The sequence below is a fragment of the Pseudomonas sp. Marseille-Q1929 genome (assembly GCF_017316265.1).
In the GTDB taxonomy this organism is placed as follows: domain Bacteria; phylum Pseudomonadota; class Gammaproteobacteria; order Pseudomonadales; family Pseudomonadaceae; genus Aquipseudomonas.
This window is the reverse complement of the sequence record NZ_JAFLWU010000004.1, coordinates 1-57,671: the sequence shown is the minus strand read 5'-3', so window position 1 is coordinate 57,671 and position 57,671 is coordinate 1. Positions and strand designations below refer to the sequence as shown.

Sequence of the window (57,671 nt, the reverse complement as noted above, 5' to 3'; positions counted from 1 at the left end):
GCATCACCATTCGTGCGCTCATGGGGGCAGGCATCGGCATGCGTTTAACCAGCGCGCCTTGCACTGGAGCGCTTTGCAGCTCGGAGACCGGCGCGGCTTCGTCAGGCTTGGCCACATCGTGGGAAGAGGGCAACCCACAACCGGCCAGCGTGACCAGTAAGGTAACGGCAAAGCCCTGGGCAGCAGGACGCAGGAAGAGCAGAGGACGGGACATGGGCTGAACCTCGTGAATGAATGATCCGTTCACAAGGTCAGACGCAACGCGCTGGCTGTTCGGGTTAAACCGTTCGGCGGGACAGAAACACCTGCCCCGCCGAACCGTTCAATCAGTCAGTACCGTATTTCGGGTTACGCGGACCGTACAGGATCCCCGTGCGTTGCCCCGGCGACAGCAGGCGCGCACTGGTGATACCGGCAATCGGATGCGCCGCGTCAGTGGAGCTGTTGATCACCTGCTTGACCGCCGCCGTGATCAGCATGCCCACCAGGCCGCCGCCGTTGTTGTTGCCTTCCTCGCTGGAGGCCCGCGCCGAGCCGGTCCACAGGGTGGTGCCGGTGCGCAGGTCAACCAGTTTGGCCGAGGCCGTCACCGCTGTGTCGCTGGCGATCAGCATGTACTTGGTACCGTACTCGGTAACGGTGATATACAGCGCCGCGTCCGCACCAAAGATGTCATGCAGCTTGGTTGGCGGCAGCGCCTGGATATCGTTGGCGGTGGTCAGGCCGTTCTGGCGGAAGGTTTCGTCCACCAGGGCAATCGGCAACACGTAGTAGCCGGCTTCGGCCAACGGGTAGGTGACTTGCGACACCAGGCTGTAGGACGCCTGCACTTCCGGCGACTCATTGAGGGGCGGCAGGACCAGGATCGATTTGGGCCGTGCCTGTTTGTACGCCGTGTAATCCACGGTCTTGGGCGCGGCGCAACCGCCGAGCAACGCCAGGGCCAGCAAGGCGCCGGTGAGTTTTAACAGGCTCATTTAGTGGCGACTCCGGTCTTGGCGTTTTTCAGCAGAAAATCCATGTACGAGGCGGACTCGGGGAACAGGGCCTTCTCGGTGCGAAACTCCTGCACCATCTGGTCGTCCTTGCCCATGCTCAGGTACAGCATGCCCAGGTGCGCGTGGTAACCCGGCGGGGCTTTACGGCCACTGGCGTTGATCTTTTGCAGATCCCGTTCCAGCGCCTCGACCTGCGCTTCCTTGGGCTCGCCCTTGAAGTACTCGTAAACCTGCGGCTGGTAGCTTTCCCATTGATACAGGGGCTGGGGCGCCGTGTGGCACCCGGCGACTACTGCGCTTGCTGTCAGCATCAGCGCCAACTTCACTGCCTTGCTCATCCGTGTACTGCTCCTTGAGGTGTTGCTGATCAGTTGCGCGGGTTCCAGGCGCCGGCGTTGATGCCGTCTACCAAGCGGTTGATGGCTTCGCGCATGGCCAGGTCGAGGACCTTGCCATTGAGGGTGGAGTCGTAGCTGGCAGTGCCGCCGAAGCCGACCACTTCACGGTTGGACAGCGCGTATTCACCGGCGCCCTGGGTGGAATACACCACTTCGGAGGTACTGATGTTGACGATGTTCAACGCGACTTTGGCGTAGGCCACCTGGGTCTTGCCGCGGCCGAGGATGCCGAACAGCTGGCGGTCGCCGGTTTCTTTGCGGCCGAACTCGGTGACGTCACCGGTGACCACGTAGTCAGCGCCCTTGAGCTTCTGCACGGTGCCTTTGATCGCGGCTTCCTGGGAGATTTCGCCCATGTTGTCGCGGTCCAGCACGCTGAAGCGGTTGGTCTGCTGCAGGTGGGTGATCAGGATGGTCTTGGCCTGGCCGCCGAGGCGGTCAACGCCGTCGGAGAAGATGCCGCGCATGTAGCTGGAGCGGTTGTCGAACTTGCCCACGGCGATCGGTACACGCACGCCGTTGTAGACCACACCGGCGCTGGCGACTTTTTCCACCGGCAGAGCGCGATTGCTCTCGGTGGCGCAACCGGCCACGCCGAGCAGCGCTGCGGCGGTGAGGCCCGACAGCAGGATTTTGGACAGTGCTTTCACAGAGTGCTCCTAGAGTGAGAAATCAGCAGGTGCAGCAGGTAAAACTAGCGAGTGGGAATGTTGCGGATGTCGTTGACGATGTCGCGGCTATAAACACTGAAGTAGAAGCCTTCGACACTGGCGTTGCTTTTATTGGTCACCAGGGCGCCCATGGTCTTGTACTGCTCGAAGTTGCCGATCACGCCGCCGGGCACCTGGTCATACAGGGCCTTGGAAAAGTGCAGCACCTCGGTGCCGTTCTTCTTGACCGCGACCTTGTAGCTGAAATCGACACTGAGCAGCAGCTTGTTGTCGTCGACGATCAGCGTGGCGAGCCCGCCTTTCGAGTCCTGGATATGGCGCGTGTACACAATGTTCATATCCAGCAGATAGTCGGCCTTGTCCTTGCTGGTGGCGTAGCGACCGGCCTTGAGCAAACGGTTGACCATATCGACACCCAACGCTTGGCGAACCTTGTCGTCGGGCAGGAAGCGCTCGTTTTTACCCACCACCTCAACATCAAACGTGTCGAGCCAGAAGGTTGCAGTCTTGGGAATGGTGACCGGCGCCGGAGAGATGTAGTAATCCGGCTTGGAGGCGCAGCCTGCCATGAGGCAGACGGCGAAAAAGAGGAACAGCGTGCGCATGTATGAATTCATCCCTGAACAGTATCGAGCTTTAAACAATCGCGGCATTTTACGGAGTTAAGAGGGGTTCTCAAGTGTATTTGGTCGGTTGCGTGCGCCGACGCACATTCCTCAAGTTGTGTACCCTGCGGTCGAGACACTGACTTCAGTGTGTTTATTTATAGGGATATTGCGTGTTTAAAGTTCTCTTCCGGGCTACGGCCCTGATCGCGGCGCTGTCGATGACCGGCTGCGTGTCCTACACCGTCACCGGCCCAATCGGCGCCCCGCTCCACCCTGCCGCTGTCAGCAGCCCACGCAGTGCGCAAATCGCCGATGTCGCGGTGACTGCCACCGACGTCAACGATGCCAACAAGACCGCCATCAGCCGCTCCCTGACCGTGCAGCTCAATCAATACGTGCGCACTGCAGGCTACTTCAAGCAAGTCACCGAATACCCCACGCGCCTGGGGGAAAACGATGTGTCGCTGAAATTCAACATGACCTCCCTCAAGGGCCACCGTGGCGTGCATCCGGCCTACGTGCCAGGCGCCTTGCTGACGCTGACCATCTGGATCTGGGTCAACGGGCCGATCTTCGTCGACACCTTCGACGTGGCCGGTGACCTGACCATCGTCGACCGCGAGGGCAAGGAGCTGGCGAGTGCCAAGCAAGAGGTCAAGTTCGAGCGCAACGTGGGCCTGTACGGCCGTGAATACTGGGCACCGACCATGGGTGCCAAACAATTGAATGAACTGGTGTCGCAACTGCTCGACAGCGCCACCGCCAAGCTGCCCAAGGAGTAAGTCATGAAAGGATTGATCAAACACAGCCTGGTACTCGCGGCGGTCTTGTTGACCGGTTGCGTGTCGTACTCGCAACACGAACTGCCGCCCGTGCAGACCTGGCCGCCGACGGCCAACGTGCCGGCGCAGAAGCCTGCGGCCTACGTGCGCACCACCGCGCTGATCCAAGTCAACAACGGCCCGGGCACCGCAGCGGGCGGCGCACCGGCAGTACTGTGGGAAAAGGCCGTGGCGGATGCGTTTCGCCAGTCCAACCGCTTCTCGCGGGTGAGCACCGACAAGGTCGATTCGGATATCTATGCCGATGCCACCCTGTACAACAACGAACAGTTCAGCGTGGCCTCGGCGATCATCACCGGCGTGACGTTCTTCATCATCCCGACCACGTCGAAGAACACCTTCACCCTGGAAACGGTGTTCAAGGACAAAGATGGCAAGGAACTGGGCCGGGTCAAGAAAAGCGAGTCCGTGCGCACCTGGATGCAGCTGGTGCTGATCGTCGGCATTCCGTTCCAGACCGATACGCGGGAAGTCGTGGAAGCGTTGACCCGCAGTACGCTGGATGAGGCGGTGCAGCGCAAGTTGCTCTGACTCGAGATTGTCGTTGGCCGGTCCGCCGCTTTCGCGAGCAAGCCCGCTCCCACATTGGAATGCAGTCAACTGTGGGAGCGGGCTTGCCCGCGATGGCGATAGCCCAGCCAACCCATTTATTGAGGCCGGCACACGTTGTAAGCCTGGTTCTCGGCGACTTCCTCCATGTGATGCCCAATCACCGTATTCAGCACCAACTGCCGCTCCGACTTCCCGGTCGGACGATACGCCGAGCCCTGGGCATCAGTCTGAATCCTGAAACCGCCGCTCGCCAGTTGCTTGACCAGTTGCACCCGCCTGGCCCTATCGCCATTGCCGCGATGATCGCTCGGGGACAGGAACACGTAGCGCTCCTGCTGCAACAGCCACACCGGCCGATTACTGCCCTCGCTGTCAAACACGTAGGCACAATCCACCGCCGCTGCCGGGAAACTTGCCTTGCGCACGTAGTGCCCGCCCTCATACCCCACCAGCGTGATCAATCCGGGTTGCACCACGGCCACCGCGTCCTCGGTCTGCACGCCGTCTTGAACGCCATAGTTCGAATAGGCCCAACGCAACGGGATGAACTGCGCCGGGGTTGCCGCCAGGGCGAGGTCGCTGTTGATCCGCGCCTGGTCTCCGGCACCGCGATAGGGCACGCCCTGGCAGCCGGCAAGCGCGACGAGGCAGAGCAATATCAAGCTTCGGGTGAGCGTCCTGTTCATGGGAACGTCGTCCCGATGCGCGACCGTTCTTCGGAGAACCAGATCCCGGTGATCTTGCCGACCACATCCTCAACGGCAACCTGGCCCATGAAGCGGCTGTCGTTGCTGTTGTTGCGGTTGTCACCGAGCAGGTAGACGTGACCCGGCTCGACTTTAAGCGGCGCGAGTTCCATCGACGCTGCGCCGTTCACCCGGTCAGCCGGTGCGTGGAACAGGCCGAGGTTTTCACCGTTATGGATCAGCTCACCGTTGACGATGGCCAAGGTATCGCCGCCCACGCCGGCCACGCGCTTGACCGCCTCGGTGCCGTTCCAGCGGTACACCACGATGTCGCCGACCTTCGGCGCACCGGCCTGGAGATCGGAAACGATGTAGTCGCCTATCGACAGCGTCGGCGCCATCGAGCCCGACGGAATGTAATAGTTCTTGAAGCCCATCAACGGCCCCCGCAGCACTTCCATCAGCACGAACGTGATCACCATCAACACGCCCACATACAGCGCGTGGAAGCGTTTACGCGGCACGTCCGGCGGACCGTCATAGCGACGCGCCAACACCGCCGACACGATTGCTGAGCTGAGCTTGACCGCGACCACAAAGGCGAAGAAAACGTACAGCCCGATGGGCGACGCGATCAGGCCGCACACGCCGAGCAACACCACGCCGCCGTACATAAACGCGGCGACCCAGATCGCCCATTTGATCCGGCCCACGTACACCAAGCCCCAGCCCGCCACCAGGCAGGACATCAGGAAGGCTTGCAGGGAGAGTTTTGCGGGTTTCATTGAGGGTCCTTAAGGAAAATTGGTGTCCACAAAGTGTTGCGCGAAGTCTTCAGCGTTGATCCCAAAAAACACACCCTGGCCAGCGGTGAGGGAGCACGCTCCCTCACCAACGGTTTAGAACGCGTACCGCGCCTTGAGCATCACGCCATCGGCATCAAACCCGCTGCGCGCCTGGCGTGTGTAGCTGGCGCCGACGGTGAAGTCCGACACCTGGTAATTCACGCCCACGCTGGCTTCATAGCTGTCCCGCGCCACCGACGCACCGGTGACGGTAAACGCCGAACCACCCAGCACATAGTTGGAGGTTTGCGCGACACGATCACCCATCAGGTCGTGATACGCCATCAATGTCGCTTCCGGCTGCAAGCTGCCCGCGCCCATCGGCAGGTTCCCGGCCAGGCGCACACCGGCGCCCAACTCGCCCACTTCATAACGCTGCGAACGGGTGCTCAGCGCGGCCGACGAACCCTTCTCGTCGTAGCCGTCCATGCGCACGTTGGCATAACGCGCGGCAACGCGTGGCTCGATCACTACCGCTTGCGACGGCTTGAAGCTGTAGCCGCCGATCACGCTGGCGGACAACACGTTGCTGTCGTAGCTGCCCTTGGCCGTGGTGCCAGCGATGTGGCGCTTGCTCTGGTTGTCGTTATGGCCGTAGCTGAGGCTGCCATCGACAAACCATTCTTGCAGCGACCAGTTACCGTACAGCGACAGCGCGTGGCCTTCGACGTCGGTCTTGTTGCCCAGGTCCGAATGGATGTTGGAGTTGAGGTAGCTGTAGGCCACGCCCAGGGTGGTGGTGTCGTTGACCCGAGCGTCCACACCCACCGCCATGCCGCTGCTGTTGGCCGAGTAGCCGTTGGCGCCGCCGCGACCGTCCTGATCCATGTTGCTGCTCAGGCCCTGCACCCACACGCCGCCGCGCTGTTGGCTTGCGCGCTGCTCGGTGAGGCGATTGAAGATCGCGCCGTTGACCACGGTTTGTCCGGACAAGGCCACGTCCAGCGCGCCACGGTTGACGTCCGGCTTGAGCTGGTCGCTGATCTGCGCCAGTTGCGCGGCCGTGCCGGCGTTGGCCAGGGCCTGGAAGACCTGGTCGTCGCTGCTGAGGCCGCTGAGCACGCCATTCTTAAAGGTATTGACCGCCGTGGCCGAGGCGGCGCTGGCGCCCACACCGGCGAGCTCTTCCTGGACTTGCGCGTCGGCCTTGACCGCTACCACGGCCTTGACCGTTTGCGCATCGGCCGAATAGCTGAGCACGTCGAGCAACGCCGAAGCACTGTTCACCGACAGGCCGTTGTCTTGCACGCTGGTGGCTTGCAGCAGGGTGTATTGCGTGCCGTCATTGGTGCTGGCGAAGTCGCCGGGGTTGGCGCTCACGGTCAGCTTCGAGGCGTTGGCAAAAGTGGCGCTGCCGTTGACCGTCAGGTATGCCGTGGTCGGCACGACGCTGTCGGACAGGTGCATGTCGATGCCGGCGCCGTTGGCGACGTTGAGGTCGCCGGTGATGGCGGTGCCTTGTGCGGAGAGGTTCAAGGAGCCGGAGTTGACCGAGACCGGGGCAATGATGCGCGAACCGGTGAAGTTCGCCTGGCCTGCGATGTTGACCGCGCTCAGGTTGAGCAGGTCGCCGACGATGGCGCCACCGGTCCAGTTCAGCGTCGCCAGGTTGGCGGCGTCCACGGCAATCCCGGAGTTGCTGCGGATTTCGCCAGCTTGCTGGTTGATTTCAAACGGCGAGGTTTGCTCAGCGGCGTTCACCAGGATCGCGGTGCCGTCGGCGGTGATGGTGCCACGGTTGACGATGCCGCGGGTGCCGCTCGCACTGTTGGTGGCGAACGTGGCGCCCTGGAACTCGAAGGCGCTGGCATCGGTGCTCTTGGCTTCAAGCGTGCCGGTGTTGAGGATGTAATCGATAGTGCCGTTATAAAACAGCACGCCGCGAGCTTCTGTGCCGTCAGCCGATACCAGCCCGCTGTTTTCGATGCGCAGCGCGCTGGTCGCGGTTTCCACTTCAATGCCCAGGGCATACTCACCGGTGGCGATGATCGAGCCGGAGTTGAGGATCTTGCCGCCGATGGTGGTCGGGGTGGCGCCGTCGATATCAAGAATCAGACCTGTGGCGCCACGGCCGTCCATGTTGATCACGCCGGTGTTGGAAACGTCGCCGCCAATGGTGGTGCCGTGCAGGTAAATGCCTTCGCCACCGCCCACGAAACCCAGGGTCGATGCATCCGGCTGCGGCGCCGTCGAGCGGATCGTGCCCGAGTTGATCACACTGCCGCCAATGGTCGCGTCGCCGATCTCCAACCCTTCATAACCGCCGTGGCTCATCAGGATATTGCCGGCCTGAATCACATCCCCCGTGATGGTGCTGGTGGGCAGGTTGTTCGGGCCGGCCCAGTACATTGGGTCGATGGTCATCGCACGGATCGTTTTCCCTTGCGAGTCCAGCGTAATGTCGGCGCGGTTGATCAGCGAACCCTGGATGTGGGTATCGGTAAAGCCCAGGCCCGCTGGCAGGGTGGTGCTGGGGTCGACCACTTGGGACAGCTGCCCAGTGATGGTCACGGGCTCACCGAATGTCTCACTGGCCCAAACATTTTTTCCTTGGCCCAGGTCGAACTCAACGGCCAGCACCTGTGTGCTGATTGCGCCGACCATGATGGCCAACAGGGTTTTCTGGAACGGCTTGCGCTTCATTTCTAACTCCATGAACTACGGCTCACTGCCGCCAAAAGGCCCGGCGGCAGCTGGTGTACCGAGTGAAGGGATCAATTGATCCGAATGCATTCCCCCAGGGCACCCGCATAAAACCCAGGCGCACGAAGGCACACCGCAAGGGGCGGTGGCAGGCAGGGGAATAAGGGGGGAAGGTTCACATCAATCCTTAATGTCATTTGAAAACGCTGCAGTCCATGCAGCCCGACCGGTCGCGGGTGGGCGGGATAAAGACCCCGGGGTAAACGGAATGTTCAAATGATATGAGGGTGGGGCGAGGGTTTGTGAACTGGGTCGCAGTTGAGGCAGTCAGATCCCATTGAGCAGGCACATGAGCCCACGCTCGCCTTGCCAAATACTTTTTCCCCCTGACAAACAGAGCAATGCAATGGAACGCGAGAAAATGGACGCCGCATTAAAGGAACATGTCATCCCGGTGCTGCGCAGTCTGGGGTTCAAGGGATCAGTTCCACACTTTCGCCGCAATACGGGGCAGCAGATTGACCTGCTCACGTTTCAGTTTGACCGGTATGGAGGAGCATTCGTCGTTGAAGTCGCGGTTTGCCCCATTGAGGGAATAACAACGCACTGGGGCAAACAGATCCCCCCGACAAAAGTGGCCGCGGCAAACGTGCACCCTAACAAGCGAGTTCGCTTGGGCGCGCCGAGGGGAGAAGATCACTGGTTCAGGTATGACGATAAAGGCGACAGCGCGACACGGTTCGCCGATACCGCGCGTGAGGTTCTGCCTCACCTGAGCATTCAAGCGCCTGAGCACTGGGCCAGAGGGCTGCTTTGAGGGGCTTTGAGTAAGGCGGCCGTGAGCAACAGGGCGCCTAACGGGTAGGGGTAGCGGTGGAGCCGCAATCGCTCACCCACTAAAAAACTTCCACACGATTGCGAAAGGCAACTCGTCGCTCAGGATTTCAGGCGAGCGAAAATAATAAGAGGCCGACGCGTTTTCCAAGCTCTTGTGGATAAATGCGCCGTCAGTCATCACGCGGTAGGAGGCACATTCCATATACGAGCCCTCAGCTAGCGCGTTTTTTATCTGACCATAGGTCCCACCGGCCCCCACCGGCAGCAATTCGGTCGGTGGCAGGCGTACAGCCAGGTCATCGTTTTCAATGTCCATGGAGTACGCTCTTCGAAAGCCAGGTTCACTGCTGGCCCAGTAGACGGACACCAACCGGTGTTTTTCATTTCCCTCATCGAGAAAAGCATCCGCCAGGATGTATTGATCGGCTGAAACTTTATAAACGCCGTCTTCCAAAGCGAGCACACACGGTTCTCGTACGCTGACGATGTCCCCGGTCCTTGAGTTGTGCAGCGATGACCATTGCGGCATTTTAGATACCTCAAATCCATTGTGGCGTTTTGATTATTTGACCTTCGATCCTAACTCAGAATCTCTTCCAATCCCTTGCTCACCTCCGTTAGCTCATTGGCAGACATTGGGCTATCGGGACATAGATATCTACACAACTACTGGACCTGACAAACCCCGAAGCTCTGGCTTTGGCTTTGGCTTTTGATCTTGATCTTAGGCGCCCCGTTAACCACGCTGGCCGAACGCAGGCTTGAATCCGTGGGTAATCCGGCAGGACGCCGGGTTAGCCGCCCCGCGCCATGGATGGCGCGTGGCGGCGGCCCACGGATTCAAGCCTGTGTTCGGGCACACCGAGCCTAGGCGAGGTGCCGAGTGGTGGGGCGAGGACCTTTTGCTTACTTTTGGCTGGGCCGGCATTCCGGTCCTTCCAAAAGTGAGCCGCTGTAAGAGCGGAACCCTAAGTGGCCGTGACCGCAGCAATGGATATGTACTCCGACCCAAAAGCCCCGGCGCCACATAGATAGTCATCGCAGGCAAGCCAGCTCCCACCTCAGAGCGATGTGCAACCAACACAACTCAACCGCCTAACGGGCCGTCTTCGCGAGCAAGCCCGCTCCCACACTAGAGCCGGTTTACACCCGGTAAAAATCGCCCGACTGCCAGGCCGTCACAGGGGCAAGCCCCCTCCCACATTGCCCGCATTCCAAATGATCTACAGGGCGTAGATCAACTCACACCTTTGTCGCGATCCTGCCCCGGCACCAAGGTCAATGTCGGCTTTTCCACATCACGGGAAACGTGGGATTTTACTTCCTCCACACCGCCCTCTTCGTCGTTGTGGATCACCAGCACACCCGGTTTGCGCAGTTGCTCCAGGTCACCCTCGCCGAGCTTGAAGCTCTCGCTGAGGTTCTTGTCGCTGAGTGCGTTGGCCTCGGCGCGGCGCTGGGCGAATTTGCGGCCTTTGCGTTGCTGGTAGCGCGCCCACGTGACCAGGATCAGCGCGTTGAACAACGCAATCCACAGGTAGATCTGCAGGGTGTTGAGCGCGGCGAAGATCGGCGCCTCGATGCGCGGGCCGCCGTGGGTTTCCAGCATCGCGTTGATCCCGCGCGCCAGCAGCCAGACCAACCCAGCCCAGGCCAACAGGGTCAGCACCACGTCGATGATCCACATCACCGAGTTTTGGCGAGTTCTGATCAGTTTCATGATCACACGTCCTCATTGGCTGGTTTGATCCCGCGGTCCGGGCTGACCCAGCGCGCGCGCTTCTGATGCTGGTTGAACAGCACCTTGGGAAAACTGACCAGGGTGGTGAACAAGCTGACCAGCCAGAACACCATCGGGTACCACACCGTCCAGAACAGGGTTTTCCACAGGTCTTTTTCGTAGCGCCGGTCAATCAGGATGCTCACGGCAAACTGCACCAGGCACACCATCGCCAGCACCAGGCCGGTAAACGCCGGTGGCACCAGGGAATCCACGGCGATGGCTGGCGGCAGCACCATGAACTTGCCCAGGCCCCAGAAGATCACCGAGAGCAGGAAGGTGAAGGCCCAACCGGTGGACAGGCAGTACTCGAACAGCAGCGGCCACAGGTAGCGATGGCGCCATTGCCAGATGCCACGGATATTCTTGAACAACACTTCGGCGCCGCCCTGGGCCCAGCGCAGGCGCTGTTTCCACAGGCCGCCGACGGTTTCCGGCATGAGGATCCAGCACAGCGCACGCGGCTCGTAGAAGATCGCCCAGTGATCGAGTTGCAGCTTCCAGCTGACGTCGATGTCCTCGGTGATCATGTCGGTGCTCCAGTAGTCGATGCGGTCCAGCGCCTTTTTACGGAACGCCACCACCACCCCGGATACCGTGAAAATCCGCCCGAACACCCGCTGCGTACGCTTGATCAAGCCGATGATCGAGGAGAACTCGCCCACTTGCACCCGGCCGATCAAGGTCGACCGCGTGCGGATGCGCGGGTTGCCGGTCACTGCGCCGAGGCGCGGGTTGTCGAGCATCGGCGCGACCATATACGCCGCCGCATTGCGGTCGAGCAGCGCATCGCCGTCGATGCACACCAGGTACTCGCTGCGCGCGGCCACGGCGCCCATGCGCAAGGCCACGGCCTTGCCCTGGTTCTGCGCCAGGTGCAACACGCGCAGGCGCGGGTGTTCCAGGGCGAGGGCATCGAGGACCGCAGCGGTGTTGTCCTTGGAGCCGTCGTTGACCGCGATCACTTCGATGTTCGGGTAGACCTGGTCCAGCGCCGCATGAATGGTCTCGGCCGCGTTATCGCCCTCGTTGTAGCAAGGGATGATGATCGAGATAAGCGGGTTGCCGGCCAGGGTCGGCGCCGGGGTGTCCTCTTCCCACGGCCAGTGGCGTTCCCAGTGCAGCCAGAAGTACAGGCCGCCGGCAATCCACAGCGCCGACATGAACAGCGGGTAGAAAAACACGAAGTCCATCAGGAACTGCCCGGTGACCAGGAAGATCAGGCCAAGAGGCACACCCAACACCAATGCCAGCACGAATAAAGCCAGGATTCTGTCGAACATGGTCAAGGGTTCCATTGGTTGGAAAGGGCCGGACGTATCGTCTTCAGGTCCGGGGAGTTTTCCAGGAAGTTGTCCGGGTAGTAGCCAAAACTCGTGACACCCTGGCGCTTGAGTACGCCCATCCATTCAGCCAACTGCTCGGCGCTGATGTCCGGCGCTTCCTTGGTCCGCCAGTCTTTGGCTTGCAGTTCGAACACGGTGCGGTCGAGCGCACCGGGACGCGCCTTGACGGTTGCCACCAGTTTTTCCAGCCAGGCGTTGGAGTTTTTCAGCGTCTGGCCTTCCATCAGCGGCATGGCCATCGGCGCGGTCCAGTCGTAGGTCTGGAGGAAGTCGTCGAGGTTCTGTGCGAACCAGGTTTCACTCTGCGGGTTAAGCATCGGCTCGGCGAAGATATTGCGCGCGGTCATGATCTGCGGGCCACGGATCGCGCGGACTTTGGCGGTCAGCTCGTTGGTAAAGTCGATCAGGTAACGGCTCTTGAAACGGGTCCAGCGCTGCATCACAGCCGGGTCGGCGCGCAAGGCTTCGATGGTGTTCGGCAGACCGTTGGCGGCATAGGCCTTGAGCGCCGCAGGGCTGGCGTCTTCAAAGTCGTTGAACACCGCATCATCGTGATACAGCACGCCATCGAGACCACTGTTGCTGATTCTCGCCAAGTCTTCGTAAATTTCGCCGATGACCTTGCGCACCTCTGGATCGAACGGCGACAGGCGTTGGTATTGATCGGGGTCGAGGCCGATCTGGCCGGTTTTCGGGTCCCAGCGGGTTACGCGTGGCAGCTTGGGATCCAGGGCAAAACTCAGCACCGGCATCCAGGCATAGACGCTGGCATGGGCACGGGTGTGCAGTTGCCAGGCGACACGGTTGAACAGGTCGGCACGCATCGGCAGGTGACGGTTGGGGAAATACAGCGAATGCACCAGGCCGTCGCCCTTTGGATCGGCATAGGCTTGCAGGAACACCGTCACCGCGCCCATGTCCACCACGCGTTGAATCAATTGGTCGAGGTTGCGCGCCTGCTGGGCCGGGTCCGGGTCGTAGACATGGTCCAGGTCCACATGCACCACCCGCATCGGCGCCTTGGTCTGCACGGCGACGATGCTGTTGGCGTAATGTTCGCCGTCCGGGTCGGAGGCCACCAGGAAACGCGGGCTATTCATCAGCTTGGTGGAGTCGTCGAGACCATCGTCCAGGGTCAGCGCCATCTGGTAGCCCTGTTCACCGACCACTGCGAGCGAAGTGCCGTCGGCCGCACCGTATGGCCATACCCACACCCGTGGGGCCTTGCCGGTCACTGCACGGATCTTGTCGGAAATCGCCTTCACGTCAGCGCGCATGCGCGCCTGGAACTGCGCTTCGGTTTCATAGCGCTTGGTCGCCGGGTCATAACGCCGCGTGGTGGCAGCCGGCTCCAGGTTGCCCTGGGGGTTGCCCAGGATGCCTTTGTGGTTGTTGTCGGTGTGCGCGGCAATTTCCACCAGGCCGGACTGGGATACCTCGCGGATCTGCTGCCAGGTCAGGAACTCGCCGCGTGGCCGTGGTTGGCCGGCGAAGTCCACTGGCTGGTTCATCGGCGTGTCGATCCAGTAACCCACCGGCGCCAGCAGGGCCGGCCAGCGGTAGGCACGCAGGATCGGCATCACCCGCGTGTAGAAGCTGGAATAGCCGTCGTCGAAGCTGAGCATGATGGCTTTGGGCGGCAGCGCCGGCCCACCGTTGCGGGCCGCGAGGATCTGGTCGACGCTGACTGCCTGGTAGCCGTTCTCGCGCAGCCAGGCCAGCTGCTCGATCAAACGTTCGGTGCGCACCGCCACCACCGCCTGATCGGGGTCGCGATCCTCGACGTCATGGTAACCAATGCCCAGGAAATGGTTTTTCGGCCACGGCACTTCGTTGGGCGCAACAGGCCGCTCGGCGGGTGGGGTAAAAGGTGCGGGTTGCTGGGCGCAGGCGCTGGCCAGCATTACACCCAGAATCAACAGGCAACGGCTGAGGACGGTCATGGTCAGGCTCTTCTAGAAACGGTAAGTGAGGTCGACGAGCAGGCGCAGATCGCGTTCGCGATCGCCGTCGTAAGGTCGGCTGATCAGGCTCAGGTTCGCGCCGGCTTCCAGTACGTCATTCCAGCGGTAGCGTTGGCCGTAACCCACCAGACCGATGCCACCGGTGGAATAATCCTGCTGGCTATAGGTACCCGCACCGACCTGGAACTGCTGACTCCACTGAGTCTCGTAGCGGTGATAGAGCACATGGTTGATATTGATGACCGGCAGCACGGTGAAGTCCGACTTCGGGTTGAAGTAGATCGTGTCTTCCTTGCTGTTGCGGCTGGCGCCAACTTCCAGGCCCAGGTCCACTTGCACTTTCGGCGAGCTGTAGAGGCCTTCACGGCCACTGAGCAAGGCTTCGAAGCGGTCGTTGCCGTCACTGAAATGGGACGGGCTGAGGGTCAGTTTCCACTCGCGGCTTTCGTTGGCACGCCAGCGGATAAAACCGCTGCCGCCGTTGGCCGTGATCCCCTCGTTCAACGCCCGCAGGGGTGTGGTGGACAGCAGGTAGCCGAGGCTGCCGCCGTATTGCCAGTTGTCGTTGATGTCACGCGCAATCGACACCGCAGCGCCTTGTTTGGAACCATCGCCGTAGGAGTGGTTGGACACCTCGGCCTCGATGGTCATGTCGCGGGTACGCCGCTCGACGCCGACCACCTGCCAACGGTGGTGGCCGGTGCCTTCTTCAAAGTCGGCGGTGGCATAACCGGCACCCGCGAACAGGCGCCAATCTTCGTCGATGGGCGGCGTGTAGATCCGGCTTTCAATGCCCCAGTCACGGCTGCCCGAGACGGCCCCGGCGTCGCCGTTGTTGCCGCCGCCGAAGCTTTTGCCGGTGTAGGCCTCAACCCGCAGCTCGGCCATGTCATGCACGTCGCGCAGGCGTTGCAGGCGCTGTACCTGGCGGTTATCCGGGTTACGGGCGACCACATCGTCGGTGAGGATGTCGAGTTGCCGCCATTCCTGCAGGTCCAGGGCCGTGAAGCCTTGGGACATCTCCAGGCCGATGTCACGCGGGCTTTGCGCTTCCGTCTCCTTGAGTGAACGCTCGGCGCGCCGTGGCCAATCGCGGGCGCGGTACATTTCCGCTTGCGCCAGGCGCAGCCCGATGCTGCCAGGGGCCTTGCCCACCAGCTCTTCCAGGGATTTCTCGCTGGACGGCAGATCGGCACCATAAGTGCCGGCCTGCGCGGCCAATTGTTGGGCGTCCATCCACTCATCGTTAGGGTTGCCGATCGGCAGGCCCTTGAGTTCCACTCGGGGTTTCTGGCTGTCGGCCAGGTTCTTGGCGACGGTGCGCGCCTCGTCCACCTGGTCGTTTTCGAGCAAGGCGTAGAACAAGGCGGTGCTGTCTTCCACACGGTCGCCGACGTCGGCATCGGGCGCCGTAATCGCCTGACGATACAGCGGCGCGGCCTTTTCCGGGAGGCGCTGGTCGAGGTAGGACGCAGCCACCCAACGCACGGCATAGGTGGGCAACTTCACCCCTTCGGCCTGCAGCGTTTCGTACTCGCGGATCACTTCGGCGGTACGCGCGCGGGCCTTGAGTGCGCCGAGGCGGTCGATGCGCCACACCACCACGTCGTCCTTGGCGGTGGGGTCCGGGGTCCAGCGGGCGAGGAGCTTGTCGTAATCCTGCAGCGCGCGGTCAGCAATGACGTAGCGCTCCTTTTCGCTGCGCGTGGCGAACTCGGCCATGCGCACGCGTTCGGCGGCGAGGTCGCCTTCCAGGCGGCGCTGGGTCACTGGGTCGATAAGGCCCGGGCGCTTGGCTGCCAGGCGCAACGCCGGCTCCGGCAAGCGCGCCTTTTGCAGGGCGACGATGTATTCGCGGGCGACTTCCGGTTTGTCACCGGCGCGGATGAACGCCTGGTCGAATTCAAACAACGCGTCGTAGTTGAAGCCGGCGCGGGTCAGCGCGTAGCCCAGGGCCATGCGCCGGTTGGGGTCATTCGGGTTGGCCGCCACCAGCGCGCGGGCACGTTGCACGGCTTCGGTGGTTTTGCCGCCGTCGGCCTGGGTCAGGGCCAGGCCCAGTTGCAGGTCGACATTGTTCGGCTCACGCAACAGCCCCTGGCGATACACCGCCTCGGCTTGCGCCCACTGCTTCTGGTTGCGATAGGTACGCGCGACGGTGGCGAGCGCTTGGGGCGTCAAGGTGCGATTTTTGCCCTGAGCCTCGTACACCTTGAGCACTTCGGCGTCCTGCCCGGCCCAACCGGCAATCACCAGGTGATCGCTGACCTGGCCCGGCGTCTGGCGCTCGGCAGGGAGTTGGCGCAATTGGGTCAGGGCCGGCGTGAAATTGCCGTTGCGCGCCTGAATGATCAGGGCATCGTAGGCGGGGTCGGCCACCGCGAAAGCGGGCATCAGCAACTGGCTGCACAAGGCTGCCCCGATCAGCAGTCGTAACCGGCCTGATGCACTGAGTGGGAGGTTTCGCAGCATATCGTGAGCTTCCTTACACACGGAAAGCTGTAACGATAGGTGGTCCTGAGCAATTTGCATCAGGGTGTCGGCGTCTCGTGACCCGACCTAGCTTTCCTGTAGGAACTATCCCTTAAGAAAGTAGGGGAAAGCCTAATTCAGAACAATTGTTCAGAATTGGCAGCAAATCTGAAATACGAATGGGGGAGCGGACTTGCCTGTGATAACAGGGCCTCAATCGACCTGAGCGTCGATTGTTTGACCCTGATCACTGGCACGTCCACTCCCCCATTATTTATTTCTGGGTGAAGGCAGAATCTTTACTGCGCGCCGCTCATCGCACCGGCTTTGGCCAGGACGAAGCCAATGAATTGTTCGACGGTCATCTTCTGGCCGTTGAAGGTCACTTCATTGTTGGCGTAGTGCAGCTTGGAAACGACGTCGTTGCCAACCAGGGTCGCCAGCTGGGTGCCGACCGCCATGCCGCTGACCATCTCGGCCGCCATCTGCGATTGCTGCTCGATGGCTTTCGGGTCGGTCACGCCGCCAGCCTGGGCTTGCAGGGCGGCAATGTCGCTGATCATGGGCTTGGACAGGGTCAGGTTGGCATCCAGCAAAGCGATGATCTGCTTACCCAGTTCAACCGGTGGCAGCTCCATGGACGAGGGCTTGGTCAGGTCCAGGATCAGGTTGAACTTGCTTTCGCCGTGGGTGGTTTTCAGCGACAGGTTTTCCAGGGCCACTTGCGGCTTGGCCGCCAGCAACTGGTTGACGTTGGCTTCGGCCAGGGTTTGCTCGGCTTCGGTCAGTTGCAGTTCCGGCACGGGCTGGCCCGCAGCGGCGGCGGCTTGCACCGGCTGCATCTTGTCCTGGTACAGCTTGGTCAGCAGCAGGCCCGACGGCACGTCGATGTTCTTCACGCTCACGGCCATGGCGGCGGAGCCGACCGGTTTGCCCTGGTAGCCGATCTCGTCGATCTTGTAGTCGACGCGGCCGTCCATGGTGTTGTCTTTGACGGCGCTGGTGTCTTTCTGCTCGAAGCCCTTGAGGGTCAGCACGGTTTGTTGCGGGCCGACGGTGAGCTTGGTGTCGGTCAGCTCAACGGTGTTCTGCCCGGTGTAGAAGCCGAAGGTGGATTTTTCCAGGTTGCTGGCCACCGTCAGGCCGGCCAGGTCGGCCGCAAAGGGCGTACCGTCGCCATCGACGGCGGTCAGCTTGAGGCTGTTCATGTAGCCATTGACCTTGACCTTCTTGCCTTCGGCGCTGCTGTCGAAGTCCAGGTTGAGGCCGGAGAAGCTGGCCGAGGACTTGTCGTCCTTGAACTCCAGCGGCAGCAGCTCGAAATTGCCGCTGACCGAACGGTTGTAGCCAATGTTGGCCACGCCTTTGAGCGGCGACACGTCTTTGGCGGCGGCGAACCATTTCTCGGTAGTCGGGTTCTTTTCCAGCGAGTAGTGACTGGTGGCCATGACCGGCAGCCACTTCAGCGACACCAGGCGCGAGAACGGCAGCGGGCCGTGCTCGATATGGTCGACGAAAAGCAGTTCCGGGTTCGGGTTCTGCTCACCGAAGAACGACCCCTGGGCCTTGAGGCGATAGTGCGCGGTGCTGCTGAACAAGCCACGGTCCAGGGACACCAGCTCCAGGTCCAGACGCCCATCGACGCCGGCCATGGAACGTTGCAGTTCCTTGTTGGCGTCCTGCACCGCCGTTTGCAGCACCGGTTCCAGCTGCTTGCCGGTGTACCAGGCGCCGCCTGCACTGACAGCGCCTACAGCGACGACAAAACCCAAAAGAACTACGGCTGGCTTATTCATGAAGTGACCTGATCAAATCCTGTGAGAAGTGGGCTGTCTTCCTTGAACCCCGAAGGGGTTGGCTCAAGCCCGCCAAAAGCGGGGGAAGATTAGCACTGGCGGCCGCGAACGGCCCAGCTTTTCAGAGGGGTCAGGTCAGCAGATGGTTCACGAATATTCCGATTCAATCTCATCGAGTTGGTGATCGAAACTCTTCAACCGCGCCGTCCAGGTGTACACCAGCACCTCAAACTCGCGGTGTATCACGGCGTTGCCCGGGGTGTCGGCCTTGGGATCGCAGAAGTCCAGTTGGTAGCGCTCACGGGCCATTTGCGTGGCGACGTCGGACAATTCCCGCGCGTTATTCAGCCAATGCCTGCCGTCGGCGACTTGCTGATCCAACGCCACGCACTGTTTTTTCAAGGCTTCGAGGCTTTTTTCCAGGGGCGTGCCGGTAAGTTCGCCCATGACTTCCTGGAAGGTGCGCCCCGGCTGCCAGTAGCTACCCCAGAAATAGCGGTCGAACACAGTTTCGACGCGGCGCAGCGCAACCTTGGTGTCCCAGATCGCCACACGGGTCTTGCCCTGTTCGAGCAGCCGGCGTTTGATCCGATGGTTCTGGTAGGACGCCCAGGCCACCACGCCAATGGACAAGGTGCCGATCACCAGGCAGGCGCTGTCGAGAAACACCATGGCCTTGTCGATTTGGTGAGCGAGCATGACCCCGTAGAAGTAGGCAGCCGATAACAACACCAGTGCGAAGAACACGCACCAGAAAGCGGGAGCATAAGGGTTTTTCATTATTGGAATCCCCATGAGCAAACGCGAGCAGTGACCAGCGAGCCATCACGGCGGCCCGCCAGTCAAAGCATAGCTATTCGCTCAGGGTTTGCTGGCCTGCGCAGCTTGCGTTCGTCCGCTTTCCCAACCACCGCCCAAGGCCAGGAACAAGTCGATCTGGCTCATGGCAACCTGGGTGTTCGCCGCCGCCAGCTGCGCCCGCACATCGGTGTAGGTGCGCGTGGCTTGCAGGTCGGCGAGGAACGACGCGCGGCCGGCCTGGAAGAAGCGGTGGGTCTGGTCCGCCGCTTCCTTGGCCGACTCGCCGGCTTCGTTCAGGGCGTCGCGACGCTGCAGTTGCGCGGTGTATTGCGCCAGGCCGGTCTGGGTTTCGCGGATGGCGTTGAGCACCACGCCGTCAAAATGCGCCAGGGCGCCCTGGGTCGCGGCTTCGGCTTCGTGGATGCGCGCGCGTGCGCCGTTGGTCGGCACGGTCCAGCTGATCAGCGGGCCAAAGCCCCAGCGGTTGGTGGGCGCGGTGCCGAGGTTATCGAGAATACCCACGGTGCCCACCGTGGCGCCGATGCTGATGTCCGGGTACAGCGCGCCGGTGGCCACGCCAATGCGCGCGGTGGCGGCGGCCAGTTGGCGCTCGGCCTGACGCACATCGGGACGGCGCTTGAGCAGCGCGGCGCCGTCGCCCACTGGCAGCAACTGGGCGATGTGTGGCAGCTCGGCGCAGGTGCCGGTGCCCGCAGGCAATTGGTCCAGTGGCTTGGCCAGCAACATCGACAGGCGGAACAAACCGGCCTGGCGCGCGGCTTCGTAGCGCGGCATGTCGGCGCGCAAGGATTTGTATTGGGTTTGCGAGCGGGTCACCTGGGTTTCGTCACCACGCCCGGCATCGCGCAGACGTTGGGTCAGGGTGGTGCTCTGGGCCTGCAGTTGCAGGGATTCGTTGGCAATCGCCAATTCTTCGTTGGCCGCGCACACCTGGGTGTAGGAGCGCACCACGTCCGCCACCAGGGTGATGCGCGCAATATCGGCGGCAGCCTGGGCGGCGTCGGCGCTGGCCTGGGCGCTTTCGATGCCGCGTTGCAAGGTGCCCCACAGGTCGAACTGATACGAGGTGCTGAGGCCAACGCTGCCGATGTTCGCCACCGGGACTTTGTCCGCGAGCAAAAACGCCTCGCCGGATTCCTGCAAGCGCTGGGCCTCGGCTTTCACGCCGGCATTCCAACCGCCGGCGGATTCGGCCTGCTGCACCTGATAACGCGAGCGTTGCAGGTTGGCGGCGGCCACGCGCAGATCGGTGTTGGAGGCCATGGCCTGGCGCACCAACTCATCCAGGCGCGGGTCGTTATAGAGCTTCCACCAATCTGCCGGCACGGGCGCCGACACCACGTTGCTGCCCTCGCCCGCGATTTGCCCTTGCAGGTCGCCGCGTTTGACCGCGGCCTCATTCGGCAGCGTGTAGTCCGGGCCCACCGCCTGGCAGGCCGACAGCATCAGCCCCAGCGCGGCAATGGCCAGCCGTTGCTTCATGGCTTGTCTCCAATGATCGACACGGTGGCGGTACGCCCGGCGATCATGCGGAAGTCTGCCGGCACCTCATCAAACGCGATGCGCACGGGAATGCGCTGGGCTAGGCGTACCCAACTGAACGCCGGGTTGACGTTGGGCAACAGGTTGGCGCCACTGCTGCGGTCACGGTCTTCGATCCCGGCGACGATGCTCTGCACATGCCCGCGCAGGCGGGCGTTGTCGCCGACCACGCGGATATCCACCGCCATGCCGACGTGGATGCCGTCGAGCTTGGTTTCTTCGAAGTAGCCGTCGATATGGAAGGAATTGCTGTCCACCACCGACAACACCGGGCGCCCGGCGGTGACGAATTCCTGGCTGCGCGGCGCACGGTCGTTGACGTAGCCGTCCACCGGGCTGCGGATCACCGAGCGGTCGAGGTTGAGCTGGGCCGAATCCACCGTCACCTGGGCTTCGGCCAGGGCCGATTGGGCTCGGGCCACGCGGGACTGGCTTTCTTCCAGTTGCTCGCTCGGCACCAGGTTGCCCAGGCCACGGTTGCGTTTGTATTCGCGGCTGGCCTGGGCCAGGGTTTCCTGGCGGTCGGCCACGGCGGCCTGGGCTTGGCGCAGGGCCAGCTTGAAGCGGTCCTGGTCCACGGCGAAGAGCACCTGGCCTTTGCTCACCAATTGGTTGTCGCGCACGTCGACTTGCTGGATCAGCCCGGACACGTCGGGGGCGATCTGCACGATGTCGGCACGGATGTGCCCGTCGCGGGTCCAGGGCGCAAACATGTAGTACATGACCATGCGCCACACCACAACGACCGCAAAGGTCACGATCAACAACGTGAGGACTACACGGCCGATGGTCAAAAAGGGTTTTTTCATGTCATCAGGTATCGACTGAGTGAGTCCACCGCGCCCAGCAACAGCGCGTAGAGCCCCACGTTGAACAATGCCCGGTGCCAGACCAGGCGGTAGAAGTGGAGCCGGGTCAACAACCCGTGCACCACCAGAAACAACACGTACGTAATGCCCATCAGCACCAGCAGCGTGGGCAGGAACACCCCGCTGATATCCAGATCACCGATCATAAAGGCGCTCCATCGGGTAGCGGCGCTTCCTGCTCGGTGCCGCCAATGAATTCCACGCCAGGCAACAGCGCCAGGCGCAGGCCGGCCAGCGCGTGCAGCAGGTGCACGCGGGTGTCGTCTTCGTCTTGCAGGCCTTGGCCGTTGAGGGCGCGGCGCGTGCGGTCGAGGGTCATCAGCAGACCGCTCGGCGCCGGCAAGCGTTCACCGGCCTTGAGGCAGGCCTTGAAGTAACCGCCGACGCCTTCGACCACCTGGTTGAGCAGCACCCGGGGCACACCGAGGATGCGCGGCGAGTAGGCCAGCAGGTCGAGCAGGTTCAGTGCCACCCGCAGGTCGCGCAGGGCAACGCCGGTGTCTTGGCCGATGATCGCCAGGCGCGGCAGGTGCTGCATCAGGCGGTCGAGCATTTGCGCGGCAAGGTGGCGGTGTTCGTTGAGGGTGGCAGGTTCGGTCATGCCGACGATGTCGTGCCAGCTGAAACGCGTCAGGCGCTTGGCCGCCAGTTCGGCACCGAAGGGCCGCGCGATCAGCGTCCACACAAAGGCAAACAACAGGCCCACGGGGCCGGCCAGGTTGACGTTGGCGAAGTTGAGGAAGTCCGCGTCGTAAGCACCCTGGATGCTGATGAACGACGAGGTGTTCACCAGCGTCAGCAACATGCCCAGGTAAAAGCGCGGCTGCACGGTGAGCGTGCCGATGCAGATAAACGGCACGGCAAACGCCAGCACCAGCATCGGGAAATCGTGCAGGTTGGGCAGGACCAGAAACAGATAGAGGCTGGCGAATAGCACCGACATCGCGGTCCAGAAAAAGAACCGGTAGATCTGCGGCGCGGGGTCGTCCATCGAGGCGAAAAAGCTGCAGGCCACGGCGGCCAGGATCACGGCGCTGCCGCCGTCGGTCCAGCCCAATAGAATCCACAGCACCGAGGCGACGATGATCGCGGTGACGGTGGAAAACGCCGAGTAGAACATCAGGCCACGGTCGAGGAACGGCGTGAGCCGGCCCAGGCGCCAGTGACGGTACACGGCGCGCCAGGTGACCTGGCTTTCGCAGGCAATGGCGGCTTGCAGGCTGCGGCAGTCTTGCCACAGGTCGATCCATTCGCCGAGGCGGTACAGGGCGTTGGAGAACAGCAGCGTGTGGCGTTCGTCCAGCGCTTCGCCTTGGGGTTGCAGGGCTTCGACCCTATCACGCAGGGCGCGCCAACTGTCCATCGAGGGGTTTTCTGCGCTGCTTTGCAGCCACTGGTTGGTGGCTTCCAACAGGGGCGTCAATTGATCGAGATACTGCGGCGCGCGCTGCTCAACGGCATACAGCGCATCGTCGAGTTCCTCCACCACCGGCAACAGGTGGATCATGCGCCCGCGCAGTTCCTTGGTGTTGCGCACCGTCTGCGGCCGCGCGCCTTCGTGGGGCAACTGGCCGATCATCAATTCCAGGGTGTTGAAGGTGGCGACCATACCGCCGCGCAGGCTGCTGACTTCTTCCGGCGTGACGTTGCGGGTCAAAAAGCGCTGGCTGTAGACCTGGGCGTCGGCAAACCACTTGCTCACCGAGCCGTCGAACACCGGCATCAGGCGCCGTGGCCAGAACATCGCGCCGACCACCGCCGCCACGGCGATGCCGAGGAAGATCTCTTCGGTACGTGCTTCGGCCACATCCCACACGGCCAGCGGGTTGTCCACCACCGGCAGGGCGATCAGCGGCAAGGTGTAGCCGGCCAGCATCAGCGCGTAGTTGTTCGCGGTGCGCAGGTGCATGGAGAGGAACAGCAAAATGCCCGTCCACAAGGCAATCACCACCACCAGCACATAGGGCGACTGCACAAACATCGGCACAAAAAACACCGCCGCCGCCGCGCCCATCAAGGTGCCGATGGCGCGGTACAGCGCCTTGGAACTGGTGGGGCCGACAAACGGGCTGGAGACGATATAAACAGTGGCCATCGCCCAATACGGACGCGGCATTTGCATGAGCATGGCGATGTACAACGCGATCATCGAGGCGGCGAAGGTGCGCACGCCGTAGAACCAGTCGCGGGCCGGCGGGAAGCCGCTGAAAAATCCGTTCAAAGGGTCGCCGCCTCGAAGGCGCGCAGCACGCGCAAGGCGGCGGCCATGTCGTCGGGCGCGATGTCGGCGAGGACTTCCTTACGCAGGCGCACCAGTTGCACTTCCACCGCTTGCACCAGCTCACGGCCACGTTCGGTAAGGCTCAAGGCCTTGGCGCGGCGGTCGTGGATATCTTCGGTGCGGCACACATAGCCGCCGTTGCACAGTTGGTCGAGCAGGCGCACCAGCGACGGGCTTTCCATCCCCGACGCCTGGGCTACTTTTACCTGATGCACACCGTCGCCCAGGCGGCCGATCATCAACAACGGCACGGCGCAGGCTTCGGAAATACCGTAACTCACCAGCGTGGTCTGGCAGATTTTGCGCCAGTTACGGGCGCCCACCACCATGCTGCTGCTGAGGTTCATCTGGAGTTGTTCGAGGGATTGAGGCACTGGATAGTTCGCATACAGTTAGTTTGCTAACTATCAATATGGTGGATGAACGGGAGGCCGTCAAGTTTTGAAACAATTTCGCGGATGAGCGGGAGCAGCAACACCTCAGACACTTGTGAATCGATCTGATCATGACCGTCAGTCACCTGAAGCCTTTACCCACTGATGCTTCAGTAATGACGATGTATATACTTTGTACATACAAAATCGGAGGGATTACCTATGTCCAAACTCGCTGTCTTCACCCTGAAACTGGAATCGGAGTTGCGCGACCAATTCATGGCTGAATGCGAGGCCTCCCATCGCCCAGCCTCGCAAATCGTGCGGGAGATGATGCGTAATTTCGTGCAGGCTCAGCAGGAATCCAGGGAATACGACGAGTTTCTGCAACGCAAGGTCGACGCCTCTCGCGCCTCTATTCGAGCGGGCCGTGAGATCTCCAATGAAGATCTTGAAGCTGAATTCGTGGCGAGGCGCGCTCAAGTAGACAACCAGGAATGAGGGTCACGTGGACCCCCGAAGCGGGGCAGGACCGTCGAGACATCTGGGATTTTCTATTCGATAAAAACCCACAAGCCGCAGCCGATATCGACCGGCGTTTCAGCATCGCAGCGCTTGGCCTGGCACAAAACCCTGAAAGCGGCCCACTGGGCCGAATTGCAGGTACGCGAGAGGTCATTCCTCATCCAAGCTACCGTCTGGTTTATCAGCTTGAGCCCAGCGTGGTGAGGATCATGGCGTTGGTGCATACCGCTCGCCAGTGGCCACCGCAAAGCGCTGGTGACTGATACACCGCTATCGGGGCAGTGCGACGATTCGACAATTCCCCTCCTACACTTTGGATCCGTGCAGGCTGTCAGGGATTTGCGAAGTCGTATTTCTCAATCCCGGCACGTGGGATCAGGCGTTTCATACGGTGACCAACGGAAGGAATCGGCGCTGGTTAATAACGGACGCCTCACACTGATCACCATCAGTCCACTTCCCCTTAGCCGATAGGAAATTTCCCAATCTCGCGCAGAGCTCTCAGATTTTTTTACCGCTCACCATTTTTTTTTACATATGAGCATTTTGGGGGATATTTTTTTACACCCCACGCCCCTTACGCAACAACACATCCAACTCATCCACCACCTCAGCCCAATCTGCATCTTCCAGAATGCCCTCACGCAAAAACTGCCGCTGGCTGTCGGTCCAGAAGAACGCGTCCGCCAGCTTCAAATCGGCCTTGAGCGGCGAGTGGACCGCGACAAACTGGTCAATGCTGACCGGGTCATCCGGCAGTCCCAGTTGTTTGAACAATGCAGGCAGGTCGTGCACAGGCGGTTCCATGGTGAGCTCCTGATCAATGAAAGTCAGACCGAGTCTAGCGGCAACCCTCAGGTTGCGCTGACGCGACGTTGCACAACACAAACAAGCGCGCCCGGGCACCGCCGCCGTCCTGGCGACTGAGTTCGCGCCAACCCTCTGGCAAGGGCGCAAAGTCGTCGGGCGCTTCGTTGCTGCTAATCAGCCATACGCGGCGGGTCTCGGCAGGCAATGCCGATAGACGGTCAAGGTAGATGCGCCCACCGTCCTGGTCCACCAGGGTGCCAAAGCCGTAAGCGTTCGGTCGGGTCGGGGTGCCATCGGGCTTGGGCGGGGTGTAGAGCTGCAATTGGGCGTCGGTCTGGTCGTAATACACGTAGCTCAGGTACCACAGCATGTCGCTGAGGACGATGCGGTCGTCTTCCTGGTAATTGCGATTGACGAATTCCACGGGCACGTTGAACTGATCATGTTCATCGACGGTGAAGTTGTTCTTCAGCCCCACCAGTTCCACCCCGACAAACAGCACGAACAACGCCGCCCCCAGCCAGGCCAGGCGCGGCGCCAGGCGGTCGATGGCCAACGCGACGAGGATCGGCAAGCCCAAGGCATACACCGTGAGGTAGCGCTCGATAAACACTGGGGAAACAAACGACACGCCGTACACCAGCAACAGCGGCAGCAGCAAAAACAGCGCCAGCAGACTGGCCGGCCGATAGCGCTCGCGATCGCGCCAGACGGTGACGCCGACGATGCCCGCCAACAGCAACGGGAAGGCCCAGAACAGCGGCGCCCAGAAGCCAATACCCTCATCCTGCAGCACGAACTGCCAGATCATCGACGGCAGGGACAGCAGGCTGACCGGTTCTTCCCAGCCAATGTCGCCGCCCACTTTGAGCGCCTCGACATGCCGCACCAACTCCAGCAGATTCGGCAACCAGGGCAAGTACAGCAGCACAATCGCGACGTTGGCCACCCACCACGCCGGGCGCGCCAGCAGACGCTGTTCGCGCGGTTGAGCGCCCCACAACATGCCCAGGTAGGCCCAATGCACCAGCACACACAGCGCGGTGAAGTAATGGGTATAGAAACCGGCGCTCATCAACACGACGTACACCGCCAGGTAACGCGTGCGCTCGGGCTGTCGCACCCAGTACACCAGCGCCAGCGTCGCGCCCAGCAGCCACACGCCAAGCAGCGAATACATGCGCACTTCCTGGCTGTAGCGCACCGCCGTCGGCAGCAGCGCCAGCAACACCCCCGCCAGCACCGCAGCACGCCGGGTGGACAGTTGCCGCGTCAGCCAGATCCCCAGGCCAACGGCGACCACGCCGGGGATCGCACTCATGCTGCGAATAGACCCGATGCTGTCGCCGAACAGCTCGATCCAGCCGCGCAGGATCAAGAAATACAGGGGCGGATGCACATCGTGGGCCGCGTGAAACCACAGGTCGCCCACCGCGTACTCACTGAGCAGCAGGCTGGAACCTTCGTCGCCCCAGATCGCTGCTGCCGTCAGTTGGTAAAACCGCACAGCCATGGCCAACGCCAGGATCGGCACCCACCACAGGCGGCTGATCCAGCCGGCGCGCTCCCACGTGAGGCGACTATAGGCGGGCAACGCCCCGACCTTTTCGTTTTGCTCTACCACAGACCGACGCACCTCGATTCCCCTGCCACTGCGCAAACACCGCCACTCTAGGACAAAAGCCCGAACCTCGCTGCTGGTATCGGACAAATCGGTGATTTGCGTAGGCCTTCACCGAAGCCTTTGTGAGATCAGGCTATGATTGCCTCCCTCCAAGGACTCAGGATCAAGGACACGTCATGCGCATCGGTTTTCTGTCACCTCTGGCACTGGCTCTGTTGGCCAGCACTTCCCTGCCGGCACTGGCCAGCTCCGACGACTCTTGCTACCCCGACTGGCGGGTCTCGCGTGACAGCCTCGACACGTGCAACAACCTGCCTTTCCTGAGCCCGGGCAACGACAGCCGCGTCAATCTACGCCTGTTGCTGGCCGACAAAAAAACCGTGGCGCTGACGCCCAACGCCTTGAACGAGGATGACCTGGCCCAGGGTTTCGGCCAGGTGCCGTTTGCGGTGTACCGCCTGACCCCAGTCGGCAGCGGCGAGACGCAACCCGACTCCGACGATTCACCCACCGCCGAGCTCGACACACTGCTGGAACCCCTGGGCATCAAGCGCGAGGACTACAAAACCGCCGGCGAAGCCTTCCTCAACGGCGAAGGCAGCCGCTGCCGCAGCAACGACGATGACAGCGCCACCGCGTTTATCCGCCAAGTGGTCAAGGCCGACATGCCGGCAGCCGAACGTACGCTGCTGGCTCAATCACGCCTGCAACTGCTGAGCGCCTGCACCTGGGATGGCCCGGTCATCGCCGATCCGCAGCAGATCCAGTCCAGCGACGGCCAACTGTTTCGCACGTACCTGCAAGCCGCCGCCGACTTCTACAGCGGCCGTTTTGCCGAGGCCGAGCGTGGTTTCTCGGCGCTCGCCAGCGCCAGCTCGCCGTGGCTGAAGGAAACTGCGCTGTACATGACGGCCCGCACCGCGCTGAACCAGGCCCAGGCCAACACCTACGATGAATACGGTGTGCCCAACCTTGAGCGTGTGGATAAGTCTGCGCTGGCCGCTGCCGAGCAGGGTTTCGGCAACTACCTGAAGACTTATCCACAAGGCGCCTACACCGCCTCTGCCCGTGGCCTGCTCCGTCGTGTGTATTGGCTGGCGGACGACAACGTCAAGCTCGCCGACGCCTACGCCTGGGGGCTGACCCAAGCTACAGAGGCGCAGCGCAATGTGTCGGTGGATGAACTGGTGGAAGAAGCCGACGTGAAGCTGCTGTCGGTGACCGGCGGGCCGATCGACACGCCGATGATGCAACTGGTCAGCGACCTGATGCGGATGCGCGCCCACAACCCACCGACATTGACTCGCGACGACCTCGCCCAACGCAAAGCCGTATTTGCCAATGAGCCGGCGCTGTACGACTACCTGCTCGCGGCGTACGCGCTGTACGTCGAGCATCAACCCGACAGCGCCCTGAAGCATTTGCCCCAAGATGTGCCGTCGAGCCTGGATTACTTCGCCTTCAGCCAACAGACCCTGCGCGCACTGGCGCTGGAAGATAAAAAGGACTGGAAAGCCGCCGAGGCCCTCTGGCTGCAACTGCTGCCGCTGGCCAAACAGCCGCTGCAACGCGACCAGTTGGAGCTGGCCCTGGCCCTGCACTACGAGCGCAGCGGCCAGTTGGCCAAGGTGTTTGCCGCCGACTCGCCGATCAGCGCCAAGCAGGTGCGCTACATCTTGCTGCGCAACGTCGCCGGGCCTGACTTGCTGCGTCAGCAACTCGCCCAGGCCAGCGACCCACTGGAGCGCGAGACCGCGCAATTCGTGCTGCTCTACAAAAACCTGCTGCGCGGCCAGTTCGCCAGCTTCGCCGAAGACCTCAAGCAACTGCCGACGCCGGCCCCCGAGGACAAGCTCGGCACCAGCCTGGGCTACGTCTACAGCGCCAGCCAGACCTTGCGCTTGTTCCAGTGGAATGGCGAAAAAGCCGAATCCGACTACGCCTGCCCCACCATCGCGCAAACCGCCGCAACCTTGCAGGTCGACGCCAAGAACCCACAAGGCTTGAACTGCCTCGGTGAGTTCATCCTGCGCAACAACCTCGACGGCATGCCACTGGAACAGGCCCGCGCCGCCGGCAGCCTGGGCAGCAGCGCGTCGGACTTCAAGGGCGAAACCTTCTCGCGCCTGGACGGCTACAAACAGGTGATCGGCGACGCCAAGGCGCCGAAGCACGACAAGGCCTACGCGCTGTTCCGGGCGATCAACTGCTATGCACCGGCCGGCTACAACAGCTGCGGCGGCCAGGACGTGACACCGGCGGTGCGCAAAGCCTGGTTCCGCCAGCTCAAGAGCGGTTTCGCCGACACCCAATGGGGCAAATCGGCGCAGTACTACTGGTGAAGCAGCTGTGGCTCGGCTTGCTGCTCCTGGCAAGCCCGGTGTTCGGCGCGGTGGACGCCCGCGACTACGACGCCTTCTGGCTATGGAGCGGTGTCGCGCCCCAGCCTGTCCTCAAACAGGCCAACACCCTGTACATCCTCCAGGGCCAGATCAACTCCACCCGCCGCGCGCCCCAACGCGGCGTGCAACTCATCGCCCAGGGCATCGGCGTACCGCGCCTGACCCACGGCGACATCTGGGTGGTCTACCGCGCCCACACCCTGCACTGGCCCGAGGCGGTCTACAGCCAAGTGCTGGGCCAGGTGCAACGCTGGCGCGACGCCGGCAACCCGGTGGTTGGCATCCAGATCGACTTCGACGCCCGCACCCAATACCTGCACGAATACGCCGATTTCCTGCGCGACCTGCGCCAACGCCTGCCGGCCGACCTGCGCCTGAGCATCACCGGCCTGATGGACTGGAGCAGCAACGCCGACCCGGCTGCCATCGCCCAGCTCAAGGGCGTGGTGGATGAGGTGGTGGTGCAGACCTATCAAGGGCGGCACAGCATTGCGGATTACGCGGCGTATTTGCCGCGGATGAATCGGATGGGGCTGCCGTTCAAGGTGGGGTTGATTCAGGGTGGGGTGTGGGAGGAGCCGGGGTATTTGAAGAGGAGTGAGTGGTTTCGGGGGTATGTGGTGTTTTTGCAGAATCGTTGAAGGTTTAGTGAACGCCAGTGCCTATAAAATCAAGAGCACTCCCACATGCTATTTCCAGTGGCACTGGACTCTTCCTACCCGGCGAAAATGCTCGCAATAACCACTACCCATCCCAACAACCCTAAACCTATCCCAACCCAATCGCCCCCCCTCAAACCCGCATTCCCCTGCCCCTGCGCATCGCGCTCCAGACAATTGATCGCACTTTGCAGCTGCAACGCCAGCGCCAGTTGCAACGCCACGATCACGGCACCCACCGCCAGCGCGGCCAGCGGTGACAACAACCACAGCAACGTGAACGGCAAACACCCGCACAGAAAGATCACCACCGCCAAGCCCCGCGGCCACCAGCGATAGGGTGACTCGCCTTGCTCCAATTCCCGGGCGACGCTGAGGATCAGCGTGCAGAAGTAGCACACCGAAAACAGCGTGCGTACCCACGGCCAGACGCTGGCACCGGTGGCTCGCCGATAGTGCGCCCACTGGCGGTACAACCAATAAAAGAAATACCCGCCAAGGGTCAGCAGTATCAGGCTCAGGAATTTTCGCGGTGAAACCACGAAAAACACCGGCTTGCGAACGGGCATCCAACTCAGCGCTGAACGCGGTGTGGCGTAGGGGTTTTCGGCGATGGACATGGGCAAGGTCTCGGGAGGTTAGCCGGCCAAAAAGGCTAACGCTCACGAGGCTTGTCTAGTTCACGCCCAGGTAAATCAGGACCACTCCTACGAGTAATTACCTACCAGTCGTAGGTCAGGCTCGACACCGCCGTACGCCCTTCGCCGTAGTAGCAATCCAGGTCACTGGTGCACTGCGACACGTAGGTTTTGTTGGTGAGGTTTTGCACGTTCAGCGCCAGTTTCACGCCCTTGAGTTTCAGCGGCGAGCGGCTCAGGTCGTAGCTCAGGCTGGCGTCGTAGACGCTGTAGGACGGCACGCTGAAGGCGCCTTCGTAGTAGTCGCCCAGGCTTTGCCGCGCGTAGCGCACGCCCAGGCCTGCACCGAGGCCGGCCAGCGGGGTGTCGCCGACCACGGTGTAGTTGACCCACATCGACGCAGTGAGCGGCGAGATGCCAGCCGGGTGACGACCTTGGCGCCCCTCTTCGTCCTTGGTGTACTTGATGTCGTTGCGCGCGGCCGAGGCGATGATGTCCCAGGCATCGCTGAGGACGGCCTTGGCTTCCAGCTCCACGCCGCGTGAACGCATGGCGCCGCTCTGGGTGCTGAAGGTGTCGTTGGGGTTGGTGGTGATCACGTTTTCCTGGTCAAGCTGGTAGACCGACGCCTGCACAAAACTCTTCTGGCCGGGCGGCTGGTACTTCACGCCGACTTCATATTGCTTGCCAGTAGAGGGGTCGAACGGCTTGTGATCGGCATTGGTGCCGGTCAGCGGCAGGAAGGATTCGGAGTAGCTGACAAACGGCGCCAGGCCGTTATCGAACAGGTACACCAGGCCCGCGCGGCCGGTGAAGGCTTCGTCCTTGCTGGCGAAGCGGGTGCCCTGCATCGGCTCCTTGTTGACCACGCTGGCCCAGTCATAACGGCCGCCGAGCACCAGTGCCCATTTGTCCCACTTGATCTGGTCCTGCACGTACAGGCCGGTCTGGCTCAGGGTGCGGTCCCAGCGGTACGGTTGGCGATAGTCGATGCGCTGGCCGTAGACCGGCTTGAACAGGTCGATCGCCGGCGCAGTACGGTCGTACAGGCCGTGGAACAGCGAGCCGGAATGGTAGTAATCCAGGCCGAAAATCATCGTATGGGCCAGCGCGCCGGTGTCGAATTCCGCCTGGGCGATGCTGTCGACGCCAAACACTTTGTTGTTCTGCGCCCAGTCCACCGCGTAGCGTTGCAAGTAGCGTTGGTCCTGCACACCGGTGGCCGGGTTGGCGATGAAAGCGTAGCCGTGCAACGGCGCGGTATAGCGGTCGTCGACCTCGGCGTAGCGGGCGTTTTGCTTGAAGGTCCAGGTGTCGTTGAGGCGATGGGAAACCTCGTAGCCCAACACGTACTGCTCGCGGTTGTACTGGTTGACGCCCGGCTCGCCGATAAACAGGTCGCGCTTGATCTTGCCGTTGGGGTTCGCCCACAGGGTGCCGGACGCCGGCAGACCTTGGGCTTCGGGCACTCCTTTGTCTTTCTGGTACTGGGCGAACAGGGTCACGCTGGTGTCGTCGTTGGGCCGCCAAGTGAGGCTGGGGGCGATGAACTGGCGCTTGTTTTCGACGTAGTTGATTTCGTCCTGGCCGTCGTTGGCCAGGGCGGTCAGGCGATAGAGAAACTGCCCTTGCTCGTCCAGCGGGCCGCTGAGGTCGATGGCCGCACTTTTGTGCTCGTAGGTGCCGGCTTCCAGCACCACTTGGTGCACCGGGGTTTCGCTGGGGCGCTTGCTGACCATGTTGACGATGCCGCCCGGCTGGTTCTGCCCGTACAGCACCGAGGCCGGGCCTTTGAGCACTTCGATGCGCTCCAGCGAGTACGGTTCGATCTGCAACGCACCGCCCGTGCTGCCGCCGCCGTAGGGCAGGTGCAAACCATCGAGGTACAGCGGCGTCGGCGAGAAGCCACGCGAGGTCGGTTCATCGAATAATTTAACCCGGTCCGCAAAACCGCCCGCCGCCATGCCTGGCGTGTAGAGCAACGCCTGGGTCACGCTCTGCGCGCCTCGCGCCTTGATCTCGGCGGCGGTGATCACGTTGATGGTCTGGGGGATTTCCACCAGCGCCGAGTCGGTCTTGCTTCCCGAGGCGCTGCGTGTGGCGACGATGCCATCCACCGGGCCCCAGGCGTTTTCCAGCGCTTGCTCGCCACTGATCTGCGTCGCGCCCAATTGCAACGGGCCGCCGCCGGAAATCGCCTGCAACGACCAACCGCCCTGGGCCTGCATCGCCACCAACCCGCTGCCGGCCAGCAACCGCTCCAACCCGGCGCCCACCGCGTAGCGCCCTTGCAGGCCGGCGCTGCGCTTGCCCTCGGTGAGCGAAGCGTCCACCGAGAGCAAAATCCCCGAGGCGCTGGCGAAGCGGTTCAACGCCTGGTCGAGGTTGCCCGCCGGGATGTTGTAGGCGCGCTGCGTTTCGGTGCTTTCGGCGGCTTGCACCAGGCTCGGCACCAGGGGCACCGTGGCCAGCAGGCCGACAAACACGCCACGGCGCAGGGCGCGGGCCAAGGGTTGGATCTGGTGGTGCGGCATTACTGGACTCCCCGTGAGATCGCTTCTTGATTGGCTTTCAAGAGGTATCCCGAGCGGGCCGCAGAAACCGACAAGTGCTTTGCAAAAATTTTTTTTCAGACCCGCGCCTTGATCGTCACCCAGTAACGCGTGACCGCCTGCACCTGCACCGGCAACGAGCGTTCCAGCGCGGCGAGGATGGCGTCGGTGTCGTCCAGCGGAAACACGCCGGTCAGCAACAGCGCGGACACCGCCTGATCACAGCGCAGCAGCCCGGGACGATAGCGGCTCAGTTGCGCGACGAACTCACCCAGCGGCTGGCGCTCGGCGATCAGGCGGTGCTCGGTCCAACTGCTGTTATTGGCGTCCACCGCTGTCAGCGCCGAGCTTTGCCGGGGGTTGAACCACAGGCTGTCACCGGCCTTCATCTGCACCGCCGCGCCGTGCAACGGGGTCACGCGCAGGCGGCCTTCGTACAGGTCGACGCGGCTGCCGTCGGCCAATTCGCGCACGGCAAAACGGGTGCCCAGCGCCTGCACATCACCGGCCGGGGTTTCGACGATCAACGGGCGCACGGGGTCGTGGCCACTGGTCAACAGGATCTCGCCACGGATCAAGCGGATGCGCCGTTCGCTGGCGCTGAAACGCAGGTCCACCGCGCTGTCGCTGTTGAGGTCCAGGCGCGTGCCGTCGCTGAGGGTGACGTGGCGGATTTCACCGGTGGCGGTGCGATGCTCGGCGAACGCCGCTTGCCAGGGTTCGCTGCGCTGTACCAGGTAGCTGCTGCCGCCAGCCACCAGTAGCAGGCCGAGCAGCTTGAGGGCGGCGCGGCGCTGGGGGTCCGGGGTGTCGCGCAACACGGCGCGGGCGCTGTCGGCGGGCACGCCGCCGAGGGTTTGTTGCAGTTGCTGCAAGCGTTGCCAGGCGCGGCGGTGCTCCGGGTCGGCGGCTTGCCACTGGGCAAACGCCTGGCGTTGCTCACCGTGCAGGTCGCCGCCCCATTGCAGCATCAGCCATTCGCTGGCTTGCTCGACAACGGCCGGGGCGATGGGCGCGTCGCGCCTCATTCGGCGTAGGCCACTTGGTAGCAGGCGACGATGGCGCGGGTCATGTACTTCTGCACCGAGCTGAGGCTGACGCCCAGGCGCTCGGCGATCTGCGCATAGCTCAGGCCTTCGAACTGCGACAGCAGGAAGGCGCGGCGCACGTTGTCGGGCATGCGGTCGAGCATGGCGTCGATCTGCATCAGGGTCTCGAGGATCAGCGCGCGGGTTTCCAGGGACGGCGACTCCGGTTCTGGCAGGTGCGCGATGCTTTCCAGGTAGGCGCGCTCGATGCGCAGGCGCCGCCATTGGTCGATCACCAGGTTGCGGGCGATCTGCACCAGGTAGCTGCGGCTTTCCTTGTCACCGGGAAAACGCCCCGATACCAGCAGGCGCAGGAAGGTGTCCTGGGCCACGTCGGCGGCGTGCTCACGGTCGCCCAAACGCTTGCGCAGCCAGCCTTGCAGCCAGCCGTGATGGTCGCGGTACAGGAGGTGAAGCTGTTGCTGGCCGTCAGTCGCGCTGTCCATGAAAAAGCTCAGATACACTATTGAGAGCAATTATCATTACAGTTTATTTCGCGACTGACAAAAACTCTTTGTACTTAACCCCCGGCGGTGTGCAGCGGATACACCGATTCCCAGCCGCCGCCCAACGCTTTGTACAGGCCAACCATGGCCAAGGACACGCCGGTGGAGCTTTCCACCCACTGCTCTTGCGTGGCCAGCAGCGCGCCTTGCACGGTGAGGACATTGACGAAATCCACCACGCCTTCGACGTACTGGTGTTGCGCCGTGACCAGGGCGATCTGGTTCTGGCGCACCGCTTCGGCAAGGCTGTCGCGACGCAGTTGGCTGGCGTTGTAGCGGGTCAGCTGGTCGTCGATCTCATGCCAGGCGCGCAGCACGGTTTGCTGGTACGCCAGCGCCGCTTCCTGCTGCTGGGCTTCGCGCAGGTTCAGCATGCCTTCCAGACGCCCGCCATTGAACAGCGGCAGGCTGAACTGCGGGCCGAAGGCAAAGGCGCGCGAACCCCACGAGCCGAAATCCGCCAATTGCATGGCCTGGGAACCCAGGCTGCCGGACAAGGTGATGCGCGGGTAGAAATCGCCCTTGGCCACGCCGATAGTCGCGGTGGCCGCGTGCAAGCGCGCTTCGGCCTGACGGATATCCGGGCGCCGTTCGGCCAACTCCGACGGCAGGCCAATGGCGACCTGGCGCTGGGTTTGCGGCACGGCGGCGTCTTTGGACAGTTGCGCGTGCAGTGCCTGTGGCGGCTCGCCCATCAGCAGGCTCAGGGCGTTGATCAACTGGTCCTGGCGCTGCTGCAAATCCGGCAGGCGCGCTTCGATGGTGGCGACTTGGGCGGCGGCTTCGGCCACGTCCAGGTCGGTCGCCACGCCGTCGGCCAGGCGCAGTTGCGAGAGCTTGAGGCTGTGGCGCGCCACGTCGAGGTTTTGCTCGGTGACGGCGCGGGTGTTTTGCACGCCGCGCAGTTGGATGTAGTCCTGGGCGGTTTCGGCGAGTACCGCGAGCAGCACCGCGCGACGGTCGTTTTCGGCGACTTGCAAGGTGGCGTCGGCGGCTTCGGTTTCGCGTTTGACGCGGCCCCAGAAATCCAGCTCCCAGGATGCCGAAAAGCCCGCGTCCCACTGGTTGAACGCGGCACGGCCGTTCTCGCCGGATGGGTCGCTCAAGCCTTTGCCGCTGTTGCGTTTGCGCTGGTAAGCGCCTGTCGCATCGACGTTGGGGTAACGCTCGGCGGTGGTCACCTGGCGCACCGCACGGCTTTGTTGCAAGCGGCTGCTGGCGAGTTTCAGGTCGAGGTTGTCGGTGAGCGCGCGGCGGGTCAGGGCCGAGAGCTGTTCGTCGTGGAACACGTCCCACCAACGCTCTTGCAACGGGTCGCTGACGGCGCGGCTGGCGGCTTGGCGACCTTGGGGCTCGCTCCATTGCGTCACTGCTGCGCTTTGCGGTGTGTGGAAATCCGGGCCGACGGTGCAGGCGCTCAGGTTGATAAGGCTCAAGGTGAGCCAGGCGACTCGTTTCATTGCTGGGCCACCTCACGCTGCTGCGCCACCGGTTGGGTATCGACGCTGGCTTCCACCGACATGCCGACGCGCAGGCGTTCGGTCAGCGCCTGGCCCGGCTCCAGCACGATCTTCACCGGAATGCGTTGCACCACCTTGGTGAAGTTGCCGGTGGCGTTGTCCGGCTTGACCGCCGCAAACGTCACCCCGGTCGCCGGCGCGAGGCTTTCCAGATGGCCGTTGAGCAACTCGCCATCGAGGCTATCGACGCGCACCTGCACGGCTTGGCCGGCGTGCATATGGGAGAGCTGGGTTTCCTGGAAGTTGGCCACCACGTAGGCCTCGGCCAACGGCACCACCGCGAGGATCTTGCTGCCCGGCGTTACATAGGCGCCGACGCGCACCGCACGCTCGCCGACCATGCCATCCACCGGTGCGACGATGCGCGTGTACGACAGTTGATAGCTGGCCATTTCCAGCGCGGCCTGGGCGCGTTTGAGTCCGCCTTCGGCGGCATCGCGCTGGGCGCTGAGGATTTCCACCTGCTTGCGTTCGGCCGCGAGCACCGCCGTGGCGTTGGCCAGGCGCGCGGTGGCCTGGTCGATGCGGGTCTTGGCCTGCTGGGCGTTTTGCACGGTGCCCGCGCCGACACCAGCGAGGTGGTTGTAGCGGTTCAGTTCGTGTTCGGCGAAGGCCATTTCGGCGCGGTCGGCGGCGACGGTGGCCTGGGCCTGGGCGATCACCGAGCTTTGGCGCTCCAGGGTGGCGCTGGCGTTTTTCAGTTGGGCGCGGGCGACCAGAGTGTCGGCGTCGGCGGCTTGGGCGGCGGCACGGAAGTCGCGGTCGTCGATCAGCGCCAGCAGTTGCCCGGCCTTGACGCGCTGGTTGTCCTCGACCAGCACTTCCTTGATAAAGCCGGCTACACGCGGCGCCACCAGGGTGAAGTCGGCGGCGACGAAGGCGTCGTTGGTGGTCTGGCGCTTGCTGCCGAGCACGCTCGGTGCAACCAGGTACACCAGCATGCCGACGGCAAATACGGCGATAACGGTGACGGCGATTTTGTCTTTGCGTTTCATGAACAGTCCTTTAATCAAGTCGGTGCGCGGGGCGGAAAGATCCGCGTGGGCATCCAGAAAATCAGCAGGATCAACGCCACCGCGACGGCGGCCATGACGTAATACAGATCCGAAGAAGTCAGCACCACCGCCTGCTCGTGCAGGCGGTGCGCCAGGCCCGGCGCATCGCCGTCGGCCAGGGGCGAGTTGCCCAGGCGGTCCACCAACATGGTCGAGTGGAAGTGCAGGCGCTGGGTGGTCAGTGTGTCGATCACGCCGGTGGCGATCACGGCGGCCAGGCCTTTGACGGTGTTGAACCAGGCCGAGGCGAACGGCCCATCCATGGGTTGGATGCTGCCGGTGGAGAGCATCAGCAACGGCAGCACCGCCATCGGCTGCCCGAAGATTTGCAGCAGGTAGAGGCCGTAGAAATCGTCGCGAATCCATTCAGACGTGAGATGGGCACTGCCGACGCAACACAGCACCAACATGCCCAGGCCGATACCCAGCACCCAACGGCAATCGACCCAGCGCAGGTTGCACAGTGCGGCCACCAGCGGCAGCGCGATCAATTGCGGCAGCGCCATCAGCAGCATCACCGGCGCGGTTTGCAGCGGGCGATAGCCTTGCACCTGGGCGAGAAAACTCGACGGGATGATGATCACCGAGGTCAGCACCATCAACACCCCGGCCAGCACGATCAGGGCGAACGCCAGGTTGCGCAGGCCGAGCATTTGCAGCTTGAAGAACGGCATCGGGTGCGACCATTCATTGATCATGAACAGCACCAGCAACAGCGTGCCGCCGCTGAGCAGGAAGGTGATCAGCCCCGACTCGAACCAGTCCAGGCGATTGCCTTGCAGGATGCCGATCACCAGCATGCAGATCGCCGGGAACCCCAACAACAGGCCGCGCCAGTTGAATTGCTTGAAGCGCTCCAGGCGCAGCGGGTCTTGCGGCAGGCCGTAGGCCACGGCAGCCATCGCCAACAGGCACGGCGCGACGATCTGCCAGAACGCCCATTGCCAGCCGACGTATTCGGTCCACAACGCCGCCAACGGCGTGCCGAGGCTCGGGCCGAAGGTGGCGGTGAGCGCGTAGCCGGCCAGGCCGTACAGCTTGACGTTGGCCGGCAGGAAACGCAGCGCCACGGTCATCAGCATCGGCGGCAGCGCGCCACCGGCCAGGCCTTGCACGGTGCGCAACAGCAACAGGCTTTCGTAGTTCGGCGCGAACGGACACAGGATGCCCAACACGGTGAACAGGCCGATGGCGCACAGGGTGAAACGGCGCAGGGAAAACGTCACCGAACACCAGGGCGCAAACGCCATGGCCGCGACGGAGGTGGCGGTGTAGGCAGCGACCAGCCAGGTGCCTTCGTCAAAGCCGATGTACAGCGCACCACGGATGTCGGCGAGGGCGACCTTGGTGACCATCTCGTTGAGGCCGGAGACCAGCACCGCCAGTAACACGCCGACCAGACCGATGATGATGCGCGGGCCGAACACGGGCGGGGTGATGGCGATGGGTTTGGCTGCGGCCTGGAGTGCGGGGGCAGCGAGGGAAGTCATGAACGGATAGCTCGGAATGGGAAATACCCGAGCAGTTTAATCAGGCTAACCCATGACAAAAAGTTACATGTCGGCAGCTTATAAGTGCATCAAACGCAACTCCCAAACCCAACACAAAATCCTGTGGGAGCTGGCTTGCCTGCGATAGCGGTGGGTCAGGCACAGTTGTGTCAGCTGGCATACCGCTATCGCAGGCAAGCCAGCTCCCACATGGGCCGGGTTCACAACGTTTAGGTCGGTTGGGCTTCGAGCCACGTGGCATGGCAGCTTTCGCGCATCGTCTCGCGCAACCACTGGTGGGCCGGGTCTTTGTCGAAGCGCGGGTGCCAGGATTGCGCCAATACCAGCGTCGGCAGAGAGATCGGCAAGGCAAACGCGCGCAGCGGCAACTTCAGGCGATTGGCGCTGTAGAGCGCTTCCTTGGGCACCGGCAGGATCAGGTCGGAGTCGGGCAGCATGAACATCGCCCCGTGGAACCCCGGCGCGATCATTGCCACGCGGCGCTCCAGGCCTTGGGCGTTCAGCGCGGTATCAATCGGCCCTCGGGCAATGCCGCGCCGCGAGATGCTGATGTGGGAATAGCTAGCAAAGCGTGCGGCGGTGATGTCGTCGTCGAACAGGGGGTGGTCTTCCCGCGCCAGGCCGACAAAGGTCGTGGAGAACAGGTTCTGCACCTTCACCTCGGGGCTGGAGGGCATGGTGTTGCTCACCCGCAGGTCGAGGCGCCCTTCGCGCAGCGCTTCGTCGTCGGTGTCGCCTTCGGGCACAAAGCACAGCTCGCACAGCGGCGCCATGCGCTCCATGGTGTCGAACAGGCGGCCGCCGTACACGCCGATAAAGAAGTCATTGGCGCGCACGCTGAAACGACGGCGCAAGGTGCTCAGGTCCACCTGGTCCGCCGAGCGAAACACCAACGCCGCCTGCTCCACCACGTTGCGCACCTGGGCTTGCAGCTGCAATGCCTTGGGCGTCGGCACCAAGCCGCGACCGGCGCGCACCAGGATCGGGTCGCCCACCGCCTCGCGAATGCGCGTGAGGGTGCGGCTCATGGCCGCCGGGCTGAGGTTCATGCGGCGCGCGGCGCCGACGACGCTGCCCTCGTCAAGCAAGGCGTCGAGGGCGACCAGCAGGTTCATGTCCGGTAGTTGCATGCCAAGCACTCGTGATGAATGGAGAGTGAATTGGCTGCAATCGTAGCAGGTGATTAACGCTGCATGCCCCAACGCTTCACGGTGAGGCGCTCGAAGGTGTCAAACACCAGGTTTTCCACCAGCAGGCCGATCAGGATCACCACCGCCAACCCGGCAAACACCTTGTCGGTGTACAGCTCGTTGCGGTTCTGGAAAATGTACCAACCCAGGCCGCCCTTGCCGCTCGTTGCACCAAACACCAGCTCGGCGGCGATCAGCGTGCGCCAGGCGAACGCCCAGCCGATCTTGAGGCCAGCGAGGATCGATGGCAGCGCGGCCGGGATCAGGATGAACAACACAAAGCGCATGCCTTTGAGGCCGTAGTTGCGACCGGCCATGCGCAGGGTTTCGGACACGCCAAGAAACCCCGAATAGGTGTTCAGCGCCAGCGCCCACAACACCGAATGCACCAGCACGAAGATCAGGCTGTTCTGCCCCAGGCCAAACCACAGCAGCGCCAGCGGCAGCAGTGCAATCGCCGGCAACGGGTTGAACATCGAGGTCAGGGTGCTGAGCAGATCGCGGCCCAATTGGGTCGAGACCGCCAGGGTAGTCAGGGCAAATGCCAACACGATGCCGATCAGGTAGCCCTTGAGCAGCACCACCAGCGAGATGCTCACCTTGCTCAACAGCTCGCCGCTGAGCAGGCCGTCGTAGAGCGCAGCAAAGGTCTGCAAGAAGCTCGGCAGCAGCAGGTCGTTGTTCTGGTAGCGCGCGACGGCTTCCCAGAGGATCGCCAGCACGATCAGGATCAAGCCCTTGCGCAGCCAGCCTTGTTGCCACAAGCGTTGGCGCAGGGGCAGTTCGCGTTCCACGGGGACGCTGAGCAAAGGTTCGAGGTGTATTTCGTATTCTTGGCGCACAGGTTGCCCCTCAGTAAGCGATGCGAATATCGGCGAAGCCCAGCGCCTGCTCGGCCTCAGGCGCTTCATCGAACAACAGGCGATGAATCCGCCGCGCCGACGCCTGGAACTCCACACCGCCCAGGCTGTGCAGGTCGTATTGATGGCTGTGGATTTCTGCGCGCACACGCCCCGGATGGGGCGACAGCAACAGGATGCGATTGCCCACCACCAGCGCTTCTTCAATGGAGTGGGTGACGAACAGCAGGGTGAAGCGCACTTCTTCCCAGAGCAGCAGCAACTCTTCCTGCATCTTGCGGCGGGTCAGGGCGTCGAGGGCGGCGAAGGGCTCGTCCATCAGCAGGATTTTCGGCTGCATGGCCAGCGCGCGGGCAATCGCCACGCGGGCTTTCATGCCGCCGGAAAGGGTATGCGGATAAGCATCGGCAAAGGCGCTCAGGCCGACTTTATCGAGGTAGTGCAGCGCGCGTTCTTCGGCTTCGCGGCGCTTGAGGGTTTTGGACGCCAGCAATGGGAACATCACGTTTTGCTTGACGGTTTTCCACGGTGGCAACTGGTCGAATTCCTGGAACACCACGATGCGGTCCGGGCCCGGTTGCTCGACCTTTTGCCCGAGCAGGCGGATCTCGCCTTCGCAGGGTTTGATAAACCCGGCGATGGACTTGAGCAAGGTGGATTTGCCGCAACCCGAAGGGCCGAGCAGCACGTAGCGGTCGGCCGGGTCGATCTCGAAACTGACCTGGTGGGTGGCCCGCACCACGCGTTCGGGGGTGCGGTATTCCAGGCTGACGTTATCCACCGCCAGCAACGGGGCGGTGGTGTGCAAGTTGCTGGCCGCGTGGCCTTGCAAGGGCGCGTTCATCTCAACTTCCTTGCAGCGGCTTGGCGTCCTGGAAGAAGTAGTCCTTCCATGATTCAGGCTTGTTCTTGATGGCGCCGACGCGGTAGAGGAATTCCGCCAGCGGGTAGGTGTTTTTCGGCGTGATGCTGAATTCGAACTGCGGGTTGTCGATGATTTTCAGCAACTCGGCGCGGTCGATCTTGGCCTTGGTCACGCGGATGTAGGTGTCGGCGGCGGCGCCTTTGTCGTTCTGGGCGAACTGCGCGGCTTCGGTCAGGGCGTCGATGAAGGCCTTGTAGGTTTTCGGGTTGTCGTTGCGGAACTTCTCGGTGGCGAACAGCACGGTCGGCGAGTTCGGGCCGAACAGGTCGTAGGTGTTCAGCACCACGTGCACGTTGGGGTTGGCCAGGGCCTGGTCCTGGAACGGCGGGTTGGAGAAGTGCCCGGTCAACTCGGTGCCGCCGGCGATCAGTGCCGCCGTCGCGTCGGGGTGCGGGACGGCGACGGTGTACTTGTCGAGGCGGTTGAATTCCTTGTCACCCCACTGCTTGGCGGCGGCGTATTGCAGGAAACGCGACTGTACGGAAACGCCTACCGCCGGCACCGCGATGCGGTCTTTTTCGGTGAAGTCGGCGATGGTCTTGACCTTGGGATTGTTGCTCACCAGGTAGTAGGGAAAGTTACCCAGGGACGCGACGGCCTTGACGTTCTGCTTGCCGTGGGTGCGGTCCCAGATGGTCAGCAGCGGGCCGGTGCCGGCGCCGGCAATGTCGATGGAGCCGGACAGCAATGCGTCGTTGACCGCTGCGCCACCGGACAGCTGGGTCCAGTCGACCTTGATGTCGATGCCTTCCTGCTTGCCGTATTTCTCGATCAGGTTCTGGTCGCGGACCACGTTAAGCAGCAGGTAGACGATGCCGAACTGCTCGGCGATGCGAATCTCGCCTTCGGCCTGCGCGGCCGTCGGTGCAACAAGGCTGCCGGCCAGCAGGCTGACACCCAGGCCGACAGTCGCGGCCAGCCGTGCGAATGGAATTCTCTTGGACATGGTCATGCTCCGAATCAGAAAGGCGCGTCGCCCTGGATGGTGGTGCGAAAGAGTTTGCGGCGCAGGTGGCTGGGGCAACCGGCGGCCAGGTGGATCAGTGAACGGTTGTCCCAGAACACCAGGTCGTGGGGCTGCCATTGGTGGCGGTAGATGTTTTGCGGCAACACGCTGTGGGCGTAGAGCTGGGCCAGCAGGTCGCGGCTTTCGTCTTCCGGCAGCCCGACGATGCGGGTGGTGAAACCTTCGCTGACAAACAGCGCCTGGCGGCCGTTTTCCGGGTGGGTGCGCACGATGGGGTGCACCACTTCGGCGACCTGGGCCAGTTGCTCGGGGGTCAACGTCGGGCGCCAATTGCCTTCGAATTTGGTCTCGCTGTAACGCGCCGTGTAGGAGTGCGCGGCGCTGCGGCCGAAGGCGGCCTTGCGCAGATGTTCGGGGAGGTTGTCCCAGGCTTTGTGCATGTCGGCGAACAAGGTGTCGCCGCCTTCGGCAGGCAGCTCCTGGGCGTGCAGCATCGAGCCCAGGCTCGGCAGTTCTTTATAGGACAGGTCCGAATGCCAGAACTTGCCCGCGTCCCCCAGGCCGATGGATTGGCCGTTTTCGATGATGTTGGAGACGATCAGGATTTCCGGGTGGTTGGCCAGCAGGAACTGCTTGAGCACATGGATCTGCAACACGCCGAAACGGCGACTGAAGGCGATCTGTTGCTCGGGGGTGATGCGTTGGTCGCGGAACACCACCACATGGTGATCCAGGTGCGCGCGATGGATGCGCGCGAAATCCTCGTCGTTGACCGGTCGGGCCAGGTCCAGGCCGATGATCTCGGCGCCGACACTGCCGGGCAGTGGGCGAATCTCAAAGCGTTGGGCGGTAGAAGTCACTGTTGGAAGAGTAGAGGTGGCGGACATGAGGTCACTCCCGGTCAGACAGGAGAGTGACTTTATAGATATAAGAACCGCATTTTAAATACCGTTAGCGAATATACATATACGGGAAAGTGCCGCCGCAACCCATGCCGTACGGCGGTTAAGGCATAAACAAGGGCGACGAAGCGCGCAGTTCATAGCACTATGACAGTGACGTGTAAGACGCTGCCAAAGCCTGATGTGGGCGCCTTGAGCCATGTGTTTAAACGCTTACAAGCCGCAATTCTTGCCCGTTTGACAAGCCGTAGGGCAGCCTCTAGTGTTCTTTGGATCCAATTGGCGCCACCCATTCAAATAAGGAGGACAGCGTAGTCGTGACGCAGAAGCCGAACCCCTTGAGCAGCATCCGAGTCAGCGGGCCCATTCCCGCCCATCTTGCTCGCTCCGTGATTGAAGAAACCTTGCGCAATGCCATCCTCGATGGCCGATTGCCGTGTGGCACTGCCATGCGCCAGCAAGAGCTGGCCAGCCTGTTCGGGGTCAGCCGCATGCCGGTGCGCGAAGCCTTGCGCCAGCTCGAAGCCCAGTCATTGCTGCATGTGGTGACCCACAAAGGCGCAGTGGTTGCCCCCTTGATCGAGGACAATTCGGCAGAGACCTACGCCCTGCGCATGTTGCTGGAGTCAGAAGCGTTGCGCCTGTCGATCCCCTTGCTCACCGAGGCCGACATCGCCGAGGCGGACGCCTGCATCAGCGCCCTGGAGCGAGAAAAGGATTACTCCGAGATGGGCCGCCTCAATCGCCTGTTTCACATGGCGCTGTATGGCAAGGCCCCCAACCAGCGGCTGCTCACCCTGGTGGAACACGGCCTGAACGAGGAAGAACGCTTCCTGCGCTTCAACCTTGAAGCGATGGGCCTGGGCGAGACGTCCCAGGAGGACCACCGTGAACTGCTGAGTCTGGTGATGCAGAAAAAAGTCGATGAAAGCGTGCTGACGCTGCGCAATCACCTGACACGTGGCATGGAAGTCATCACCACCTACCTGAACAGTCTTGAGGCTGCCAACAGGAAAGATGCACGCTAGTGCACATCGGGCATTGCGGGGTAACCGTCCAATCCAGGAAACCCCGCGCTGTTGTAAACCCACTTTATTAAATAATGCCTGCACCTCACAAGGAAACCTCTGACCTTTAACTCTATAAGTTACGCACACCAGTAACTTTTCGAAAAAACATCTAATACATTCTTAAGTTCATCCAAACGTTTAATCAGCTTATTATCTTCGCCACTAAACCAAACACTTCAATCGACTGCGCAAGCCCGTGCATTCGCAGGCGCCGTGCGCATTCTGTTTAAGCATTACGGATCCCATTTCATCTGTAAAAGCCATTTCGGCTGTCAGAGCAGTCGCCGCAACTCATAGGCATCAACCATGCACCAACTTTTGTTAGAACAAAAAAAATTACTGATGTGTACTCATCCGTTATTTACCGAAATCAATTCACTTGGAAAGTTACAAGTGTTTATGCAAAGCCATGTGTTTGCCGTCTGGGACTTCATGACCCTCACCAAACGCCTGCAACAAGACCTGACATGCACACAATTGCCCTGGCTCCCACCGACCAACCCCGAGGCTGCGCGGCTGATCAATGAGGTCGTACTCAGCGAAGAGTCGGACGCGCACCCGGAGCGCGGTCATTGCAGTCATTTCGAGCTGTACCGGGACGCCATGGCAGAAGTAGGCGCCAGCACCGTCGCCATCGACACCTTCATCGCATTGCAACGCCAAGGTGTGAAGGCCACTGCTGCGTTGCAACAAATTGACGTCCTGCCGGGCGTGGTGCGCTTTGTCGCCAAGACCCTGGATATCGCGCTGCACGCGCCGACGCACTGCGTGGCAGCGGCCTTCCTGCATGCCCGGGAAAGTGTTGTCCCTGCCATGTTCGAACGCTTGCTCAAGGGCTGTGAAATCATCCATCGCCGCGCCCCCACCCTGAGCCATTACCTCAATCGCCATATCGAACTGGACACCCAGGACCATGGGCCAGGCGCCCAGCGATTGCTGCACTGCCTCATCGGCACAGACCCCGAGCGCCAGCAGCAAACTGCCGACACCGCCCTCGCGGCCGTGGACAGTCGTATCGCGCTCTGGGACGACGTGCGCGCCTCTTTGCAGGAGGCGCGGCCATGAATGTCAGTGACTACCACCGCGTGGCCGAAGACTGGGAGCGCCGCGCCACCGTGCGCACGCGCCCGCGTCGCTTGCTGGAAGACGATGACAAGTTGATCTACCCCCTGTCCCGCCAACCGCTGGCGCTCAGCGCGACGTTTCTCGAACAATGCCCGCAATGGCGCGACTTTGTGTTGTTGCAAAGCTTCTACAAATTCATCAACGACGTGGTGATCTTCGAGACCGAGATCGTCGACAAGACCGCGCGCAGCATTGCCAAGAACCGCTTCTCGCTGCCCTTCCCTGCCACCGTGCGCTACGCCGCGATGACGGTGGTGGTGGATGAGGACTATCACGCCCTGGTCGCGCTGGACTTCCTGCAACAGACCGTGGGCATGACCGGCGTCCCACCGCTCGACCTGCCACACCAGATCGAACTGAGCCGCGCCCTGCCGCTCGCACTGGCACAGGCCCCGGCGCACCTGCGCGATGCCGTGGAACTGATCGGCGTGGCCATTGCGGAAAATACCGTCACCCACGATGTGGCGGCGTTCGCCAAAGACCACAGCGTCAAGGCATCCGTGCGCGGCTTGATGGCGGATCATCTGTGTGACGAAGGCCGCCACGCGCAGTTCTGGACGCACCTGGTGCGCCACTATTGGCAAGGAGCAAGCCCGGATGACCGCGACGCCATCGCCCACGTCCTGCCCACGTTCCTGGCGCACTACCTGACCAATGACCTGCAACAGCGCTTTGACCTGCAATTGATCGAACACCTGGACGTCAACACGGCTGTTCGCCAGGCACTGAGAGATGAAATCCAGGCGCTGGCGTTCCCCATCACCCGCCAACACCCGCTGGTCGGCAACATCATGGGCTTCCTCAACCGCAGCGGGTTGCTACAGACGCCCGGCGTGGTACAGGCGCTGGGGGACTTTCTGCCCGTCGCCGGGAGTCGGTCATGAGGCGCCTGCACATTGGCTGGGTCGGCACCAGCAAAGCCTTGCAGGCCGTGCGGCAGTGGGTCGAGCAATACGGTCATGGGACGGCGCATGAGTTGGCCGACCTGGTCATCGAGGATGGCAGCCTGGCGCTACCGACCCACCTGGCCCAAGTGCCCAGGATCAGCCTGCGCCTGGGGGTTGGCCCGCTGACCGAACACGGCTTGCCCGCCTTGCAACTGCGCGCTTATGACCACCGCCAACGGCTGCTGGCTACCCTTGAGGCTCCCGAGGAACCGAGCGGCAACGGTCAGCGCTTGCGCCAGCAGGCGACCGACACACTGGCGCAATGGGTGGCGCTGCACGTCAGCGGCTTCGCCCGCGACCCAGGATATTTACCCAACGAGGCCTGCGCCAACACCTGGCCTGAACAGGGCTTGCTGGGCCTGGACGCCGTGGCGTTCCTGCATCGGTTCAATCGCACCGCTGACCCGGAGCTGCTGCAAGCCGCCCAAGTGCCCATGATCGAACGCTTGCAGGCCAGCCTTCAAACCTTCGCCGAGCGGCCGGCGTTGAACATCGCGGGCGATGTGCTGACTTATCGGCAATTGCACACTCAGGCGCTGGTAATACAACAACAACTACGACCGCTGCTGGACAATCTTGCGGCCCCCGCAGTGGTGGGTGTGTGCCTGGAAAAGTCCGCCGCACTGTACGCCAGCCTGCTTGCCTTGCTGGGCTGCGGCGCGGTGTACCTGCCGTTGGCGCCGGAGCATCCACCACAACGCCAGCAGGACCAGCTGGAAAGCGCCGGCGCGCGCGTGTTGCTCGACGATGGCCAGCACCCGTTGCGCGAGCATTTTGTTGCGCTGGATGTCAGCACCCTCGATCAACGGGCCACCACGCCAGCGTTGCTGCAACACCGACCCAGCCTGGATGCACCGTGCATGGTGCTGTTCACCTCAGGCACCACCGGCCGGCCCAAAGGCATCAAACTCAGCCAAGGCAACCTCGCGCATTTCACCGCGTGGTTCGCCCGCCACATGGCACTGAGTGAAGACAGTCGCGTGCTGCAATTCGCCTCGCTGGGGTTCGATGCTTCGCTGATGGATATTTTCCCCAGCCTGATCGCCGGCGCGCAGTTGATCGTGCCCAGCGAGGCGCAACGCTGCGATCCACAGCAATTGGTCGCATTGATCCGCCAGCAGCGCGTCACCCATGGGTTTCTGCCGCCGGCGTTGCTCAGCATCCTGCCGCCGGACCCGCCCTTGGGCGTGCAGCACCTGCTGACGGGCGGTGAAACCTGCGAGCCCCATGTCATCGAGCGGTTGGCCGGCCAGTGCCAACTGCACAACCTCTATGGGCCTACCGAAACCACGGTGCTGATCACCCATCGGCGCCTGCAGCCGGGCGACAGCAATTGCAGCCTGGGCGATCCCATCGCCAACAGCCAAGTGCTGATTCTCGACGATGACCTGCAACCGGTGGACGAAGAAGTGATGGGGGAACTGTTTATCGTCGGCCCCGGGGTGAGCCTGGGGTATGTGGACGCCGTGCAACCGCAGGACAACCCGTTCGTGACCTTGTCACTGCCCGACGGCCAGACCTTGCAGGCCTATCGCAGTGGGGACATGGCGCAGTGGACAAGCGACGGTATCGTGCTCGGCGGGCGGCGTGACAGGCAGGTAAAGATTCGCGGGTTTCGGGTTGAGCCGCGGGAAGTGGAGCAGTGCCTGCGCGACAGTCGGTTGTACCGCCAGGTGGCCGTGGTGGTGGGGCCCGAGCACAGAATCCATGCCGTGGTCGCCCAGCCCGAACCCGGCGCCACGCTAGCGACGCTCAAGCTGTACGCACGGCAGCGACTGCCGCACTACATGCAACCTGGCGAATGGGCCGAGTTACCGAGCCTGCCCTACACAAGCAGCGGCAAGGTCGATCGCCAGGCGCTGCTGAGTTTATCGGCCCGACGGATACCGAGCGTCAGCGACCAGCCGGTGCAAACACCGCTTCAAGCGCAGTTGGCAGACCTGTGGAGCGAGTTATTGCGAATGCCCGTGGCCGAGTTGTCTATCGACGATAGCTTCTTCAACCTCGGCGGGCACTCCATCCTGCTCTCGACGCTGCTGCTGCGTATCCGCGAGCGGTTTGGCCGCAGCCTTGCGTTGAACCGGTTCTTCGAAGCCCCGACGATTCGCACACTCGCGTCACTTATGGAGGATGGCGTGCCCTCTACCGCGCCGTGCAACCAAGCGGTTCGCGATGCCGAGCGAGCGCTATCGGTGCAGATGCTGGCTACGGACCGCGCGGGCGACCCACGCAAGATCATCGTGACGGGCGCCAATAGTTTTATCGGTGTGCATATCGTCGAGGCGCTGCTGGCCGGTGGGGCCACGCAGGTCGCGTGCCTGGTGCGCGAGTCACCCGGCCACTCGCCGCAGGCGCGCTTTGCCCAGGCACTGTGCGAGTACCGCCTGGAACACCTCGACCTGCGCCGGGTGCAGGTGTATGCCGCCGATATCAGCCAGCCGCGCCTGGGCCTGGCTGACGATGTGTATGAGCACCTCACGGGGGACTTCGGTGTGCTGGTGCACAACGCGGCGCGGGTCAACCATGTGTTGGACTATGCCACGCTGGCCAGGGATAACGTCGACCCGGTGCTGGAATGCCTGCGCCTGTGCGAAACCCGCTGCAAGAAGGTCTTCAACTTCATCTCGACGCTGTCGGCGTGCAGCAGTGTCGACGCCGCAGGGCACGTCCTTGAAGCACCTGCCGCAAGCAGCCTGCCGCTGTACATCAAGAACGGTTACAACCTGACCAAATGGGTCGCTGAGCGGTTGGTCGGGCGCGCGGTGGAACAAGGCGCCTGGGTGAATATCCTGCGTCCGGGCAATATCAGCTTCAACAGCCGTAGCGGGGTTTGCCAGCCGCACAAGAACCGCCTGATGCTGATGCTCAAGGGCTCGTTGCAGTTGGGTTTGGTGCCGAGCCTGGAGACGAACCACGACCTGATGCCGGTGGACTTTTTCGCGCGCTTTCTCGCCTTCCATTGTGGCCAGTGCGAACCCGGGCGCAACGTCTTCAACCTGCACAACCCGCAGCCACTGAGCTGGAGTGACTACCTCGATGCATTCAGCCGGGCAGGCTATCGGTTCGAGCGCGTCAGCGTGACCCGCTGGCAACGCGCGCTGCAAACGGTCGGCCGCGACAACGCGCTGTTTGGCGTGCTGGGCTTTTACCTGGACTGCCTGGGTGAAGACATCGGCGATACCGCGATGATCCATCACGCCAACGCGCGCCGGGGCGTGCAAAAAATGCGCGTGCAGTACCCCGAAAAAAGCCCGGCGTTGTTACGCCGGGGTTGTGACTATCTAAATGCCATCGGCTTTCTCTGACCCGCGCCAGGACATCTCCATGAAACCGCTGCAACCCGATACATTGATCCGCAACCCCGTCGGCGCACCGGTGGTGGCCCAGGTGGTGGTCGCCTGCGATGCCGCTCAGCTGTGGGCGTTGGTCGGTAATTTCGCAGGCTTTGATACGTTTATTCCGGCCCTGTCGCACATCACCATGACCGGCGCTGGCATCGGCGCCTTGCGTACGAAATTCTTCCGCGATGGGCATTGCGTGGTCGAGCAACTCAACAGCCGGGACGACGACGCCATGTGCATGACGTGGACGACGCTCTACAACACGTTGGGAATCGCCAGGCTGTGGGCGGCGATGCGTGTGGAAGCACTGGGCGAACACAGCGCCAGGGCCACTTGGACAATTGTTGCCGAGCCGGTAGAAGCGGCGCAGGCGGGGTTTGAACAGTTCATGCAGGCGTTTGCCGACAGCGCCCTGCACAACGTGCAGCGGATGCTCGGCTGAGCGGCAGGAGCGAGAACACTCGCTCCTGCGCGCGTCGTCAGATCTTGAAGCTGTCGACCAGTTGCTTCAAGCGACTGGCTTGCTGGGACAACGCGTCGCAATCCTTCAACGTTTCGTTGAGGTTGGTCACGCCTTGCTGGTTCAGCAAGTTGATCTGGTTGATATCCACGTTGAGGGTTTCAACCACGGCGGTCTGTTCCTCTGTCGCGGCGGCGACCGATTGGTTCATACCGTCGATCTCGACGATCCGCTGCGTCACGCTGATCAGGCGCTCACCGGCCTGGTTCGCCACCTCGACGCTTTCTTCGCTGGAGACCTGGCTGGCGTTCATGGTGGTCACCGCCTCACGCGAGCCCACTTGCAGCGAAGTGATCATTTTATGGATCTCTTCGGCCGACTCCTGGGTGCGGTGCGCCAGGTTGCGCACCTCATCGGCCACCACGGCAAACCCACGCCCGGCTTCGCCGGCACGGGCCGCTTCGATCGCGGCATTGAGCGCGAGCAAGTTGGTCTGCTGGGAGATGCCTTTGATCACATCAAGAATGTGACCGATGTTGTCGGTGCTGGCATTCAGGGTTTCGATCTGCGTGCAGGACAGGCTGATTTTTTGCGACAGCTCAGACATCGCCAGGATGGTTTGCTCCACCACTTTGCGCCCGTCGTCGGCCTGTTCGCTGGCACCACTGGCGTGCTGGGAAGCATCGGCGGCGTTGCGCGCGATTTCCTGGGTGGCGGCGCCCAGTTCGTTGATCGCTGCTGCCACGCTGTTGGTGCGCGCGCTTTGCTCGTCGGAACCGATGATCGAGGCGTTGGACGAGGCCATCACGCGCTGGGACAGGTCATGCACCTGGCGTGTGGCCGACGACACTTCGGAGATGGAGGCGTGGATACGCTCGACGAACTGGTTGAACGCACTGCCAACTTCGCCGAACTCGTCTTTGCTGGTCACGGCCAGGCGGCGGGTCAGGTCGCCCTCGCCCTGGGCGATGTCTTGCATGGCCACGCCCATGGTGGTCAGCGGACGCAGCAACACTTGGATCAGCAGGCTCAAGAGCACGGCGATCGCGACCACGGCAATCAGCATGGCAATCAACGCAGAGGTGCGGAATTTACCCAGCGGTGCGTAGGCTTTGTCTTTGTCGATCGACAGGCCGATGTACCAATCGGCACCTGGCAAACCGCTGATCGGGGTAAACGACAGGATACGGTCCTGGCCGTTGAGGACCACGTCCTGGTTGAGCTTCTCGATACGCAGTTGGGCACCTGGGTAGATGTCCTTGAGGTTTTTCATCACCTGGTCCTGGTCCGGGCTGACGATCACTTGACCGTCTCCACTGACCAGGAACGCATGGCCGATGCCACCGAAGTCCACCGAGTTGATGATCTTCACCAGGGTTTGCAGGCTCAGGTCACCACCGACCACGCCGAGCAGTTCACCGTTTTTCTTCACCGGCATGGCGATGGTCACGATCTGCCCACCCACAGCGGCCATGTACGGCGGCGTCAACATGGGTTTGCCGGCAGCCACGGCCTGCTTGTACCAGGGGCGCTGACGCGGATCATAGTCGTCGGGCATCTTGGCGTCAGGGCGCTGGGTGAATACACCGTTGGTTTGGCCAACATAGGTGAACTGGAAGTTCGAGGTGAACGCCGGCTGATCGACCAACCCTGGAAGGTCCGCAGCGCTGCCCTGATGCGCGACGTTTTGTGCAAGGTTCTCGAGGACCAGGATGCGCCCGCTGAGCCAGTTCTGCACACTGCTGGCAGTGAGCTCACCGGATTGCTGGATGGATGACTCCAGGTTCTGCTTGATGGTGCTGCGCTGAAGGTAGTCGTTGTAAAGCGTGAATAACGCGAAGGCTAGAACCACGACGCCTGACGCGGCCAACAGAATTTTATGACTGAACTTGAGATTCATTTCATCGACTTCTTTTGCCAAAGGGGGGTTAGCGTGCCGAACGGAGCATGGAGCCGACCGCTCTATTTCGGTGCACGCATGGCTCGTCAGGCTTTCGGCCAAGCTTGGGCAAAACTGAGGAAATTGTGGGATGTATCTGATTTTTACGTGGGAAACCGACCAGCGGTTGTCGTACAAGGATCAGAGTTGCAAAATTTTTCGACCTCCCAAACAATGCGACTAATTATCATTTGTGACGTTTGGCCAGGTCTGTGTGAATGCCATCTTCTGAGTACATCCCGCGTGAAAGCGTTGTACAGACGCTTTACCTCACCCATCACAACTGGCTGAACACTTGGCTGCGTAGTCGTCTGGGCAACGCCTGCGATGCGGCGGACCTGGCGCAAGACACCTTTGTGCGCCTGCTCCAGAAGACCGAACGCTTTGAGCTGAAGGCGCCGCGGGCGTTTTTGCGCACCATCGCGCGGGGCCTGGTGATTGACCACTGGCGCCGCGAGGAAATCGAACGAGCTTATCTGGAGTCCATCGCCCACCTCCCCGAAGCATTGGCGCCCAGCGCTGAATCCCGTGCGCTGGTGCTGGAGTTGCTCGAAGAAATCTCCCGACTGCTTGAGGGGCTGAAGCCCAAGGTGCGTAAGGCATTTCTTTTGGCTCAGTGCGACGGGCTGGCGTACAAGCAGATCGCGCAGCAGATGGGTGTGTCGCTGCGCTCGGTCGAGCGTTACGTCGCGGAGGCGCTCTACCATTGTTATGTCCTGCGTTATGAAGCATGACGCCCGTGGATAACGCAGTTCGCTTCGGCCCGAGTCCCGAGGTGGTCAAGCAGGCTATTCACTGGGCGCTGCGCCTGCGCAACAACCGCGCCAATCTGCGCCTGCACGCGCAATGTGAACACTGGCGAGCAGCCCACGGCGACCACGAGTTGGCCTGGCAGCGGGTGCAGGCGTTGCAGCAAGAGTTGAACAGCCAGCTGACGACGATTCCGGGAGCGCATAGGGCGCTGGAAAACAGCGCGCAGGGCTTGGGCCGCAGGCAAGCATTGAAGCTGCTGTCTGGCGTGCTGGTGGTGGGCTCGGCGGTGTGGCTCAGCCGGGATGTCACCGGTTGGCAGCGTTGGACTGCGGACCTCGCCACCGCGACGGGCGAGCGCCGCAGCGTGCAGTTGCCGGATGGCACTCGTGTGCAACTCAATACCGACAGTGCAGTGGACCTGGACTTCAACGCGCAGCAGCGAATGATCACGCTGCTGCGTGGGGAAATCCTGGTGACCTGCGGCGCTGCGTCTTCGGCGCCCTTGTTGGTGCAGACACGCCATGGTTTGTTCGAAGGGATCGACGGGCGCTTCGCTGTGCGCCAGGCCAGTGATTGCACGCGGTTGAGTGTGGTCAGCGGCAATGTGGCCATCCACTCACCGCATCAGGCGAATGGACTTTCGACGCAGGTTCATGCAGGAGAAAGCTATCTGGTGCGTCAGACCGGAGCCCTCCTCGCCCCACCTTTGGAGATGGACATTGGCGCCTGGGCTGACGGGTTGATCGTGACGCGGGATATGGGCTTGGCCGACTTCCTTGCGGAAGTCGGGCGTTATCGCCATGGCTACTTGGGCTGCTCGGCTGATACCGCCGAGTTGCGGCTATCGGGGGTTTTTCGCCTGGAGGACACCGACAAGTTGCTGGCGATCCTGCCACAGACGCTGCCGGTTCGATTGCGCTATCGCAGCCGTTGGTGGGTGAGCCTGGAGCGATCGGCCTGAGTTTTTTTGGCGGCTTTTTTCCGTGAGTCCGGCTTAGACAGTAAGCCCTCTATCTGCCTTCACGGATCCTAATCATGACTGTGTGTTTTCCCCGTAACTCATCCTACCCATTATTGAGTAAAGCCGTACGTGCGGCGCTGCTGTCGACGGCGATGGGGATCAGTGCAGTGCCGCTGGCCGGCCTGGCCGCGCAAGCGGGTACCGAGCAAACCCATCAACGCTACGAGATTCCTGCCGGCCCGCTGAGCGCGGCGCTCAACCAGTTTGCGCGACAGGCAGGCATCACGCTGTCCAGCACACCTGCTTACACCCAGGACCGACAATCGTCTGGTCTACACGGCGAATATTCCATCGAGCAGGGTTTGAATCACTTGCTCAACGGCTCAGGGTTGCAGGCTGTTTCCGCAGATGGCGTGAGCTTTGTAGTACAGCAGGCGCCAGAAGATAGCGCGCTCACCTTACCGACCACCGATATCAAAGGCTTCGCCCTGGGCAATGCCTTGGGCAGCATGGAAGGCTATAACGCGACTCACAGCCAGATTGCGACCAAGACCAGCACCGCCTTGCGGGAGACTTCGCAAACCGTCTCGGTGGTCACCCGTGAGCAGATGGACGACCAAGGCTCCCAGACCGTTGCTCAAGCCATGCGTTACACACCGGGTGTGCTGACCAACCCCTATGGCGCGACGCATCGCTACGACTATGTGGCAATGCGTGGTTTCAATGACGGCTCTGTGGATAACATTTACCTGGATGGGCTCAAATCCATGGGGGATAGCGGCACCTACAGCACGATGCAGGTTGACCCGTATTTCTTGGAGCGGGTGGATATCCTCAAGGGTCCGTCTTCGGTTCTGTATGGCCGCAGCTCGCCTGGCGGGCTAGTGGCGTTGACCAGCAAGAGGCCCTTATTCGAGCCTTATCATCAGGTTCAGGCGACGTTGGGCAGTAACGGGCAACGGGGCATGGGTTTTGACTTCAGCGGGCCTGTAGATGACGACAAGCGTATTGCCTATAGGTTGACTGGGTTGGCGGATAAGTCCGACACCCAATTTGACCATGCCAAGGAGAAGCGCTTTGCATTGGCCCCGACCGTCAGCATCGACTTTACCGAGGACACGTCACTGACGCTGCAAGCCTATCTGCAACACGATCCTGACGGCGGCTATCACGGCGGCATGCCGGCGGATGGCGCGCTGCATCAGCGCAATGGCCAGCGAATCTCCAGTCATTTTTTCGAGGGCGAGCCTGGGGTCGATGGCTATAAGCGTGATCAGCAGTCGTTTGGTTATCAATTCGAACATCGCTTCAATGATGTCTTCACGGCGCGGCAGAACTTTCGCTATCTGGACTCCAAGGTGCGACTGGATCAGGTGTATGCCTATGGCTGGACCAGCGCGACCAGTAACGAGCTAAATCGCTACTACTCCGGGGGTGATGAGAAGCTGCATGCCTTCATCATCGACAACATGCTGCAAGCTGAGTTTTTTACCGGGGCGACCAAACACACGGTGCTGATGGGTGCGGATTATCAGCGACGTAAAACGGTGGTGGACTGGACCAGTGGGTCGTTGCAGCCGATCAACGCGTTCAACCCGGTGTATGGCGACTCGGCGATCAGCTATTACAACCCGACCAGCTACTTGCGCCGGTTGGAGCAGACCGGCATCTATCTACAAGACCTGATCGAAATGGATAAGTGGCGGTTTTCCCTCGGACTACGTCAGGACTGGGTAGAGACGTCCGATGAGAATCGGATCGCCGAGTCGAACCGGCCTGCAGGCACCGAGATCAGTGATAAGCGCACCAAGCTGACTGGGCGCGCAGGTGCGTTGTATCTGTTTGATAACGGCTTGGCGCCCTACGTCAGCTATTCAGAATCCTTCAATCCCAACTCCTATTCGGACAGCGCAGGTAACCCGCTGGCACCCACCGATGGGACGCAATGGGAGGTTGGGTTGAAGTACCAGCCGCCAGGCACTGACAACCTGTTTACCGCATCATGGTTTCGCATTGATCAGGAGAACCTGGCAACCAAACTGCCGCAGGAAAACTTCTATCGCGCTGTAGGTGCCGTCCGCTCCCAGGGGCTTGAGTTGGAAGCGCATCTGCAACTGACGGATAACCTGAAGCTTTTGGGCAGCTATACGTTCACCGATATCGCGTATTCCAAGTCGATGGTGAGCACCTTGAGCACGGCCGACAATCTGATCGAGAACAAGGGCAACTCACCGACGCAGGCGCCTCGTCATATGGCGTCGGTATGGGCGGATTACAAATTCAATAATGGTGCATTGGACGGTTTGCGGCTTGGCGGCGGGGTGCGGTATGTGGGCTATAGCTGGGCGGATGCGGAGAATACGATGAAAGTCCCGGCCTACACGTTGCTTGATGCTTCGGTGGGGTATGACTTGGGCAAGGTTGGGTTGAAGGGTATGGATGTGCGGGTCAATGCCAACAACCTGACCAATGAGACGTATGTTGCGTCCTGTGCCAGTCTGAACTTCTGCTACCTGGGGGAGGAACGTAATGTGAGCGCAACGGTGAGTTATCAGTTCTGATTCGCTAGCGCTCGAACCAAGCCAGCGCCTGTGATTCGGCGCTGGCTTTTTTGTGCCTGCTAAACGACAAAACCCCTGTCTGCGTTAGCAGACAGGGGTTTCGGAATTCAATCTTGACGATGACCTACTCTCACATGGGGAAACCCCACACTACCATCGGCGATGCATCGTTTCACTGCTGAGTTCGGGATGGGATCAGGTGGTTCCAATGCTCTATGGTCGTCAAGAAATTCTGTGTACCGGACCGTTGCGCTAGCAACGTGCCGATGAAATTCATGGACTTCTACATAAACAAAACCCCTGTTTGCGTTAGCAAACAGGGGTTCTGGAATTTAATCTTGACGATGACCTACTCTCACATGGGGAAACCCCACACTACCATCGGCGATGCATCGTTTCACTGCTGAGTTCGGGATGGGATCAGGTGGTTCCAATGCTCTATGGTCGTCAAGAA

General features: G+C 62.0%; 50 protein-coding genes and 2 rRNA genes (1 of these 52 running past the window's edge). 15 read left to right on the top strand and 37 right to left on the bottom strand.

Features of this window, described 5'->3' with window-relative positions:
• From J1G37_RS07720 to J1G37_RS07700, 5 genes are all read right to left on the bottom strand, one after another.
• Positions 1-214, bottom strand: the beginning of a protein-coding gene (locus J1G37_RS07720; RefSeq protein ID WP_207040893.1) for a VWA domain-containing protein. The gene continues 1,427 nt to the left of window position 1, outside the view; only the first 214 of its 1,641 coding nucleotides appear in the window; it begins with the start codon at positions 212-214; its stop codon lies beyond the left edge, outside the window.
• A gap of 112 nt (positions 215-326) precedes the next feature.
• Positions 327-977 carry a DUF799 domain-containing protein gene (locus J1G37_RS07715; protein WP_207040891.1) on the bottom strand — a complete coding sequence of 217 codons (651 nt, stop codon included), beginning with the start codon at positions 975-977 and terminating at the stop codon, positions 327-329.
• A complete protein-coding gene (locus J1G37_RS07710; protein ID WP_017739195.1) occupies positions 974-1,336 on the bottom strand; it encodes a DUF4810 domain-containing protein in 363 nt (120 codons plus the stop codon). The genes J1G37_RS07715 and J1G37_RS07710 overlap by 4 nt, the downstream gene beginning before the upstream one ends.
• 29 nt (positions 1,337-1,365) lie before the next feature.
• Positions 1,366-2,046 carry a CsgG/HfaB family protein gene (locus J1G37_RS07705; protein WP_017739196.1) on the bottom strand — a complete coding sequence of 227 codons (681 nt, stop codon included), beginning with the start codon at positions 2,044-2,046 and terminating at the stop codon, positions 1,366-1,368.
• Positions 2,047-2,090: 44 nt separating this feature from the next.
• Complete coding sequence (locus tag J1G37_RS07700; protein ID WP_207040890.1) at positions 2,091-2,672, bottom strand: hypothetical protein; 582 nt, start codon at positions 2,670-2,672, stop codon at positions 2,091-2,093.
• Between the two features lie 173 nt (positions 2,673-2,845).
• On the opposite strand from J1G37_RS07700, the gene J1G37_RS07695 reads away from it, so the two are divergent.
• On the top strand, positions 2,846-3,457 hold the full coding sequence (locus tag J1G37_RS07695) for a hypothetical protein (protein ID WP_207040888.1): 612 nt from the start codon (positions 2,846-2,848) through the stop codon (positions 3,455-3,457).
• Positions 3,458-3,460: 3 nt separating this feature from the next.
• Positions 3,461-4,048, top strand: a complete 588-nt coding sequence (locus J1G37_RS07690) for a hypothetical protein (protein ID WP_207040886.1) — start codon at positions 3,461-3,463, stop codon at positions 4,046-4,048.
• A gap of 116 nt (positions 4,049-4,164) precedes the next feature.
• Here J1G37_RS07690 and J1G37_RS07685 read toward each other — a convergent pair whose 3' ends face one another.
• The 3 genes from J1G37_RS07685 to J1G37_RS07675 form a co-directional block, all read right to left on the bottom strand.
• Positions 4,165-4,725 carry a hypothetical protein gene (locus J1G37_RS07685; protein WP_207040884.1) on the bottom strand — a complete coding sequence of 187 codons (561 nt, stop codon included), beginning with the start codon at positions 4,723-4,725 and terminating at the stop codon, positions 4,165-4,167.
• Between the two features lie 26 nt (positions 4,726-4,751).
• Positions 4,752-5,540, bottom strand: a complete 789-nt coding sequence (lepB, locus tag J1G37_RS07680) for a signal peptidase I (protein WP_207040882.1) — start codon at positions 5,538-5,540, stop codon at positions 4,752-4,754.
• A 114-nt stretch (positions 5,541-5,654) separates the two neighbouring features.
• Positions 5,655-8,243 carry an autotransporter outer membrane beta-barrel domain-containing protein gene (locus J1G37_RS07675; RefSeq protein ID WP_207040879.1) on the bottom strand — a complete coding sequence of 863 codons (2,589 nt, stop codon included), beginning with the start codon at positions 8,241-8,243 and terminating at the stop codon, positions 5,655-5,657.
• 406 nt (positions 8,244-8,649) lie between these two features.
• Between J1G37_RS07675 and J1G37_RS07670 the strand changes: the two genes are divergently transcribed.
• Complete coding sequence (locus tag J1G37_RS07670; RefSeq protein WP_207040878.1) at positions 8,650-9,060, top strand: DUF4304 domain-containing protein; 411 nt, start codon at positions 8,650-8,652, stop codon at positions 9,058-9,060.
• A gap of 72 nt (positions 9,061-9,132) precedes the next feature.
• Here the strand turns inward: J1G37_RS07670 and J1G37_RS07665 are convergent, their stop codons facing one another.
• From J1G37_RS07665 to J1G37_RS07610, 12 genes are all read right to left on the bottom strand, one after another.
• Positions 9,133-9,543: a hypothetical protein gene (locus J1G37_RS07665; protein ID WP_347402336.1), complete on the bottom strand. Its 411-nt coding sequence runs from the start codon at positions 9,541-9,543 to the stop codon at positions 9,133-9,135.
• Between the two features lie 774 nt (positions 9,544-10,317).
• Complete coding sequence (gene pgaD, locus J1G37_RS07660) at positions 10,318-10,800, bottom strand: poly-beta-1,6-N-acetyl-D-glucosamine biosynthesis protein PgaD (RefSeq protein ID WP_207040874.1); 483 nt, start codon at positions 10,798-10,800, stop codon at positions 10,318-10,320.
• Positions 10,801-10,802: 2 nt separating this feature from the next.
• Positions 10,803-12,143: a poly-beta-1,6-N-acetyl-D-glucosamine synthase gene (gene pgaC / locus J1G37_RS07655; RefSeq protein ID WP_207040872.1), complete on the bottom strand. Its 1,341-nt coding sequence runs from the start codon at positions 12,141-12,143 to the stop codon at positions 10,803-10,805.
• Positions 12,144-12,145: 2 nt separating this feature from the next.
• A complete protein-coding gene (gene pgaB, locus J1G37_RS07650; protein ID WP_207040870.1) occupies positions 12,146-14,149 on the bottom strand; it encodes a poly-beta-1,6-N-acetyl-D-glucosamine N-deacetylase PgaB in 2,004 nt (667 codons plus the stop codon).
• A gap of 12 nt (positions 14,150-14,161) precedes the next feature.
• Entirely contained in the window at positions 14,162-16,642 is a 2,481-nt protein-coding gene (pgaA, locus tag J1G37_RS07645) for a poly-beta-1,6 N-acetyl-D-glucosamine export porin PgaA (RefSeq protein ID WP_207040868.1), read from the bottom strand.
• 299 nt (positions 16,643-16,941) lie between these two features.
• Entirely contained in the window at positions 16,942-18,438 is a 1,497-nt protein-coding gene (locus J1G37_RS07640) for a YdgA family protein (RefSeq protein ID WP_026137108.1), read from the bottom strand.
• A 147-nt stretch (positions 18,439-18,585) separates the two neighbouring features.
• A complete protein-coding gene (locus J1G37_RS07635; RefSeq protein ID WP_124526272.1) occupies positions 18,586-19,218 on the bottom strand; it encodes an NADH:ubiquinone oxidoreductase subunit N in 633 nt (210 codons plus the stop codon).
• Positions 19,219-19,299: 81 nt separating this feature from the next.
• Complete coding sequence (locus tag J1G37_RS07630) at positions 19,300-20,742, bottom strand: efflux transporter outer membrane subunit (protein ID WP_207040865.1); 1,443 nt, start codon at positions 20,740-20,742, stop codon at positions 19,300-19,302.
• Positions 20,739-21,611, bottom strand: a complete 873-nt coding sequence (locus J1G37_RS07625) for an efflux RND transporter periplasmic adaptor subunit (protein WP_207040863.1) — start codon at positions 21,609-21,611, stop codon at positions 20,739-20,741. Before J1G37_RS07625 ends, J1G37_RS07630 begins: the two co-directional genes overlap by 4 nt.
• Positions 21,608-21,817, bottom strand: a complete 210-nt coding sequence (locus J1G37_RS07620; RefSeq protein ID WP_010214247.1) for a DUF1656 domain-containing protein — start codon at positions 21,815-21,817, stop codon at positions 21,608-21,610. Before J1G37_RS07620 ends, J1G37_RS07625 begins: the two co-directional genes overlap by 4 nt.
• Complete coding sequence (locus J1G37_RS07615; RefSeq protein ID WP_207040861.1) at positions 21,814-23,892, bottom strand: FUSC family protein; 2,079 nt, start codon at positions 23,890-23,892, stop codon at positions 21,814-21,816. Before J1G37_RS07615 ends, J1G37_RS07620 begins: the two co-directional genes overlap by 4 nt.
• A complete protein-coding gene (locus J1G37_RS07610; RefSeq protein WP_124526276.1) occupies positions 23,889-24,299 on the bottom strand; it encodes a MarR family transcriptional regulator in 411 nt (136 codons plus the stop codon). The genes J1G37_RS07615 and J1G37_RS07610 overlap by 4 nt, the downstream gene beginning before the upstream one ends.
• 249 nt (positions 24,300-24,548) lie before the next feature.
• On the opposite strand from J1G37_RS07610, the gene J1G37_RS07605 reads away from it, so the two are divergent.
• Positions 24,549-24,827 carry an antitoxin of toxin-antitoxin stability system gene (locus tag J1G37_RS07605; RefSeq protein WP_207040859.1) on the top strand — a complete coding sequence of 93 codons (279 nt, stop codon included), beginning with the start codon at positions 24,549-24,551 and terminating at the stop codon, positions 24,825-24,827.
• Complete coding sequence (locus J1G37_RS07600) at positions 24,824-25,114, top strand: type II toxin-antitoxin system RelE/ParE family toxin (RefSeq protein WP_207040857.1); 291 nt, start codon at positions 24,824-24,826, stop codon at positions 25,112-25,114. Before J1G37_RS07605 ends, J1G37_RS07600 begins: the two co-directional genes overlap by 4 nt.
• Positions 25,115-25,412: 298 nt before the next feature.
• On the opposite strand, the gene J1G37_RS07595 is transcribed toward J1G37_RS07600, so the two are convergent.
• Positions 25,413-25,658 carry a DUF2789 domain-containing protein gene (locus J1G37_RS07595; RefSeq protein ID WP_017739466.1) on the bottom strand — a complete coding sequence of 82 codons (246 nt, stop codon included), beginning with the start codon at positions 25,656-25,658 and terminating at the stop codon, positions 25,413-25,415.
• Between the two features lie 34 nt (positions 25,659-25,692).
• Positions 25,693-27,297, bottom strand: coding sequence for a glycosyltransferase family 39 protein (locus tag J1G37_RS07590; protein ID WP_207040855.1), 1,605 nt, complete (start codon positions 27,295-27,297; stop codon positions 25,693-25,695).
• 164 nt (positions 27,298-27,461) lie between these two features.
• Here J1G37_RS07590 and J1G37_RS07585 point away from each other — a divergent pair, with 164 nt between their 5' ends.
• Together J1G37_RS07585 and J1G37_RS07580 are read left to right on the top strand one after the other, a co-directional pair.
• On the top strand, positions 27,462-29,627 hold the full coding sequence (locus tag J1G37_RS07585) for an outer membrane assembly lipoprotein YfiO (RefSeq protein WP_207040853.1): 2,166 nt from the start codon (positions 27,462-27,464) through the stop codon (positions 29,625-29,627).
• Positions 29,624-30,328 (top strand): DUF3142 domain-containing protein, encoded by a 705-nt coding sequence (locus J1G37_RS07580; RefSeq protein ID WP_207040851.1) that lies wholly within the window; start codon positions 29,624-29,626, stop codon positions 30,326-30,328. Before J1G37_RS07585 ends, J1G37_RS07580 begins: the two co-directional genes overlap by 4 nt.
• Before the next feature lie 74 nt (positions 30,329-30,402).
• On the opposite strand, the gene J1G37_RS07575 is transcribed toward J1G37_RS07580, so the two are convergent.
• The 12 genes from J1G37_RS07575 to J1G37_RS07520 form a co-directional block, all read right to left on the bottom strand.
• Positions 30,403-30,966, bottom strand: coding sequence for a hypothetical protein (locus J1G37_RS07575; protein ID WP_207040850.1), 564 nt, complete (start codon positions 30,964-30,966; stop codon positions 30,403-30,405).
• Between the two features lie 101 nt (positions 30,967-31,067).
• Entirely contained in the window at positions 31,068-33,518 is a 2,451-nt protein-coding gene (locus tag J1G37_RS07570) for a TonB-dependent siderophore receptor (RefSeq protein WP_207040848.1), read from the bottom strand.
• A gap of 95 nt (positions 33,519-33,613) precedes the next feature.
• Positions 33,614-34,564, bottom strand: coding sequence for a FecR domain-containing protein (locus J1G37_RS07565; RefSeq protein ID WP_207040846.1), 951 nt, complete (start codon positions 34,562-34,564; stop codon positions 33,614-33,616).
• Positions 34,561-35,070 (bottom strand): sigma-70 family RNA polymerase sigma factor, encoded by a 510-nt coding sequence (locus tag J1G37_RS07560; protein ID WP_017739456.1) that lies wholly within the window; start codon positions 35,068-35,070, stop codon positions 34,561-34,563. The genes J1G37_RS07565 and J1G37_RS07560 overlap by 4 nt, the downstream gene beginning before the upstream one ends.
• A gap of 74 nt (positions 35,071-35,144) precedes the next feature.
• Positions 35,145-36,590 carry an efflux transporter outer membrane subunit gene (locus tag J1G37_RS07555; RefSeq protein ID WP_207040844.1) on the bottom strand — a complete coding sequence of 482 codons (1,446 nt, stop codon included), beginning with the start codon at positions 36,588-36,590 and terminating at the stop codon, positions 35,145-35,147.
• Positions 36,587-37,645, bottom strand: a complete 1,059-nt coding sequence (locus J1G37_RS07550; protein ID WP_207040842.1) for an HlyD family secretion protein — start codon at positions 37,643-37,645, stop codon at positions 36,587-36,589. Before J1G37_RS07550 ends, J1G37_RS07555 begins: the two co-directional genes overlap by 4 nt.
• A gap of 14 nt (positions 37,646-37,659) precedes the next feature.
• Positions 37,660-39,195 (bottom strand): MFS transporter, encoded by a 1,536-nt coding sequence (locus tag J1G37_RS07545; protein WP_207040840.1) that lies wholly within the window; start codon positions 39,193-39,195, stop codon positions 37,660-37,662.
• A gap of 230 nt (positions 39,196-39,425) precedes the next feature.
• Positions 39,426-40,346 carry a LysR family transcriptional regulator gene (locus tag J1G37_RS07540; RefSeq protein WP_207040838.1) on the bottom strand — a complete coding sequence of 307 codons (921 nt, stop codon included), beginning with the start codon at positions 40,344-40,346 and terminating at the stop codon, positions 39,426-39,428.
• A 53-nt stretch (positions 40,347-40,399) separates the two neighbouring features.
• A complete protein-coding gene (locus J1G37_RS07535; protein WP_207040836.1) occupies positions 40,400-41,248 on the bottom strand; it encodes an ABC transporter permease in 849 nt (282 codons plus the stop codon).
• 10 nt (positions 41,249-41,258) lie between these two features.
• On the bottom strand, positions 41,259-42,110 hold the full coding sequence (locus tag J1G37_RS07530; protein ID WP_207040835.1) for an ABC transporter ATP-binding protein: 852 nt from the start codon (positions 42,108-42,110) through the stop codon (positions 41,259-41,261).
• A 1-nt stretch (position 42,111) separates the two neighbouring features.
• Entirely contained in the window at positions 42,112-43,137 is a 1,026-nt protein-coding gene (locus J1G37_RS07525) for an ABC transporter substrate-binding protein (protein WP_124526295.1), read from the bottom strand.
• A gap of 14 nt (positions 43,138-43,151) precedes the next feature.
• Positions 43,152-44,045: a TauD/TfdA family dioxygenase gene (locus J1G37_RS07520; protein WP_207040833.1), complete on the bottom strand. Its 894-nt coding sequence runs from the start codon at positions 44,043-44,045 to the stop codon at positions 43,152-43,154.
• Positions 44,046-44,377: 332 nt separating this feature from the next.
• On the opposite strand from J1G37_RS07520, the gene J1G37_RS07515 reads away from it, so the two are divergent.
• From J1G37_RS07515 to J1G37_RS07495, 5 genes are all read left to right on the top strand, one after another.
• Positions 44,378-45,088: a GntR family transcriptional regulator gene (locus J1G37_RS07515; RefSeq protein WP_207040832.1), complete on the top strand. Its 711-nt coding sequence runs from the start codon at positions 44,378-44,380 to the stop codon at positions 45,086-45,088.
• A gap of 348 nt (positions 45,089-45,436) precedes the next feature.
• Positions 45,437-46,195, top strand: a complete 759-nt coding sequence (locus J1G37_RS07510; RefSeq protein WP_207040830.1) for a DUF3050 domain-containing protein — start codon at positions 45,437-45,439, stop codon at positions 46,193-46,195.
• Positions 46,192-47,139, top strand: coding sequence for a diiron oxygenase (locus J1G37_RS07505; protein WP_207040828.1), 948 nt, complete (start codon positions 46,192-46,194; stop codon positions 47,137-47,139). The genes J1G37_RS07510 and J1G37_RS07505 overlap by 4 nt, the downstream gene beginning before the upstream one ends.
• Entirely contained in the window at positions 47,136-50,507 is a 3,372-nt protein-coding gene (locus J1G37_RS07500; RefSeq protein WP_207040826.1) for an amino acid adenylation domain-containing protein, read from the top strand. The genes J1G37_RS07505 and J1G37_RS07500 overlap by 4 nt, the downstream gene beginning before the upstream one ends.
• A 19-nt stretch (positions 50,508-50,526) precedes the next feature.
• A complete protein-coding gene (locus J1G37_RS07495) occupies positions 50,527-50,985 on the top strand; it encodes an SRPBCC family protein (RefSeq protein ID WP_207040824.1) in 459 nt (152 codons plus the stop codon).
• 37 nt (positions 50,986-51,022) lie between these two features.
• Here the strand turns inward: J1G37_RS07495 and J1G37_RS07490 are convergent, their stop codons facing one another.
• Positions 51,023-52,903, bottom strand: coding sequence for a methyl-accepting chemotaxis protein (locus J1G37_RS07490; protein ID WP_207040821.1), 1,881 nt, complete (start codon positions 52,901-52,903; stop codon positions 51,023-51,025).
• Positions 52,904-53,160: 257 nt separating this feature from the next.
• Between J1G37_RS07490 and J1G37_RS07485 the strand changes: the two genes are divergently transcribed.
• The 3 genes from J1G37_RS07485 (at position 53,161) to J1G37_RS07475 (ending at position 57,217) form a co-directional block, all read left to right on the top strand.
• The gene (locus J1G37_RS07485; RefSeq protein WP_207040819.1) at positions 53,161-53,676 is read left to right on the top strand and encodes a sigma-70 family RNA polymerase sigma factor; all 516 of its coding nucleotides are present in this window, start codon (positions 53,161-53,163) and stop codon (positions 53,674-53,676) included.
• On the top strand, positions 53,673-54,656 hold the full coding sequence (locus J1G37_RS07480; protein ID WP_207040818.1) for a FecR family protein: 984 nt from the start codon (positions 53,673-53,675) through the stop codon (positions 54,654-54,656). The genes J1G37_RS07485 and J1G37_RS07480 overlap by 4 nt, the downstream gene beginning before the upstream one ends.
• 74 nt (positions 54,657-54,730) lie before the next feature.
• Positions 54,731-57,217, top strand: a complete 2,487-nt coding sequence (locus J1G37_RS07475) for a TonB-dependent siderophore receptor (protein ID WP_207040816.1) — start codon at positions 54,731-54,733, stop codon at positions 57,215-57,217.
• A 111-nt stretch (positions 57,218-57,328) separates the two neighbouring features.
• On the opposite strand, the gene rrf (J1G37_RS07470) is transcribed toward J1G37_RS07475, so the two are convergent.
• Both rrf (J1G37_RS07470) and rrf (J1G37_RS07465) read right to left on the bottom strand, forming a co-directional pair.
• Positions 57,329-57,444: ribosomal RNA gene (gene rrf / locus J1G37_RS07470) — 5S ribosomal RNA — on the bottom strand.
• Between the two features lie 109 nt (positions 57,445-57,553).
• Positions 57,554-57,669 (bottom strand): 5S ribosomal RNA (rrf, locus tag J1G37_RS07465).
• Positions 57,670-57,671: the final 2 nt, after the last annotated feature.

What these genes read in the sequence shown, in the direction of transcription:
- J1G37_RS07585 (WP_207040853.1), top strand. Translation starts at nt 27,462, where the DNA reads ATGCGCATCGGTTTTCTGTCACCTCTGGCACTGGCTCTGTTGGCCAGC.
- J1G37_RS07555 (WP_207040844.1), bottom strand. Translation starts at nt 36,590, where the DNA reads ATGAAACGAGTCGCCTGGCTCACCTTGAGCCTTATCAACCTGAGCGCC.
- J1G37_RS07550 (WP_207040842.1), bottom strand. Translation starts at nt 37,645, where the DNA reads ATGAAACGCAAAGACAAAATCGCCGTCACCGTTATCGCCGTATTTGCC.
- J1G37_RS07500 (WP_207040826.1), top strand. Translation starts at nt 47,136, where the DNA reads ATGAGGCGCCTGCACATTGGCTGGGTCGGCACCAGCAAAGCCTTGCAG.
- J1G37_RS07485 (WP_207040819.1), top strand. Translation starts at nt 53,161, where the DNA reads ATGCCATCTTCTGAGTACATCCCGCGTGAAAGCGTTGTACAGACGCTT.
- J1G37_RS07640 (WP_026137108.1), bottom strand. Translation starts at nt 18,438, where the DNA reads ATGAATAAGCCAGCCGTAGTTCTTTTGGGTTTTGTCGTCGCTGTAGGC.
- J1G37_RS07715 (WP_207040891.1), bottom strand. Translation starts at nt 977, where the DNA reads ATGAGCCTGTTAAAACTCACCGGCGCCTTGCTGGCCCTGGCGTTGCTC.
- pgaD (WP_207040874.1), bottom strand. Translation starts at nt 10,800, where the DNA reads ATGAAACTGATCAGAACTCGCCAAAACTCGGTGATGTGGATCATCGAC.
- J1G37_RS07605 (WP_207040859.1), top strand. Translation starts at nt 24,549, where the DNA reads ATGTCCAAACTCGCTGTCTTCACCCTGAAACTGGAATCGGAGTTGCGC.
- J1G37_RS07625 (WP_207040863.1), bottom strand. Translation starts at nt 21,611, where the DNA reads ATGAAAAAACCCTTTTTGACCATCGGCCGTGTAGTCCTCACGTTGTTG.
- J1G37_RS07540 (WP_207040838.1), bottom strand. Translation starts at nt 40,346, where the DNA reads ATGCAACTACCGGACATGAACCTGCTGGTCGCCCTCGACGCCTTGCTT.
- J1G37_RS07635 (WP_124526272.1), bottom strand. Translation starts at nt 19,218, where the DNA reads ATGAAAAACCCTTATGCTCCCGCTTTCTGGTGCGTGTTCTTCGCACTG.
- J1G37_RS07690 (WP_207040886.1), top strand. Translation starts at nt 3,461, where the DNA reads ATGAAAGGATTGATCAAACACAGCCTGGTACTCGCGGCGGTCTTGTTG.
- J1G37_RS07545 (WP_207040840.1), bottom strand. Translation starts at nt 39,195, where the DNA reads ATGACTTCCCTCGCTGCCCCCGCACTCCAGGCCGCAGCCAAACCCATC.
- J1G37_RS07620 (WP_010214247.1), bottom strand. Translation starts at nt 21,817, where the DNA reads ATGATCGGTGATCTGGATATCAGCGGGGTGTTCCTGCCCACGCTGCTG.
- J1G37_RS07495 (WP_207040824.1), top strand. Translation starts at nt 50,527, where the DNA reads ATGAAACCGCTGCAACCCGATACATTGATCCGCAACCCCGTCGGCGCA.
- J1G37_RS07490 (WP_207040821.1), bottom strand. Translation starts at nt 52,903, where the DNA reads ATGAATCTCAAGTTCAGTCATAAAATTCTGTTGGCCGCGTCAGGCGTC.
- lepB (WP_207040882.1), bottom strand. Translation starts at nt 5,540, where the DNA reads ATGAAACCCGCAAAACTCTCCCTGCAAGCCTTCCTGATGTCCTGCCTG.
- J1G37_RS07565 (WP_207040846.1), bottom strand. Translation starts at nt 34,564, where the DNA reads ATGAGGCGCGACGCGCCCATCGCCCCGGCCGTTGTCGAGCAAGCCAGC.
- J1G37_RS07600 (WP_207040857.1), top strand. Translation starts at nt 24,824, where the DNA reads ATGAGGGTCACGTGGACCCCCGAAGCGGGGCAGGACCGTCGAGACATC.
- J1G37_RS07525 (WP_124526295.1), bottom strand. Translation starts at nt 43,137, where the DNA reads ATGTCCAAGAGAATTCCATTCGCACGGCTGGCCGCGACTGTCGGCCTG.
- J1G37_RS07610 (WP_124526276.1), bottom strand. Translation starts at nt 24,299, where the DNA reads ATGAACCTCAGCAGCAGCATGGTGGTGGGCGCCCGTAACTGGCGCAAA.
- J1G37_RS07630 (WP_207040865.1), bottom strand. Translation starts at nt 20,742, where the DNA reads ATGAAGCAACGGCTGGCCATTGCCGCGCTGGGGCTGATGCTGTCGGCC.
- J1G37_RS07670 (WP_207040878.1), top strand. Translation starts at nt 8,650, where the DNA reads ATGGAACGCGAGAAAATGGACGCCGCATTAAAGGAACATGTCATCCCG.
- J1G37_RS07530 (WP_207040835.1), bottom strand. Translation starts at nt 42,110, where the DNA reads ATGAACGCGCCCTTGCAAGGCCACGCGGCCAGCAACTTGCACACCACC.
- J1G37_RS07675 (WP_207040879.1), bottom strand. Translation starts at nt 8,243, where the DNA reads ATGAAGCGCAAGCCGTTCCAGAAAACCCTGTTGGCCATCATGGTCGGC.
- J1G37_RS07475 (WP_207040816.1), top strand. Translation starts at nt 54,731, where the DNA reads ATGACTGTGTGTTTTCCCCGTAACTCATCCTACCCATTATTGAGTAAA.
- J1G37_RS07700 (WP_207040890.1), bottom strand. Translation starts at nt 2,672, where the DNA reads ATGCGCACGCTGTTCCTCTTTTTCGCCGTCTGCCTCATGGCAGGCTGC.
- pgaA (WP_207040868.1), bottom strand. Translation starts at nt 16,642, where the DNA reads ATGCTGCGAAACCTCCCACTCAGTGCATCAGGCCGGTTACGACTGCTG.
- J1G37_RS07520 (WP_207040833.1), bottom strand. Translation starts at nt 44,045, where the DNA reads ATGTCCGCCACCTCTACTCTTCCAACAGTGACTTCTACCGCCCAACGC.
- J1G37_RS07570 (WP_207040848.1), bottom strand. Translation starts at nt 33,518, where the DNA reads ATGCCGCACCACCAGATCCAACCCTTGGCCCGCGCCCTGCGCCGTGGC.
- pgaB (WP_207040870.1), bottom strand. Translation starts at nt 14,149, where the DNA reads ATGACCGTCCTCAGCCGTTGCCTGTTGATTCTGGGTGTAATGCTGGCC.
- J1G37_RS07595 (WP_017739466.1), bottom strand. Translation starts at nt 25,658, where the DNA reads ATGGAACCGCCTGTGCACGACCTGCCTGCATTGTTCAAACAACTGGGA.
- J1G37_RS07560 (WP_017739456.1), bottom strand. Translation starts at nt 35,070, where the DNA reads ATGGACAGCGCGACTGACGGCCAGCAACAGCTTCACCTCCTGTACCGC.
- pgaC (WP_207040872.1), bottom strand. Translation starts at nt 12,143, where the DNA reads ATGTTCGACAGAATCCTGGCTTTATTCGTGCTGGCATTGGTGTTGGGT.
- J1G37_RS07575 (WP_207040850.1), bottom strand. Translation starts at nt 30,966, where the DNA reads ATGTCCATCGCCGAAAACCCCTACGCCACACCGCGTTCAGCGCTGAGT.
- J1G37_RS07480 (WP_207040818.1), top strand. Translation starts at nt 53,673, where the DNA reads ATGACGCCCGTGGATAACGCAGTTCGCTTCGGCCCGAGTCCCGAGGTG.
- J1G37_RS07505 (WP_207040828.1), top strand. Translation starts at nt 46,192, where the DNA reads ATGAATGTCAGTGACTACCACCGCGTGGCCGAAGACTGGGAGCGCCGC.
- J1G37_RS07510 (WP_207040830.1), top strand. Translation starts at nt 45,437, where the DNA reads ATGCACCAACTTTTGTTAGAACAAAAAAAATTACTGATGTGTACTCAT.
- J1G37_RS07710 (WP_017739195.1), bottom strand. Translation starts at nt 1,336, where the DNA reads ATGAGCAAGGCAGTGAAGTTGGCGCTGATGCTGACAGCAAGCGCAGTA.